At 65.8% G+C, this 56562-nt stretch carries 52 protein-coding genes, 1 tRNA gene and 1 pseudogene (2 of these 54 only partly in view); 29 read left to right on the forward strand and 25 right to left on the reverse strand.

Annotation, left to right across the window (positions count from 1 at the left end; genetic code table 11):
• From LK540_RS11435 to LK540_RS11445, 3 genes are all read right to left on the reverse strand, one after another.
• Positions 1–772: the 5' portion of a fumarylacetoacetate hydrolase family protein gene (locus LK540_RS11435; RefSeq protein WP_229437411.1), read on the reverse strand. It extends 77 nt beyond the left edge of the window; only the first 772 of its 849 coding nucleotides appear in the window; it begins with the start codon at positions 770–772; its stop codon lies beyond the left edge, outside the window.
• 66 nt (positions 773–838) lie between these two features.
• Positions 839–1204, reverse strand: coding sequence for a cytochrome c family protein (locus tag LK540_RS11440; RefSeq protein ID WP_229437412.1), 366 nt, complete (start codon positions 1202–1204; stop codon positions 839–841).
• Positions 1201–1782 carry a cytochrome c gene (locus tag LK540_RS11445; RefSeq protein ID WP_229437413.1) on the reverse strand — a complete coding sequence of 194 codons (582 nt, stop codon included), beginning with the start codon at positions 1780–1782 and terminating at the stop codon, positions 1201–1203. The genes LK540_RS11440 and LK540_RS11445 overlap by 4 nt, the downstream gene beginning before the upstream one ends.
• A 97-nt stretch (positions 1783–1879) precedes the next feature.
• Here LK540_RS11445 and LK540_RS11450 point away from each other — a divergent pair, with 97 nt between their 5' ends.
• Genes LK540_RS11450 through LK540_RS11465 form a run of 4 tightly spaced genes read left to right on the forward strand, consistent with a single transcriptional unit; the run spans position 1880 to position 6124 of the window.
• Complete coding sequence (locus LK540_RS11450; RefSeq protein ID WP_229437414.1) at positions 1880–2281, forward strand: cytochrome c family protein; 402 nt, start codon at positions 1880–1882, stop codon at positions 2279–2281.
• Between the two features lie 8 nt (positions 2282–2289).
• Positions 2290–3270 (forward strand): cytochrome c oxidase subunit II, encoded by a 981-nt coding sequence (coxB, locus tag LK540_RS11455; protein ID WP_229437415.1) that lies wholly within the window; start codon positions 2290–2292, stop codon positions 3268–3270.
• The gene (ctaD, locus tag LK540_RS11460; RefSeq protein ID WP_229437416.1) at positions 3267–5789 is read left to right on the forward strand and encodes a cytochrome c oxidase subunit I; all 2523 of its coding nucleotides are present in this window, start codon (positions 3267–3269) and stop codon (positions 5787–5789) included. The genes coxB and ctaD overlap by 4 nt, the downstream gene beginning before the upstream one ends.
• Before the next feature lie 2 nt (positions 5790–5791).
• Entirely contained in the window at positions 5792–6124 is a 333-nt protein-coding gene (locus LK540_RS11465; RefSeq protein WP_229437417.1) for a hypothetical protein, read from the forward strand.
• A 222-nt stretch (positions 6125–6346) separates the two neighbouring features.
• On the opposite strand, the gene LK540_RS11470 is transcribed toward LK540_RS11465, so the two are convergent.
• The 3 genes from LK540_RS11470 to LK540_RS11480 form a co-directional block, all read right to left on the reverse strand.
• Positions 6347–7666, reverse strand: a complete 1320-nt coding sequence (locus LK540_RS11470) for a sorbosone dehydrogenase family protein (protein ID WP_229437418.1) — start codon at positions 7664–7666, stop codon at positions 6347–6349.
• A 96-nt stretch (positions 7667–7762) separates the two neighbouring features.
• Positions 7763–9046 carry an MFS transporter gene (locus LK540_RS11475; protein WP_229437419.1) on the reverse strand — a complete coding sequence of 428 codons (1284 nt, stop codon included), beginning with the start codon at positions 9044–9046 and terminating at the stop codon, positions 7763–7765.
• 11 nt (positions 9047–9057) lie between these two features.
• Positions 9058–10464, reverse strand: coding sequence for a lysine 2,3-aminomutase (locus LK540_RS11480; RefSeq protein WP_229437420.1), 1407 nt, complete (start codon positions 10462–10464; stop codon positions 9058–9060).
• 301 nt (positions 10465–10765) lie between these two features.
• Between LK540_RS11480 and LK540_RS11485 the strand changes: the two genes are divergently transcribed.
• Both LK540_RS11485 and LK540_RS11490 read left to right on the forward strand, forming a co-directional pair.
• The gene (locus LK540_RS11485; RefSeq protein ID WP_229437421.1) at positions 10766–11221 is read left to right on the forward strand and encodes a cache domain-containing protein; all 456 of its coding nucleotides are present in this window, start codon (positions 10766–10768) and stop codon (positions 11219–11221) included.
• Positions 11222–11279: 58 nt separating this feature from the next.
• Positions 11280–13022: a methyl-accepting chemotaxis protein gene (locus tag LK540_RS11490; RefSeq protein ID WP_229437422.1), complete on the forward strand. Its 1743-nt coding sequence runs from the start codon at positions 11280–11282 to the stop codon at positions 13020–13022.
• Here LK540_RS11490 and LK540_RS11495 read toward each other — a convergent pair.
• Positions 13003–13608 (reverse strand): DNA-3-methyladenine glycosylase, encoded by a 606-nt coding sequence (locus tag LK540_RS11495; protein WP_229437423.1) that lies wholly within the window; start codon positions 13606–13608, stop codon positions 13003–13005. The genes LK540_RS11490 and LK540_RS11495 overlap by 20 nt on opposite strands.
• Positions 13609–13769: 161 nt before the next feature.
• Between LK540_RS11495 and LK540_RS11500 the strand changes: the two genes are divergently transcribed.
• Positions 13770–14648, forward strand: a complete 879-nt coding sequence (locus LK540_RS11500; protein ID WP_229437424.1) for an HDOD domain-containing protein — start codon at positions 13770–13772, stop codon at positions 14646–14648.
• 66 nt (positions 14649–14714) lie between these two features.
• Positions 14715–15911, forward strand: coding sequence for a tetratricopeptide repeat protein (locus tag LK540_RS11505; RefSeq protein WP_229437425.1), 1197 nt, complete (start codon positions 14715–14717; stop codon positions 15909–15911).
• Between the two features lie 4 nt (positions 15912–15915).
• On the opposite strand, the gene infA is transcribed toward LK540_RS11505, so the two are convergent.
• Positions 15916–16185, reverse strand: a complete 270-nt coding sequence (gene infA / locus LK540_RS11510; RefSeq protein WP_229437426.1) for a translation initiation factor IF-1 — start codon at positions 16183–16185, stop codon at positions 15916–15918.
• A gap of 374 nt (positions 16186–16559) precedes the next feature.
• Here infA and LK540_RS11515 point away from each other — a divergent pair, with 374 nt between their 5' ends.
• On the forward strand, positions 16560–16886 hold the full coding sequence (locus LK540_RS11515; RefSeq protein ID WP_229437427.1) for a helix-turn-helix transcriptional regulator: 327 nt from the start codon (positions 16560–16562) through the stop codon (positions 16884–16886).
• 17 nt (positions 16887–16903) lie between these two features.
• Positions 16904–18127, forward strand: a complete 1224-nt coding sequence (locus LK540_RS11520) for an acyl-CoA desaturase (protein ID WP_229437428.1) — start codon at positions 16904–16906, stop codon at positions 18125–18127.
• 382 nt (positions 18128–18509) lie between these two features.
• Here LK540_RS11520 and LK540_RS11525 read toward each other — a convergent pair.
• A pseudogene (locus LK540_RS11525) lies at positions 18510–19121 on the reverse strand (NUDIX domain-containing protein); the annotation flags it as partial.
• Positions 19122–19165: 44 nt separating this feature from the next.
• Between LK540_RS11525 and LK540_RS11530 the strand changes: the two are divergent.
• Positions 19166–19921: a DeoR/GlpR family DNA-binding transcription regulator gene (locus LK540_RS11530; protein ID WP_229437429.1), complete on the forward strand. Its 756-nt coding sequence runs from the start codon at positions 19166–19168 to the stop codon at positions 19919–19921.
• 114 nt (positions 19922–20035) lie between these two features.
• Positions 20036–20986 carry a DNA-binding transcriptional regulator gene (locus LK540_RS11535; protein ID WP_229437430.1) on the forward strand — a complete coding sequence of 317 codons (951 nt, stop codon included), beginning with the start codon at positions 20036–20038 and terminating at the stop codon, positions 20984–20986.
• A 75-nt stretch (positions 20987–21061) separates the two neighbouring features.
• Here the strand turns inward: LK540_RS11535 and LK540_RS11540 are convergent, their stop codons facing one another.
• The 6 genes from LK540_RS11540 to LK540_RS11565 form a co-directional block, all read right to left on the reverse strand.
• Positions 21062–21592: a DNA-deoxyinosine glycosylase gene (locus LK540_RS11540; RefSeq protein ID WP_374041352.1), complete on the reverse strand. Its 531-nt coding sequence runs from the start codon at positions 21590–21592 to the stop codon at positions 21062–21064.
• Positions 21593–21728: 136 nt separating this feature from the next.
• Positions 21729–23207, reverse strand: a complete 1479-nt coding sequence (locus LK540_RS11545; RefSeq protein ID WP_229437432.1) for an efflux transporter outer membrane subunit — start codon at positions 23205–23207, stop codon at positions 21729–21731.
• Positions 23204–26389 (reverse strand): efflux RND transporter permease subunit, encoded by a 3186-nt coding sequence (locus LK540_RS11550; RefSeq protein ID WP_229437433.1) that lies wholly within the window; start codon positions 26387–26389, stop codon positions 23204–23206. Before LK540_RS11550 ends, LK540_RS11545 begins: the two co-directional genes overlap by 4 nt.
• 4 nt (positions 26390–26393) lie before the next feature.
• Complete coding sequence (locus LK540_RS11555) at positions 26394–27581, reverse strand: efflux RND transporter periplasmic adaptor subunit (RefSeq protein ID WP_229437434.1); 1188 nt, start codon at positions 27579–27581, stop codon at positions 26394–26396.
• 186 nt (positions 27582–27767) lie between these two features.
• On the reverse strand, positions 27768–28628 hold the full coding sequence (locus LK540_RS11560) for an alpha/beta hydrolase (protein WP_229437435.1): 861 nt from the start codon (positions 28626–28628) through the stop codon (positions 27768–27770).
• A complete protein-coding gene (locus LK540_RS11565) occupies positions 28625–28849 on the reverse strand; it encodes a hypothetical protein (RefSeq protein ID WP_229437436.1) in 225 nt (74 codons plus the stop codon). Before LK540_RS11565 ends, LK540_RS11560 begins: the two co-directional genes overlap by 4 nt.
• 151 nt (positions 28850–29000) lie before the next feature.
• Here LK540_RS11565 and LK540_RS11570 point away from each other — a divergent pair, with 151 nt between their 5' ends.
• The 6 genes from LK540_RS11570 (at position 29001) to LK540_RS11595 (ending at position 33075) form a co-directional block, all read left to right on the forward strand.
• Entirely contained in the window at positions 29001–29948 is a 948-nt protein-coding gene (locus tag LK540_RS11570) for a LysR family transcriptional regulator (RefSeq protein ID WP_229437437.1), read from the forward strand.
• 61 nt (positions 29949–30009) lie between these two features.
• Positions 30010–30453: a DUF962 domain-containing protein gene (locus LK540_RS11575; RefSeq protein ID WP_229437438.1), complete on the forward strand. Its 444-nt coding sequence runs from the start codon at positions 30010–30012 to the stop codon at positions 30451–30453.
• A 105-nt stretch (positions 30454–30558) separates the two neighbouring features.
• Positions 30559–31014, forward strand: a complete 456-nt coding sequence (locus tag LK540_RS11580; protein ID WP_229437439.1) for a glycine zipper 2TM domain-containing protein — start codon at positions 30559–30561, stop codon at positions 31012–31014.
• 109 nt (positions 31015–31123) lie between these two features.
• Positions 31124–32062: a DMT family transporter gene (locus tag LK540_RS11585; RefSeq protein WP_229437440.1), complete on the forward strand. Its 939-nt coding sequence runs from the start codon at positions 31124–31126 to the stop codon at positions 32060–32062.
• The gene (locus tag LK540_RS11590; RefSeq protein ID WP_229437441.1) at positions 32059–32556 is read left to right on the forward strand and encodes a GNAT family N-acetyltransferase; all 498 of its coding nucleotides are present in this window, start codon (positions 32059–32061) and stop codon (positions 32554–32556) included. Before LK540_RS11585 ends, LK540_RS11590 begins: the two co-directional genes overlap by 4 nt.
• Positions 32557–32895: 339 nt before the next feature.
• The gene (locus LK540_RS11595) at positions 32896–33075 is read left to right on the forward strand and encodes a hypothetical protein (protein ID WP_229437442.1); all 180 of its coding nucleotides are present in this window, start codon (positions 32896–32898) and stop codon (positions 33073–33075) included.
• A 194-nt stretch (positions 33076–33269) separates the two neighbouring features.
• Here the strand turns inward: LK540_RS11595 and hutI are convergent, their stop codons facing one another.
• From hutI to LK540_RS11630, 7 genes are all read right to left on the reverse strand, one after another.
• Positions 33270–34514: an imidazolonepropionase gene (gene hutI / locus LK540_RS11600; protein ID WP_229437443.1), complete on the reverse strand. Its 1245-nt coding sequence runs from the start codon at positions 34512–34514 to the stop codon at positions 33270–33272.
• The gene (locus LK540_RS11605; RefSeq protein ID WP_229437444.1) at positions 34507–35103 is read right to left on the reverse strand and encodes a HutD family protein; all 597 of its coding nucleotides are present in this window, start codon (positions 35101–35103) and stop codon (positions 34507–34509) included. Before LK540_RS11605 ends, hutI begins: the two co-directional genes overlap by 8 nt.
• Positions 35100–36467 (reverse strand): formimidoylglutamate deiminase, encoded by a 1368-nt coding sequence (locus LK540_RS11610; RefSeq protein ID WP_229437445.1) that lies wholly within the window; start codon positions 36465–36467, stop codon positions 35100–35102. The genes LK540_RS11605 and LK540_RS11610 overlap by 4 nt, the downstream gene beginning before the upstream one ends.
• Complete coding sequence (gene hutG / locus LK540_RS11615) at positions 36464–37252, reverse strand: N-formylglutamate deformylase (protein ID WP_229437446.1); 789 nt, start codon at positions 37250–37252, stop codon at positions 36464–36466. The genes LK540_RS11610 and hutG overlap by 4 nt, the downstream gene beginning before the upstream one ends.
• A gap of 22 nt (positions 37253–37274) precedes the next feature.
• Positions 37275–38822, reverse strand: coding sequence for a histidine ammonia-lyase (hutH, locus tag LK540_RS11620; RefSeq protein WP_229437447.1), 1548 nt, complete (start codon positions 38820–38822; stop codon positions 37275–37277).
• A 12-nt stretch (positions 38823–38834) separates the two neighbouring features.
• The gene (gene hutU, locus LK540_RS11625; protein WP_229437448.1) at positions 38835–40547 is read right to left on the reverse strand and encodes a urocanate hydratase; all 1713 of its coding nucleotides are present in this window, start codon (positions 40545–40547) and stop codon (positions 38835–38837) included.
• 303 nt (positions 40548–40850) lie between these two features.
• A complete protein-coding gene (locus tag LK540_RS11630; protein WP_229437449.1) occupies positions 40851–42515 on the reverse strand; it encodes an amidohydrolase in 1665 nt (554 codons plus the stop codon).
• Positions 42516–42648: 133 nt separating this feature from the next.
• On the opposite strand from LK540_RS11630, the gene bla reads away from it, so the two are divergent.
• Complete coding sequence (bla, locus tag LK540_RS11635; RefSeq protein ID WP_229437450.1) at positions 42649–43515, forward strand: subclass B3 metallo-beta-lactamase; 867 nt, start codon at positions 42649–42651, stop codon at positions 43513–43515.
• A gap of 10 nt (positions 43516–43525) precedes the next feature.
• Here bla and ada read toward each other — a convergent pair whose 3' ends face one another.
• Positions 43526–44599: a bifunctional DNA-binding transcriptional regulator/O6-methylguanine-DNA methyltransferase Ada gene (gene ada / locus LK540_RS11640; protein ID WP_229437451.1), complete on the reverse strand. Its 1074-nt coding sequence runs from the start codon at positions 44597–44599 to the stop codon at positions 43526–43528.
• Between the two features lie 135 nt (positions 44600–44734).
• Between ada and hutC the strand changes: the two genes are divergently transcribed.
• From hutC to LK540_RS11670, 6 genes are all read left to right on the forward strand, one after another.
• Positions 44735–45454, forward strand: a complete 720-nt coding sequence (gene hutC, locus LK540_RS11645; protein WP_229437452.1) for a histidine utilization repressor — start codon at positions 44735–44737, stop codon at positions 45452–45454.
• Positions 45455–45553: 99 nt separating this feature from the next.
• On the forward strand, positions 45554–45952 hold the full coding sequence (locus tag LK540_RS11650) for a response regulator (RefSeq protein ID WP_229437453.1): 399 nt from the start codon (positions 45554–45556) through the stop codon (positions 45950–45952).
• A gap of 204 nt (positions 45953–46156) precedes the next feature.
• On the forward strand, positions 46157–46483 hold the full coding sequence (trxA, locus tag LK540_RS11655) for a thioredoxin TrxA (RefSeq protein WP_229437454.1): 327 nt from the start codon (positions 46157–46159) through the stop codon (positions 46481–46483).
• Positions 46484–46654: 171 nt separating this feature from the next.
• The gene (rho, locus tag LK540_RS11660; RefSeq protein WP_229437455.1) at positions 46655–47917 is read left to right on the forward strand and encodes a transcription termination factor Rho; all 1263 of its coding nucleotides are present in this window, start codon (positions 46655–46657) and stop codon (positions 47915–47917) included.
• A gap of 406 nt (positions 47918–48323) precedes the next feature.
• Entirely contained in the window at positions 48324–48593 is a 270-nt protein-coding gene (locus LK540_RS11665; RefSeq protein ID WP_229437456.1) for a type B 50S ribosomal protein L31, read from the forward strand.
• 143 nt (positions 48594–48736) lie between these two features.
• Positions 48737–50503, forward strand: coding sequence for a glycosyltransferase family 39 protein (locus tag LK540_RS11670; RefSeq protein WP_229437457.1), 1767 nt, complete (start codon positions 48737–48739; stop codon positions 50501–50503).
• 97 nt (positions 50504–50600) lie between these two features.
• Here LK540_RS11670 and LK540_RS11675 read toward each other — a convergent pair whose 3' ends face one another.
• On the reverse strand, positions 50601–51206 hold the full coding sequence (locus tag LK540_RS11675) for an FxDxF family PEP-CTERM protein (RefSeq protein ID WP_229437458.1): 606 nt from the start codon (positions 51204–51206) through the stop codon (positions 50601–50603).
• A gap of 202 nt (positions 51207–51408) precedes the next feature.
• Between LK540_RS11675 and LK540_RS11680 the strand changes: the two genes are divergently transcribed.
• Both LK540_RS11680 and LK540_RS11685 read left to right on the forward strand, forming a co-directional pair.
• The gene (locus LK540_RS11680) at positions 51409–51870 is read left to right on the forward strand and encodes a hypothetical protein (RefSeq protein WP_229437459.1); all 462 of its coding nucleotides are present in this window, start codon (positions 51409–51411) and stop codon (positions 51868–51870) included.
• Between the two features lie 78 nt (positions 51871–51948).
• Positions 51949–52033 (forward strand) — tRNA-Leu (locus tag LK540_RS11685).
• 64 nt (positions 52034–52097) lie between these two features.
• Here LK540_RS11685 and LK540_RS11690 read toward each other — a convergent pair.
• A complete protein-coding gene (locus LK540_RS11690; RefSeq protein ID WP_229437460.1) occupies positions 52098–52868 on the reverse strand; it encodes an ABC transporter substrate-binding protein in 771 nt (256 codons plus the stop codon).
• Between the two features lie 251 nt (positions 52869–53119).
• On the opposite strand from LK540_RS11690, the gene LK540_RS11695 reads away from it, so the two are divergent.
• Both LK540_RS11695 and LK540_RS11700 read left to right on the forward strand, forming a co-directional pair.
• The gene (locus LK540_RS11695; protein WP_229437461.1) at positions 53120–56485 is read left to right on the forward strand and encodes an MHYT domain-containing protein; all 3366 of its coding nucleotides are present in this window, start codon (positions 53120–53122) and stop codon (positions 56483–56485) included.
• On the forward strand, positions 56482–56562 hold the start of the coding sequence (locus LK540_RS11700) for a two-component system response regulator (RefSeq protein ID WP_229437462.1). Its footprint extends 942 nt past the window's final position; only the first 81 of its 1023 coding nucleotides appear in the window; it begins with the start codon at positions 56482–56484; its stop codon lies beyond the right edge, outside the window. Before LK540_RS11695 ends, LK540_RS11700 begins: the two co-directional genes overlap by 4 nt.

Below are 56562 nucleotides of genomic sequence, written 5' to 3' on the forward strand. Positions count from 1 at the left end.
TGAGGAAGCGCTGCGGCTTACGCCCCATCCCCACGCCCGGCGGCGTGCCGGTGGTGATGATGTCGCCCGGCTCCAGCGTCATGAAGCGCGAGATGTAGCTCACCAGCTGCGCCACCGTGAACACCATGGTCGAGGTATTCCCGGTCTGCATGCGCTTGCCGTTCACTTCCAGGTAGAGGTCCAGGTCCTGCACGTCAAAAATTTCATCGCGCGTGACCAGGAACGGCCCCACCGGCCCGAAGGTGTCGCAGCCTTTACCTTTATCCCACTGCGAACCCATCTCGAACTGGTAGGCGCGCTCGGTGACGTCGTTCACCACGCAATAACCGGCCACGAACTTCAGCGCCTCTTCCTCGCTCACGTACTGCGCACGCGTGCCGATGATGACACCCAACTCGACTTCCCAGTCGGTCTTCTTCGAGCCCTTCGGCAGCTGGATCGGATCGTCCGGCCCGTTCAGGCAGCTGGTGGCCTTGGTGAAGAACACCGGTTCGGCCGGCACCGCGGCGCCGGTTTCGGCCGCGTGGTCGGCGTAGTTCATGCCCACGCCGATGAACTTGCCGACGCGCGCCACCGGCACGCCCAGGCGCGGGTTGCCGCGCACCAGCGGCAGGGTCTTCCAGTCGACCTTGGCCAGCTTGCGCAGTGCCTTGTCGTTCAATACGGCGGCGTCGATGTCCTCGATCACGCCGGACAGGTCGCGCAGGCGCCCTTCTTCGTCGAACAAACCCGGTTTTTCCTTGCCAGGGCGGCCATAGCGCACCAATCTCATCGTCTTATCCTGTGTCGTGCGTCCGGTGCCACCGTGGCGCCGGACAAAGAACGCATGATACCAAGCTTACTTCTTGAGAGTCAGCAGGTAGGCGCTCATGTCGAGGGCCTCGCGCTCGCTCACGCCCATGGCCGGCATCGCGGTGCCGGGGTCGATGGTCTGCGGTTCTCGGATCCAGCGCACCAGGTTGGCCTGGGTGTTCGGCAGATTGCCGCCGATGTACTGGCGGTCGCCCAGGTCGTCGAGCGTGCGGCCGACGTAGACCTCGGAGCCGGTCACGCCGGGGATCATGTGGCAGGCGCGGCAGGCATGCTGGGCCAGCGCGACGCGGCCGCGCTCGGGGTCGCCCTGCAGGCCGGCCGGCGCTTCGTTCGGTTTGCCGCAGCCGGCCAGCAGCGCCAGCAGCAGGGTCGGGAGAAGGAGGCGGCTCATGGCGCATCCTCCGCCATCGGCGCGGTGACCGGCGTGGCCGTGTTCACCTGGGTGTTCGTGACGGCGCCATACTCGCGCGCCGACAGTGTCGGCAGCACGCCCATGAAGGCGACCACCGCCCAGGTATCGGCTTCGCTCATGTGGTATTCCCAGGCGGGCATGCCGCTCATCTTGATGCCCTTGCGCGTGATCCAGTACAGCTCGCGCTGGCCCCAGCGCTTGCCGGCGTCGATCAGCGGGCCGGGCACCGGCTGCATGCTTTGCCCGATCGGCGACTGGGCAAAGCCGGGGCCGCCGTGGCACTGGGCGCAATTGGCGGCATACAGGGCCGCGCCGCGCTTGATCTGCTGCGGGTCGCCGAGCTTCGGCACCTCGACGTCGCGCGCGTAATGGCGCACCGAGTAATGCATGCCGGTTTCCAGCACCGTGTACACCGGCTGCCAGTGCGAACTGATGGCGGTGATGTCGTACCAGCCGGCGCGCAGCACGATCCCGCCGATGGCAGCGGCGGCAAGCCCGGTAACGGCAAGCGTGGCCGCGATGGTTTTCAGGATCAGGCGTTGGCGGTTCGACGACATCGGTTCCGTTTCAAGGGGCGCACACAGTTGAAAATAAGATATTGCTATTCTTGTATTATAAAGAGACCCCGGTTTTTCGTTATTTCGAATTGTGCGCATGCTCCTTCTCTCTCATTCCCCGACCTCCCGATGTTGGCCCAGGCTGCTCGGTGCGCTGCTGTGTGCAGGCGCGCTGGCCGGCTGCGGCAAGGAGGAGGCGGTTGCGCCGTCCGTTGCCGGCGGCGACCCGAAACAGGGCCAGCACCTGATCGCGCAATACCAGTGCGCGGCCTGCCACCGGATACCCGAAGTGCCCGGCGCGCACGGCAACGCCGGCCCACCACTGGACGCCTTCGGACGCAAGAGCTACATCGCCGGCGGCATCCCGAACGTTCCCGACAACCTGATCCGCTGGCTCGATAATCCGCAAGCCATGAAACCCGGCACCCTGATGCCGGACGTGGGCGTCTCCCCCGAGGAAGCGCGCCACATGGCGGCCTACCTGTACACGCTGGAATGAGCGCCGCGATGCCTGTTGAACCGAGCGCGACCGCGCAATCGGTCCTGCACCCGGCAGGGCCCGATGCCTCCATCATCGCCGACTTCGCCTGGGTACTGTTCGGCGGCGGCGCCCTCATCTTCATCGGCGTGATGGCCCTGCTTGTGCTGGCCGTGCGCCGCCGTCCCGAGCCGGTGAATGCGCGGCGCTGGATCGTCGGCGCCGGCTTCGCCTTCCCGGTGGTGGTGCTGAGCATCCTGCTGGTGTGGAGCACCTGGCGCAGCGCCGAGCTCACGCCGCAGACCTCGAAAGGCGCCTTCACGGTCGGCGTCACCGCCAAGATGTGGTGGTGGGAAGTGCGCTACCACGACCCGGCCAGCGGACGCCAGATCGCCAGCGCCAACGAGATCCGCATCCCGGTCGGGCGCCCGGTTTACATCGGCCTGACGTCGAGCGACGTGATCCACAGCCTGTGGATTCCGGCCCTGAACGGCAAGATGGATACCGTCCCGGGCCGCGTCACCGGCCTGACACTGCGCGCCGACAAGCCCGGCGTCTACCGCGGCCAGTGCGCCGAATACTGCGGCGAGCAGCATGCGCGCATGGCCCTGCACGTGGTGGCGATGCCGCAGGACGAGTTCGACCGCTGGCTGGCAAAGGAAGCACAGCCGGCCGCGTCGACCGCCGGCGCCCCGAACGAGCAGCTGCTCGAACGCGGCCGCGCCGCCTTCCTGCAGCAGCGCTGCCAGGCCTGCCACACGGTGCGCGGCATCGGCGACACCGGCGGCGTGGAGGCCCTCGCCGAGAATGCGCTCCTCGGCCCCGACCTGACCCACATCGGCAGCCGCCTGCACATCGCCGCCGGCACCCTGCGCAACCACCGCGGCACCCTGGCCGGCTGGGTGGCCGACCCGCAGGCGATCAAGCCCGGCGCGCGCATGCCGGCCGCCGCCGACCTCGATGGCGAAACCCTGCACGCCCTCGCGGCCTACCTGGAACACCTGAAATGACCGATACCGCAGCACGCTCACCCGCATCGCTACCCAGCTCCTTGCCGCGGCCGGCGCAGGAATTCCCGCGCCTGGAAAAGACCTGGGTCACGCCGAGCGGCCTGCGCTTCCTCACCAGCGTCAACAACACGAACATCGGCCTGCTCTACATCGGCACCGCCCTGCTGTTCTTCCTGCTGGCGGGCGTGCTGGGCCTGCTGATGCGCGCCCAGCTGGCCGTGCCCGACAACGACCTGCTCTCGCCCTCGACCTACAACCAGGTCTTCACCATGCACGGCAGCGTGATGATGTTCCTGTTCGCGATTCCGATCGTGGAAGCGCTGGCCGTCTACCTGCTGCCGAACATGCTGGGCGCACGCGACCTGCCCTTCCCGCGCCTGTCGGCCTATGCCTACTGGGCCTACGCCATCGGCGGCCTGGCCTTCTTCTGCACCCTGTTCGTCGGCCTGGCGCCGGACGGCGGCTGGTTCATGTACCCGCCGCTCACGGGCAAGCAGTATTCGCCAGGGCTGAACGCCGACTTCTGGCTGCTCGGGATCGGCTTCATCGAGATTTCCGCGATTGCCGGCGCCATCGAACTGATCGTCGGCATCCTGTTTACGCGCGCGCCGGGCATGACGCTTTCGCGCATGCCGGTGTATGCCTGGGCCATGCTGGTGGTCGGCATCATGATCGTATTCGCCTTCCCGGCGGTGATCGCCGGCACCGCCCTGCTGGAGATGGAACGCGCCTTCGAATGGCCCTTCTTCGACGCCACGCGCGGCGGCGACCCCGTGCTGTGGCAGCATTTGTTCTGGTTCTTCGGCCACCCCGAGGTCTACATCATCTTCCTGCCGGCGGCCGGCATGGTCTCGACCATGATCCCGACGATTGCCGGCACCGCCCTGGTCGGCCGCCGCGCCATCATCGTGGCCCTGGTGGTGGTCTGCTTCTTCAGCTTCGCACTCTGGGCCCACCACATGTTCACGGCGGGTCTCGGCATCATGACGATGAGCTTCGTCTCGGCCGCCAGCATGGCCGTGGCCGTGCCTACCGCGATCCAGGTATTCGCCTGGATCGCCACGCTGTGGAAGGGCAAGGTGACGATGAACGCGCCGGCCCTGTTCCTGGGCGGCTTCATGTTCATTTTCGTGCTCGGCGGCCTGACCGGTGTGATGGTGGCCCTGCTGCCCTTCGACTGGCAGGTGCACGACACCTACTTCATCGTCGCCCACTTCCATTACGTGCTGATCGGCGGGATGGTGTTCCCGGTGTTCGCCGGCCTGTACTACTGGATCCCGCTGATCAAGGGCCAGTGCCTGTCCGAGCGCGTGGCGCGCTGGGCCTTCTGGCTGATGTTCGGCGGCTTCAATCTCGCCTTCTTCCCGATGCACATCACGGGTTTGCTGGGCATGCCGCGCCGGGTGTACACCTATCCGGCCGAGATGGAGTGGCAGGTGCTGAACATGGTGTCCACGGTCGGCGCCTTCGTGTTCGCGCTGGGCGTGGTCGTGTTCACGGTGGACCTGGTCCGCACCCAGCGCCGCCCGTCGAAAGCGCCGGGCAATCCGTGGAATGCCTCGACGCTGGAATGGCTGCCGTCGGAAGACTACGCCACGCGCAGCATCCCGCTCATCACCTCGGTCGATCCCCTCTGGGAACAGCCGGGTTTGTCGGAACAGGTGGAAGCGGGCCAGCACTACCTGCCCGGCACCGTAACCGGCAAGCGCGAGACCATCGCCACCAGCCCGATCGGCGCGCGGCCCACCTACCTGATGATCCTGCCCGGCGACAGCTGGCTGCCGCTGATCGCCGCCGCCGGCACCGCCGGCTTCTTCCTGCTGCTGACGGTGAAGGCGACCTGGCTGGCCTGGACCTGCGGCCTGGTGGCCATCGGCTGCACCATGGCCTGGCTGTGGGAATCCGACGCCAAGCCGCCGGTGAAGGAAGCGCACGTGTCGGACGACCTGGTGCTGCCAGTCGGGGCGCGCGGCAAGAACTCGCATTCGTGGTGGGCGACCATCATCATGCTGATCGTCGACGCCATCATCTTCGCTTCGCTGGTGTTCGCCTACATCCACATCTCGATGCGGCTGATCGTCTGCCCGCCGCCGACGGCCGGCTTGCCGGAGCCGATGTGGCAGCTGCTCTCGAGCGGCCTGCTGCTGGGTGCGGCGGGCCTGATGTATGCAGCCACGCGCGCCGTCGGCAAGCGGCGCCTGCCCTGGCTGGCGCTGGCCGCGGTGGCCTGCGTGATTGCCGCCTTCGGCGCCGACTTCTACGGTTACCAGCTGGCCGGCCTGGCGCCGCGCCGCCTGGCCTGGAGCGCGACCATTGCGGCGATGCTGACCTACCAGGGCCTGCACGTGGTGCTGACGGTGCTGGTCGGCCTCTACCTGGCGGTGCGCGGCTGGTGCGGACGCATCGGCGAACACCACCGCGCCACGCTCGATAACACGGCGCTGATCGTGTACTACACCGTGCTGCAGGGGATCGTGGCGGCGGTGGTGGTGCATGGCGTGCCCATGCTGATGGATTGACGATGCGCGAACGATTTTTCAGGAAGCTGATGCGCGGGACCCTGCCGCTGCTGGTGTGGGCGGCGCACTTCGCCGCCTGCTATGTGTTCGTGGCGGCGCAGTGCAGTCCGCTGGGGTATGAGCCGGGGTATCCGCAGCGCTGGCCGCTGGCGCTGTTCACGGCCGCGGCGCTGGCGGTGTGCGGGTGGCTGGTGTGGAAGTGGCGCGGGACCTTGCAGCGGGCGGACGAACGTACGCCGCTGCTGGACTGGGCGGCGGCGGGGTCGGCGCTGTTGTCGTTCGTGGGGATTATCTGGACGTCGGTGCCGATGTGGCTGGTGGAGGGCTGCAAGTAAGCGGAGCCCATGGCCTCAACCGTACGGTGGGCACGCTGTGCCCACGCGGATATATGAACGGTGTTGGCCGCATCGCGACCGTTCGGATTGATTATTGTTAGCGTCACGAATGATCATTCGGAAACGCTAGCAATGGTACGAAATCATCGACAGGAATAAAGCCAACACCATGCACGCATCCGCGTGGGCACGGGGTGCCCACCGTACGGTTACAGCCGCAGGCTATCGGGCAGCCGGGCGAACTCGCCACACCACATTCCCCACATCGTCCGCCACCAGCAGCGCGCCCCGCTTGTCGACCGCCACACCCACCGGCCGCCCATAAGCCTCGCCCTCCACGTTCACGAACCCGCTCAAAATCTCGACCGGCATCCCGTTCGGCTTGCCGTCTGCGAACGGCACGTACACCACGTTGTACCCCGACAGCGGCTTGCGGTTCCACGACCCATGCTGCCCGATGAAGGCGCCGCTGGCATACGCCGGCCCGAGTTGCGCCCCTTCCGCAAACGCCAGCCCCAGCGCCGCCACGTGGGCGCCCAGCGCGTAATCGGGCGCGATGGCCCTGGCCACCAGCTCCGGACGCGGCGGCTTCACGCGCGCATCCACGTGCTGGCCGTAATAGCTGTACGGCCAGCCATAGAACCCGCCATCCTTTACCGAGGTCAGGTAGTCCGGCACCAGGTCGCTGCCGATCTCGTCGCGCTCGTTCACCACGGTCCACAGGGTGCCGGTTCGCGGTTCCCAGGCCATGCCGTTCGGGTTGCGCAGGCCCGAGGCGAACAGGCGCGTGCCGCCGCTCTTCACGTCCACTTCCAGGATGGCGGCGCGGTTGATCTCGTTCTCCAGGCCGTTCTCGCCGACGTTGCTGTTCGAGCCCACCGTGGCGTACAGCTTGCTGCCGTCGCGGCTGGCGAGGATGTTCTTGGTCCAGTGGTGGTTCAATCCGGCCGGCAGCGGCGCCAGGCGTTGTCCGGCTTCGGTAATGGCGGTGGCGCCCTCCTTGTACGGGAAGCGCACGATGGCGTCGGCATTCGCCACGTACAGACTGTCGCCCACCAGCGCCATGCCGAAGGGCGAATGCAGGCCCTTCAGGAACACGCTGCGGGTCTCGGCCACGCCGTCGCCGTCGACATCGCGCAGCAGCGTGATGCGGTCGGCGCTCGGCACGCCCGCCCCTGCTTTCGCCATGACCTTGCCCATCACCCAGGCGCGCACGCCCGACTGCTTGGTCTCGGGCGTTTGCGGCTTGTTCGATTCCGCCACCAGCACGTCGCCGTTCGGCAGCACGTACAGCCAGCGCGGATGGTCCAGGCCACGGGCCAGGGCCTGCACTTCCAGCCCCTGCGCCGCCCGCGGCTTGGCGCCTTCCGGCCAGCCCTTCGCGGGCGCGATGTCGACGGTGGGGATCAGGCTCTGCTTCGGCGCCGGTAGCTGCGGCGCGGGACCGACGCCGGCGCCGGCCGGCAAGGTGGACTTGTCGCCGCAGCCGGCGAGCACGGACAGCGCGGCGGCGGCGAAGATGGCGGGCAAAGGACGGCGCATGGGAGTCTCCGGTATCGGGCGAAGTGGCAGTGACCGATTGTAACCAGATCGGCACGACTACTCTGCCCGATACCGCAGCCCCCATCCGGCGGCTCGCTAGGCCGGACGATGCGCCTCCTCGACCGCTGGCGCGGCGACTGGCATCGATGCCGACCGCCCACGCCGCAGCCAGCCCACCAGCCCCGGCAATTGCAGCAGCACCAGCACGCCGAACGCCACCCGGTAGGCCAGCGCCGGATAATGCCCGCCCGCGTCCGGCGTCCACAAGCCCACCACCAGCCCGAAGCCCGCCTGCACCAGAAACGCCCCGACGAAGATCAGGAGGTTCAGGCAGGTGGCGGCGCGCCCGGTGAGTTCGCGCGGCATGCTCTGGGCGACGATCGCGTACTCGATGCCGGTGATCGTGCCCACCAGCGTGAACAGCACCGACAGCAACTGGAAGCTCGGCGCATAGCCGACCACGAAGGCGGCCTGCACCAGCACGAACAGGGCGATGCCGATACCCGCCACCTGTATCGGCGTCACGCCGCGCTTGCCCGCCCACTCGGTGATCATGCCCACCGCGATCGCCCCGAAGATCACGGCGGCCATGCTCATGTAGAGCAGGTAGGCCACGGCATCGTCCGGGAAGTGCGCCACGTCGTTCAGCCAGCGCCCGATCCACAGGCCCTGGATGCCGAAGAACACCGCATGCGGGATCAGCACCAGCGAGATCGTGCTGCGAAAGCTGGGCGTGCGGTAGACCTGGCGCAGCGATTGCAGCACCGGCACTTTCGCCCCCGCCGGTTTGCTGCTTGCCGGGGCCAGCAGCCAGATCGCGGCGCCGCTGATGGCAACCAGCGCCGCCAGCGCGACGAACAGCCCGCGCCAGTCGGTGTATTCCAGCGCCAGGCGCACCGGCATGGTGGAGGACGCCGCACCGAGCCCGCCGACCGCGATCAGGTAGCCGTGCACCGAGGGCAGCTTGCCTGGCGCGATCCAGGTCGACAAGGCCTTCACCGCCGACATGAAGCAGCCGCCCAGGCCGCAGCCGAGGATGGCGCGCGCCAGCATCAGTTGCCCGAAGCTCTGGCCATACGCGAACAGCAGCGCGCCCAGGGCCGCGAACAGCATCAGCGCCAACTGCACCTTGCGCGGGCCGTAGCGGTCGAGCGCGATCCCGACCGGCAGCTGCACCAGCGCGAACGCGAAGAAGAACGCGCTGGTGAGCAGGCCGAGCTGGCCGGGCGTGAGCGCCATCGCCTTGAGCAAGTCCGGCGCCAGTACCGCGTTCACGTTGCGCAGCATCGAGGACAGGTAGTGCCCGAGTGCGAACGGCAGGAACACGGTGAAAAAAACCGCCACGCCGGACAGGCGTGGCGGGTTTTGGGTGCCTTCCATGGCGGCGGTGCTTATGCCGCGCTGGGCTGGCTGTCGCTGGCGCGGCCGTCGTGGCTGCGCACCTGCACGATCGGGATCACGCGCCCTGCCGGCGGATGCGCCACATCGCCGGCTTCCTCTTCAAAGAAGAATTTCTTGCGGCCGAACGCCGGCTTCAGGTGATCGAGCCAGGTGGCGTCCGGGTCGTACTTGGCAAAGAAGGGCTTGCGCACCCACTCGGGGTTACGCGCCTGCAGGAACTGCAGGGCAAACAGCTTTTCGCCGTTGATGGTCACCACGCCGTCGATCACGACCTTGCCCGGGAAGGCGCTCATCGACGGCCCGCGCACGGTGCGCGACAGGCCCGAGACCATCGAATACGCGGCCTGGAAGATCTCGTGGGCACGGGCCAGGGGCAGCGCGAAGTAGTCGCTCGGGCCGGTGTCGCGCTCGACGAACATGTAGTACGGGATGGCCCCCAGGCGCACGCCGGTGGTCCAGAGCTCGGCCCAGCTCTTCGGGTCTTCATTGATGTGGCGGATCAGCGGCCCCTGCATGCGCAGCGTGGCGCCGGTGCCGACGATGCGTTTCACGGCCTGCTGGGCAATCGGGTGGCGCAGCTCCACGGCGTGGTTGTAGTGGCCCATGATGGCCAGGTTCTTGCCGGCCTTGACCACGCGCTCGAACAGGCGCATCAAATCGTCGGAGTCCTTGTCCGACACGTAGCGCTGCGGCCAGTAGGCCACCGACTTGGTGCCGATGCGGATGTTCTGGATGTGGGCCAGCTCCGGCGCCAGCAGCGGCTCCAGGAATTCGGCCAGCGAACGCGTATTCATGATCATCGGGTCGCCGCCGGTGATCAGGACGTCGGTCACGTCGGGGTGGGTCGCCAGGTAGGACACCAGTTCCGTGCATTCGCGGGCGTCGAACTTCATCTCGTCCATGCCGACGAACTGCGGCCAGCGGAAGCAGAAGGTGCAATAGGCGTGGCAGGTCTGGCCCGAGCTCGGGAAGAACAGGACCGTTTCCTTGTACTTGTGCTGCAGCCCCTTCAGCGGCGCATCGTTCACGCGCGGCACGTTGTGCGTCATCTGGCCGGCCGGGTGCGGGTTCATGCGCATGCGGATCTGGTGCACCAGCTTCGCAATGGCCTCGTTGTCCTTTTTATGGAGCACCAGGTCGCGCAGCTGTTCGTACTCCTTCGCCGGCAGCATGTCGCGGTGCGGGAAGGTCAGGCGGAAGATGGGGTCGTCGGGAATCTTGTCCCAGTCGATGAGCTGGTCGAGCACGTATTCGTTCACGCGAAACGGCAGCACGTGCGAGACCACCTGGACCGCTTCCTGCAGGTCGGGGCTCATCCATTGCCACTGGCGCGCAAGGGCGATGGTCTGGCGCGTGTAGGGTTTGAACTTGGCGGGCGTTGAATCGAGGGTGCTCACGGCATGCTCCTGGAAAGGAAAGATGGAGGGAGGGAAGAACGACCACCAATTCTTGGAAAAGAAGTTGGCGGCGGAACGTCATCTTAGGAATCCCTCATGCAACTTGAATTGCCTGCAATCAACTCAGCCGATCAAACATTTCTCCAAAGAACAATTCTATGCGGCAAGACAAATGCCGGCGACGCCACACCGGCCTTCACCCTTTGCGCATTCGCAAATTGCCTATAGGAAGTGCCGCGTACATTCCTTAATGCACTTAAGAAAGTTTTACCTATCGCACTACTCTGAAAGGACATGCACCATGAAGCTGCTCGCCACTGCTACCGCCCTGTGCCTCGGTCTTGCCTGCTCCGGCGCGCTGGCCAACGAACCGACCGAAAAAGACGCCATTGCCATGGCCGAACGCGGCGCGGCCCTGATGAAATCCAAGGGCAAGGCCGAGATGATGAAGAAGATCAACGCCAAGGACCCGGATTTCGTCCAGGGCGAACTGTATGTCGACATGCGCGACATCAAGACCGGCATCGTGCTGGCCCACCCGTACAACCCCTCGATCGTCGGCAAGGACCTGACCGACGTGCCCGATGCCAACGGCAAGAAATACCGCCGCGAGATCATCGAACTGGCCGCCGCCAAGGGCAAGGGCTGGGTCGACTACCAGTACAAGAACCCGACTTCCGGCAAGATCGAGCCGAAGACCACCTACATCCTGCGCGTCGACGACGTCGTGCTGGAAGCGGGCATCTACAAGAAATAAGCACACGTGCTGACGGGGCGGCCATGGCCGCCCTTTTCTTTTGCCTTGGAGGTGGAGCATGCTGAAAAAATTGCGGATCGGGCCGAAGCTCTTGCTGGCGCCGGGACTGGTGCTGGTGCTGCTGACGCTGCTCTCCGGCGCCGCCTATTACGGCATGGTGCGCCAGCACGCTTCGCTGGAAAACATGGTGCAGGTACGCGCGGCGCGCCTGCAGGACGCGGCCGACGTCGCCGGCGATGCGAAGTACGCGCACGCCAACATCTACCAGTTGCTGGCCTGGGTCAGCGGCAGCTTCGCCAAGAACCGGCTCGATGCCCTGATCGCCGACATCCACAAGAAGCACGCGGGCATCGGCGCCCAGCTGGGGGCCCTGGCAAAGGTTGCCAACCCCGAGGAACGCAAGCTGATCGACGCCTCCGGCGCGGCGCTGGCCGCCTACCGCAAGGCGGTGCTGGAGACCATCGAGATGGCCCAGGTCGACCAGTCGATCGCCACCAACTCGATGCAGAAGGCGGAAAAGGAATTCGGCGTGCTGAACACGCAGCTCGCGCAACTGGCCGCGCTGGAAACCACGCTGAGCGAACGCGCCTACGCCGCCGCCGGCGCCGAGTTCAAGACCCTGGGTGTGACGATGGCGGTACTGGTGGTGCTGTCGATCGCCCTGTCGCTGGTGGTGACCATGCTGGTGCGGCGCGCGATGCTGGCCGACATCCGCAAGATCTCCGACGTGGTGGCCGAACTGGCCGAAGGCCGGCTCTCTGCAGGCGTAGGCAGCGACGGGCGCGACGAGATCGCGGATACGTCGCGCGCACTCGACCACACCATCGCCAACCTGAACACGACCCTGCACTCGGTGCTGACCTCGGTGCGCTCGATCGACACCGCATCGAAGGAAATCGCCACCGGCAACCTGGACCTGTCGACCCGCACCGAGCTGCAGGCCGGCTCGCTCGAGCAGACCGCCAGCGCCATGGAAACCCTGACCGTGGCCGTGAAGGACAACGCGAACAACGCACGCCTGGCCACCGACCTGGCGGCCGAAGCGGCAAGGCTGGCGGCGAATGGTGGCCAGGCCGTCGACCGCGCCGTGAGCACCATGGAGTCCATCAAAGCCAGCTCGCGCAAGATCGTCGAGATCATCGGCGTCATCGACGGCATCTCCTTCCAGACGAATATCCTGGCCCTGAACGCGGCGGTGGAAGCGGCGCGCGCCGGCGAGCAGGGACGCGGCTTTGCGGTGGTGGCGTCCGAGGTGCGCACCCTGGCCCAGCGTTCGGCGGCGGCGGCGAAGGAGATCAAGGCGCTGATCGCGGACTCGGTGGCGATCATCGACGGCGGCAGCGCCTCGGTGGAAGAAGCCGGCAGCAGCATGGGCCACATCGTGGCCTCGGTGCAGCAGGTGAACGACATCATCGGCCGCATCAGCATCGCCAGTACCGAGCAGGCCGACGGCATTGCGGAAGTCAACCGCGCGGTCGGGCAGATGGACGACATGACCCAGCAGAACGCGGCCCTGGTCGAGGAAGCGGCGGCGGCGGCGGAAAGCCTGCACGAACAGACAGTGAACCTGGCGCGCGCGGTGTCAATCTTCAAGATCGAGGGCATCGCGCCGCTGGCCGAAGCCGACGAGGATGCACTGGATACCGAGCCGGCCGGTTTCCACGAGCCGCTCGAGCCGCTCGAGCGGCGCGCGCCGGGCAGCCCGATGCGCACCGGTGCGCCGCGCCCCCTGCTCGAGGCGCGTCAGCCGGCGCGCGAGCGCAGTGGTTCTGGCTCCAGGCTCAGCGGAACGGACGGCTGACGAAGCGCGACCCGGCCAGCCCGAAGCGCCAGGGCACGTCCATCGCCTTCGAGATGCCGATGCGCGGCCCGGCAACCACCTCCAGCCCCGGCGGCGCGGCCTGCAGTTCGAAGGGCGGCGCCCCCAGCGACATGCCATTGAAGTCGCGCGTCACGTTCAGGGCCTGGCACAGCTTGCCGGGCCCGGAGCACAACAGGCGCACATCCTCGGCGTCGCGCCGCGCGCGCATCACGTCGAGTCTCGCCAGGGGTTCGATCGCACGGATCAGCACCCCGGCGCCGTGTCCCTCCTCCATGCAGACGAAATTCAGGCACCAGTGGATGCCGTAGGAACGGTAGACATAGGCATGCGCCGGTGGGCCGAACATGGCGAAGTTGCGCGGCGTGGGGCCGGAGTAGGCATGCGAGGCCGGGTCCTCGCGGTCGTAGGCTTCGGTCTCGACGATACGGCCGCCGACACCGTCGACCAGCACGGTCACGCCGATCAGCTGGCGCGCCACCAGCTCGGCCGGCGCCATGAAATCGATCCCGGCCAGATAAGAACTAGGCTGCGCGCCGGCAGGCAAAGCGGTTTTCAGGGAATCCATGCGCCGATTCTAGGCATGCTTGCAACACCGCTCTGTTTGTTTTGCCACATAAGGCCGCCTGTTGCTGCAATGGAACCTAACCTCGGTTATAGTGGCAGCCTTGCGGTATTTCCAGAAAGCATCATCTCCTCATGAGCACAGTTGCAGCTAAAGCAATGCCCATGCGCGCTGCGGCCGCTGCGGCGCCCGCCTCGCCGGCACCTTCCGCAGCGGCGGACCAGGTCGATGCGCTGATCAAGTCGATCCGCATCCCACCCCGCCCCAGCCTGCTGGCCGACCTGCAAGCCGAACTGGCATCCAGCGATCCGTCGCCGGAAGCCATCGGCCGCATCGTCGCGCGCGACGTCGGCATGGCTGGCGCTTTGCTGAAACTGGCCAATTCCTCGCTGTTCGGCGGCCGCCGCGCCAAGTCGATCGAGCAGGCCATCCTTTTCCTCGGCATCAACCAGGTGGCCGCGCTGATGACCGGGCTGCTGGCGCGCCAGGCGATCCCGACCAACAACCCAGCCCTGGCCAGCTTCTGGGACGTGTCGACCAAGCGCTCGTACGCGATGATGTTCCTGTCGCGCCGCCTGCGCATCGGCGCGCCCGACATCGCCCACACCTTCGGCCTGTTCTGCGACACCGGCGTGCCACTCCTGATCGAACGCTTCCCCGACTACGAGGCCACGCTGCAGGACGCCGGCCTCGAACCGGTGCGCGCCTTTACCGAGGTCGAGCAGGAACGCCACAGCACCAGCCACGCGCAGGTCGGCTCGCTCCTGGCGCGCAACTGGGGCCTGTCGTCGGAAGTGGCCTGGGCCATCCTGCACCACCACGACTACCCGGTGCTGGAAGACGAGAACACCGACGACACGGTCCGCTCGCTGGTGGCCCTCTCGCTGCTGGCCGACCGCGCCATCCGGCGCTACCAGGGCCATGCCGGCTCGGTCGAATGGGACAAGGGCGGCGAACGCGCCTGCACCTACCTCTCGCTGGACGAAGACGAAACCGCCGAACTGCTCGACGAACTCGAAGAAGCGCTGCACGACGATCAGTAAGCGTTTTTGACAGCGTCCCGGTTCAGGCGGATACTCGATTCGTCCTGTTGGCACCGGAGGCGCGCGATGAAACGCCCGTTTTTGCTGCGGTATCTGCTGCTGTATGCCCTGCTGAATGCGCTGCTGAGCGGCTGCGCCGCCACGTCAACCCGGCCCACGCCGGAACTGGCGGCGCTGTTCGACGACGCCGCCTTCCCCGCCCCTGCCGCCCCGGCCGACGCCGCCAACCTGTTCACGCTGAGCGCGCCGATGCGCGTCCACCTCGACAGCCCCGCCTTCAAGGCCAGCCTGCGCGAAAAAGGCGCCGCGCGCGGTCTGGTATCCGCCCTGTACAGCAAGAGCGACCTGCAGCTCGACTACGACGCCAGCGTCACGCGCACCGCGGCCCAGACCTATGCCGCGCGCTCGGGCAACTGCCTGTCGCTGGTGATCATGACGGCGGCCTTTGCGCGCGCACTCGGCATGGAGGTGCGCTTCGCCAGCGTGCAGGCCGAGGAAACCTGGCACCGCAACGGCTCGCTCTACCTGATCAGTTCCCACGTCAACATCGCCCTGGCGCCGCGCACGGCCGGAGTCCATACCGTCAGCACGAATGCCGAGCCGCTGGTGATCGACTTCCTGGCCCCGAAAGACGCGGCGCGCCTGCCCAGCACCGAGCTGGGCGAAGATGACATCGTTGCCCTCTACATGAACAACCGCGCGGTGGAAGAGCTGGTGGCGGGCCGGATCGCGGACGCCTACTGGTGGGCGCGCGCGGCGATCCTGAAGCGGCCTTCCTCGCTGGCGGCCTACAACACGCTGGCCGTCGTGTATGCGCGCAACGGCAGGCCGCCGATGGCCGAGCGGGTCTACCGCGCGGCACTGGCGCGCGAGCCGGACAGCCTGGTGGTGATGCAGAACCTGGCGCAGGCGCTCAACAGCAACGGCAAGCACGAGGAAGCGCAGGCACTGCTGCGCCGCATCGAGCGCCTGCATCCGGCGCCGCCCTACCACTGGTTCAACCAGGGAATGACGGCCTACAGGGCGGGCAGGATGCGGGACGCGAAAACGCTGTTCGCGCGCGAAGTGGCGCGTGCGCCCTACAACGACGAGTTCCATTTCTGGCTCGGCGTGGCGTATCTGGGATTGGGGGAGGAAGAGGCTGCGGTGAAGGAATTGGCGCTGGCGCGCGATACCAGTACGCGAATCGACGCGCGCGAGCGCTATGCGGCCAAGCTGGGCCGCCTGCGCGCGAGCCTGCCCGGCTCGCCGCAGGTGCGCTGAAGGATCAGCGGCGGCGCTGGAAGCCGCCCGGGCGCGGTGCAGGCGTGCCGCGCTGCTCGATGTGACGGAACACGATGCGCGCCTTGTTCAGGTCGTACGGCGACATCTCCAGCGTCACCTTGTCGCCCGCCAGGATGCGGATGTGGTTTTTCTTCATCCGGCCCGAGGTGTAGGCGATCAGCTGGTGACCGTTCTCGAGATCGACGCGGAAGCGCATTTCGGGCAGCACGTCGGTCACGAGGCCTTGCATTTCGATGAGTTCTTCTTTTGCCATGATGGTTTTCCTTGATAGAGCTGCGAGCCGGCATACCACGCCGCCATGAACGATGCTGCGATCGACAGTGCCCGCAGGGACTGGACCGGAACTGAAGTGAATAAACCGCCGTCGCGGCGGGTCAGGACGCTGCGCCGCCGGATCGCCGGTTGCGCTGGAAGGAAAAAAAGCCCGCTTGCTGCGGGCTTCGTTCTATGGTTCGCCGGAATCCGAAACCCGTGAACCTGTCGAGGCGGCCGAGAGTTCACATGAACTTCATCGACTGCATGCAGTGTAGCACGGATAGCGAATCGCTGCTTGCCGCCCCCTCGTTTCCGCTTGACGCCGCAGGCGTGCACAGGCACATTACGATTAACAAGTTAGTTAATTAAATAATGAACTCAAACCTGGACAAGACTTTCGAAGCCCTGGCGTCCCTGCCGCGCCGCAAGATCATGGCCCTGCTCTCGCATGTCGAGCTGACCACCTCGGAGCTGGCGGAGAAACTGGCGATCAGCGCCCCCGCCACCTCGCGCCATTTGTCGGTGCTGGAAAACGCCGGCCTGGTGTCGGGCGAGCGGCGCGGGCAATTCGTCTATTACACGCTCAACGGCGACAGCCTGGTGACGCGCCTGTCCGGTTTCATGTTCGAACTCTGCCCCACGGCTGCGCCGCTCAAGCGCGAATCGAAGGCCCTGGCAAAGAAGCGCAAACCCGTGTGATCGACAAGGAGATTCGCATGCAGCATTCGCATAACGGCAACGTGGTCAATGGCAGCATGGTCTGGTCTCCCGTGAAATCCCTCTGGTGGAGCGCCATGGTCGGCGTCGCGCTGGTAGGCGGCTGGTTCACCTTCAGCTGGGCCGCGCTCGTGCTGTTCCTGGCGACGACAGGCACTGTGCTGCTGTTCGGGCACTCGCTCGGCAGCCACCGCAAACTCATCCACGACAGCTTCGCCTGCCCCAAGTGGCTGGAATACCTGCTCGTCTACACCGGCGTGCAGGTCGGGTTGTCCGGGCCACTCGGCCTGCTGGCCCAGCACGACCTGCGCGACCACGCCCAGCGCCAGCCCGATTGCCACGACTACCTGCGCCATGGCCGTTCGTTCTGGAAGGATGGCTGGTGGCAGCTGCACTGCGAACTGCGGCTCGACCATCCGCCGCGGCTGGCCGTGCCGGCGCACATCGCGCAGGACCGCTTCTACCGCTTCCTGGAACGCACCTGGATGCTGCAACAGCTGCCGCCGGCCCTGCTGTTGTACGCGCTCGGCGGCTGGCCCTTCGTGATCTGGGGCGTCTGCGCGCGCATCGGAGCCGGCGTAACCGGACACTGGCTGATCGGGTACTTCGCGCACAACCACGGCGCCATGGCGCATACCGTCGAGGGTGCAGCCGTGCAGGGGCATAACGTGGCGCTGGCCTCGCTGCTGACGATGGGCGAGTCCTGGCACAACAACCACCATGCCTATCCCGGCTCGGCCAGGCTGGGGCTATACCCCGGCGAATGGGACCCGGGCTGGTGGGTGCTGGTGCTGCTGCAACGCGCCGGGCTGGCATGGAACTTCCGGCTGCCGGCGGACTGCCCGCCGCGTGCCGAGCTGCGTGTGCATGCGGCGCTGCCTATCGCCCTGCCGCAGGCGCACAAATCGTGGCGCGCCACGGTCGGCGCCATTGCCACTGCCAGCCGCCAGCTGCTCGCGCGGCGCGGCCAGCTGGTGCTGGAAGGGCCGTTCGTCCTGCTGTCCGAACAGGCCGCCCACTGCCTGGCCGGCGCCGGGGTTCAAGCGCAGCGCACGCCCTTGCGCTCCCGGCTGTCGTTCGACCACGGCGGGCAGACGGTGCGTGGCCTGCCTGCCCTCCTGATCGCAGTCGGCACGCGCAACGCGTTCACGGCCGCCGCCGCGCTGGTGCTGCTGCCGTTGGCCACCCTGTGCGAACTGGCGCGCAGCCAGGTCGACGCCTGACGTCCTGGGCTCAGGGCACCGCTGCGGGAATCTCGTCCAGGCTGCGGTAGACGAGCAATCCGCGCGCCTCGGCTGCGGTGACCATCCGGTCCGCTCCGCTGGAGGCGCCGCCGATGCGCAGCACCGCGTCGCAGTGCGCCAGCAGGCGCTCGCAGTGGGGGTGGAAGATGGCGTCGTAGATGTTGTCGCCCGGCGTTTGCGAGCTGGCGGCGTGTACGACCGGCAGCGCCAGCCACTCGCCCAGCACCGGAACGTGGCCGCGTTCGTACAGCGGCAGCGCGCAGGCTTCCATCGCCGCGACATTGGCGGCGATGCGGCCCGGATCGTCATCGGTTCCCGAGCGGTAGGGGCCGGCAACCAGGATCATCATGCTGCGCGGCTTCAGCACGTGCAGGTGCAGGTACTGCAGCAGCATGATGGTCTTGCCGTCCATGATCTCGCCGCGCTCGACCATCGCCAGCGCTTCGTCGGCATCGAGTTCCAGCACCTCGATGTCTTCTCCTTCGGCCTCGACACCACCGCCCTCGCCCACCTGCGATGCGGCGTCGTACTCGCCAATAAAGAAGTGCAGCCGCTCGGTGACCGAGCCGGGGCTCATGAAGACGTCGAACACCTGCTCCAGGTGGGCGACGCGGCGCCCGGTTTCCTCTTCCAGTTCTGCACGGATGCGCTGCTCGGGACTGGCCTGGTCGAGCAGGCCGGCAGCCGCCTCGATCAGGAAGCCGTCGTGGCCGTTGACGTAGGCGGGAAAGCGGAACTGGCGCGTCAGCAGCACGGTGCGGCGCGCGCGGTTGTACAGCAGGGCGACGGCGCCGTTGCCGCGGTCATAGGTTTCGCGGGTCAGCGTCTGCCAGCTGCCGTCGCGCCGGCGGTAGTCGAAGGTGGTTTTCTTCAGCACGTGCCAGTCGTTGGCCAACAATTGCTCGTTGCGGATGCGAACATGATCTTGCACGGTATCTGGCACGACGGTCTCCTTTTGTTTGCGCTTTTTCATACTAACGTGCAAAATCGTGCAATATTAAGATAAATCGTGCAACCATGCTGACCTCACAACGTAAGCTGCTGCTACTCGACCTACTCAGGCAGGAGGGCAAGATCGTCGCCAAGACCGTCGCCGCCCAGCTCGACATCTCCGAAGACACCATCCGGCGCGACCTGCGCGAACTGGCGGCTGAAGGCCTGCTGCAGCGCGTGCACGGCGGCGCCCTGCCCGCTTCGCCGGCGATGGGCGACTTCGCTGCGCGCCAGCAGATCGCGGTCGACGACAAGAGCGCCATCGGCCGCGCCGCCGCGCTGATGATCCAGCCAGGACAAGTCGTCTTCCTCGATGGCGGCACTACTTCGGCGCAGCTGGTGCGGCACCTGCCGCCCGATTTGAAGGCAACCGTGGTCACACATAGCCCCTCGGTGGCCGTCGCCCTGGTTTCGCATCCGTCGATCGAGGTCATCATGCTGGGCGGACGGCTGTTCAAGCATTCGGTGGTGGGCGTGGGAGCGGCGACGGTGGAAGCGATCCGGCAGGTGCGGGCGGACATCTACTTCATGGGCGTGTGCAGCGTGCATCCAGACGCCGGGCTGACGACCGGGGACTTCGAGGAGGCGGGCGTCAAGCGGGCGCTGAGCGCGGCGGCGGCGGAAACGATCGTGCTGGCCTCGCCAGAGAAGCTGGCGACGGCTTCGCCTTACCAGGTGATTGAGCTGGATGCGTTGTCGGGGTTGGTGACGATAGCCAGCGTGCCCGATGCGGTGCTGGCGCCCTACCGGGCGCGCGGGATTTCCGTTCACCTAGCATAGCAATATTGACATATATGAAACATCAGATCTCGCTGAGCAAAGCAACTAGCTTGACAATATTATTTACTAACCATAGCATAAAATTTACTAAACTCTCATGACACAGGGATGGTTATGGATAGTGAAGCTTTCGTTCAATTAGCTCTGCAGTCTCTGCATTGCAGCCAAAGAGAGCTAGCGTCTCGAATTGGCGTTTCGCCAACCCAGATAAGTAAGTGGAAGAAGGGCGAACATATGTCAGCAGATATGGAAGAAAAATTTCGCACTCTTATCCAAATCGGTGATAAAGAACCGAGATTCGTTCTCTTATCTGGCTCTCTGACAAACGCTACCAAATGGGAAAAGCTAATTCAGTATCTCGCCAGAATTGCACAGGAAAACGCAGAAACGGGTTACAACACAACTCCATTGTACGACGAGGACGGACAACTGTGTGCGGATACCTTCCGTGTTCTTATGGAGATGGGCATCACACCTCCGAATCAGTTTCCTACTGATTTAGATTTTGATTATGAGGGTGATGAAGGAGAAAAAATTGAGCAAATACTCGAAGAAAATTTCTATGCAAAAATCATTTACGCGATTTTCTGTTCACTGAACGATGTTTATGGCTTTTACGCGGCTTATATTTCTGAATTAATCTGGGATGACGAACTAGAGCTCCTTGGCACTAAAGCGGACAACATCGAACCCTGTCTCCTAGAGCTTGCTGCTAGTAAAATTAAGGGCGAGCATGAATTAACGCAAACTTTTCGGCAGTTTAGGCGTTCAGTGCAAAGCGATTACGAAGAGTGGCTAACGCTTGTAAAAGATCGGGCCTTCCGCAATCGGGTTCCATTACGGGCAGAGTTACTGAATTTAGTAAGAGGAGCAAATGGAGAAATAGGCGAGGAAGCTGAAGCTGAAAGTCTTGGATTTAACTCTTCCCGTATCCATCCAGACATTTATATGAACGAACTTCTGGTTGGAATGAGGGTTATCCACCAGGTACTTCCAGCAATCTTAAAAAAACTTGGGCTCGAAGATGAGTTTAAGTTAGACGAATCGGAGTTGCGCCTTAATTAACTCTACATGAGTATTCCGGGATTTTAAAAAACCATTCCTCTAACTCTGCCAAGCTCTGGATCAAATCGATAGATTTCACATGCATTGCAGATGCTGCCTAGCTACGTTTATCAGCTTCATCCAAACAGCCAGCTTCTGCTCGAACGTCATCGCCATATGCGCCGGCGAACTCGATGGCAGCACCACGGTGCGGTAGCCGGCCTGCTCGAACTGCGGCGCGAACTTGCCCGACGCCTGGCCATTGAAGCCGACCGTTTCCAGTTGCGGACACAGCTTGTGCAGCCGTTCGAAGTCGTTCGCGGCCGGCTTGCGGATCGCGGAATCGAGACTGCCTTCGCGCTCGCAGGCGGCCAGCACGTCCCACAGACCGAAGCGGTGCGCCAGCAGGCGTGGCAGGCGTTCGTTATAAGGTAGGCCGTACAAGTCTTCGCCGACCAGCGCGCCGACGAGTTTCCAGAACTGATTGCGTGGATGGGCGTAATACTGCTGGGCCGCGAGCGAGGCGGCGCCGGGGAAGCTGCCCAGTATCAGGATGCGGGTATCGGGCGCGATGACGGGCGCGAGGCCCATCAATAATGGACTATTTTGGGAAACGGTATTCGGCATGGAAGGATTGTAGCGCCCTGCCCGCGCCGCCGCGTGCACACGAAAAAAAGCGGCAGACCGCAACCGCGGGCCGCCGCAAGGGGCAAATTAATATCGATCAGTTACCTGCTCAGTTGCGTTCTCAGTTGCGTGCCACTCAGTTGCGTGCGAATGTATTGGCAGCCGCCGGCGCATCCCAGCTACCGCCCAGCGCCCGGATCAGCGCCACCGTGGTCAGCGCCCGGTCGCCGCGCAGCTGCACCGCCGTGCGCTCCACCGCTGCCAGATTGCGCTGGGCGTCCAGCAAGTCGAGGTAGCTGGAGCGACCGGCGTCGTACAGCTTGCGCGCCAGTTCGGCCGAGCGGCGCGCCGACACCAGCGCCTCTTCCACCTGCACGCCCTGCGCATCGAGCACGCGCAGGCCGGCCAGGTTGTCCTCGACTTCGGCAAAGGCCACCAGCACGCGTTCGCGGTAGGCGCCGACGGCTTCTTCCAGCGCCGCTTCGCTGCGCGTGACGTTCGCCTTATTGCGTCCGCCGTCGATGAGCGGCAGCGACAGCATCGCGCCCAGCACCCAGGAACGGCTGCTCCACTTGAACACCTCCGCCACGGTGCCGCCGACACCGCCGCCGGCCGCATCGATGTTCAAGGCCGGGAACATGGCGGCGCGCGCCACGCCGATGCGCGCATTCGCCGCTTCCATGCCGCGCTGGGCTGCCGCGATGTCGGGGCGGCGTTCCAGCAGCGTCGATGGTAGCCCCGCAGGAATCACCGGCATCTGCGCGCTGGCAGGCAGCGGCGCCGCACCGGCCGTGAAGTCGGCGGCCGGACGGCCCAGCAGCACGGCCAGCGCGTGTTCGGTCGTCGCACGCTGGCGTTGCAGGCCCACCGCTTCCAGGCGCGTGGTCGCCAGTTCGGTCTTCGCGCGGGTCAGGTCGAATTCGCCGATATCGCCCAGGTCGAAGCGGCGCTGGTTGACGCCCACGCTTTCCTCGCGCAGGCGCACGGTTTGCGCCAGCGTGTCCAGTTCGGCGTCCAGCGCACGCAGGCGGAACCAGCCCTGCGCGACGTCGGCTTGCAGCGATAGCAGCACCGAACGGTAGCTGGCTTCCACCGCACCGGCATCCTGGCGCGCCGCCTCGACATTCGACGACACGCGGCCGAACAGATCGACCTCGTAGCTGGCCGACAGGCTGGCGTTGTAGGTCGTGCGCGGCGCCACCGCACTGCCCTGCGGCAGATTCGCTTCCAGCGCGGATGGCCGGCCACGCTGGGCGCCGAAGCCGACGCCGACCTGCGGGATGCGGTCCGCTTCGGCGATGCCGGCAATCGCGCGCGCCTGCTTCACACGCGCAGCCGCCACGGCCAGGCTGGCGTTGTTGCGCGCCGCTTCATCCATCAGCGCGGTGAGCGCGGGGTCCTGGAAGGCCAGCCACCATTCGCCGCGCGCCTGCTGTTCTGCCGGGCGCGCCACCTGCCAGCGGCTGCCGTCGGCGGCGATTTGTACTGCCGGCGGAGCCTCCTTGAACGCCACCGGGACAGCGACTTCAGGCTGACGGAAGCTTGGGGCCGCGCAGGCGCTCAGCAACAGGGCCACCATCAGCGGTGCAATACCGTGTGCAATCATCGCCTTCATTGTGCAACTCCTTCTTCAACATGCGCGACTGGCGCACGCACCACCGCAGGCTTTTCGAAACGCTTGGCCAGCGTGCGCAGCAAAACATAGAACACCGGCGTCAGGAACAGGCCGAAGAAGGTCACGCCCAGCATGCCGGCGAACACCGCCACGCCCATCGCATGGCGCATCTCGGCGCCGGCGCCGCTCGAGAACACCAGGGGCACCACGCCCATGATGAAGGCGATCGACGTCATCAAAATCGGACGCAGGCGCAGGCGGCAAGCCTCCAGCGCGGCATCGACGATGCTGCGGCCGTGGTGTTCCAGCTCGCGGGCAAACTCCACGATCAGGATCGCGTTCTTCGAGGCCAGCCCCACCAGCACGAACAGCGCGATCTGGGTGAAGATGTTGTTGTCGCCGCCGGTCAGCTTCACGCCCACCAGGGCGCACAGGATCGACATCGGCACGATCAGGATCACCGCCAGCGGCAGGGTCCAGCTTTCGTACTGGGCGGCCAGCACCAGGAACACCAGCAGCACGCACAGCGGGAAGACGTAGATCATGGTGTTCCCCGACAGGATGTCCTGGTAGGTCAGGTCGGTCCATTCATAGGCGATCCCTTTCGGCAGCGTCTCTTTTGCGATCTGCTCGAAGATGGCTTGCGCCTGGCCCGAGGACACGCCCGGGGCCGGGCCGCCGTTCATGTCGGCCGAGACGTAGGCGTTGTAGCGCTGCACGCGGTCCGGGCCGTAGCTGTCCTTTACCTGCATCAGCGAGGACAGCGGAATCATCTCGCCGCTGTTGCTGCGCACCTTGAGCTGGGCGATCTGCTCGGGCTGCGAACGGAACTGGGCGTCGGCCTGCACGCGCACCTGGTAGGTGCGGCCGAACTGGTTGAAGTCGTTCACGTACAGCGAACCGAGGTTCACCTGCAAGGTCTGGTAGATGGTCTGCAGCGGCACGCCGAGCTGCTTGGCTTTTACGCGATCGACGTCCGCGAACAGCTGCGGCACGTTGATCTGGTAGCTCGAGAACACGCCCTGCAGGCGCGGGTCGGCCCAGGCCTTGGCCTGCATCGCCTGCGTTGCCTTGTACAGCGCGTCGTAGCCGAGGTTGCCGCGGTCTTCCAGCATCATCTTGAAGCCGCCAGTGGTGCCCAGACCGTTCACCGGAGGCGGTGGCAGCACCATGACAAAGGCGTCTTCCACCGCGCCCATGCGCTTGTTGATCTCGGCGGCGATGCCTTCGGCCGACTGCGCCTTGCCCTTGCGCTCATTGAAAGGCTTCAGGCTGAAGAAGGCGATGCCCGAGTTCGGCGCATTGGTAAAACCGTTGATCGACAGGCCAGGGAAGGCGATCGACGATTCCACGCCCGGGATCTCGGCCGCAATCGACGACATCTTGCGGATCACGGCGTCGGTGCGGTCGAGCGAGGCGGCGTCCGGCAGCTGGGCGAAGCCGATCAGATAGGCCTTGTCCTGCTGCGGCACGAAGCCCGGCGGCACCACCTTGAACATGAACACGGCAGCAATGCCGAGCACCGCATACACGCCGAGCGACAGGGTCTTGCGGCGCAGGACGCCCTTCACGCCGCCTTCGTAACTGTGCGAAGCGCGGCCGAAGAAGCGGTTGAAGGCGGCGAAGAAGCGGCCGAAGACGGCGTCCATCATGCGCGTCAGGCGGTCCTTCGGCGCGTCGTGGGCTTTCAGCAGTGCGGCGGACAGCGCCGGCGCCAGCGTCAGCGAGGCAAAGGCCGAGATCACCGTGGAAATCGCAATCGTCAGCGCGAACTGGCGGTAGAACTGGCCGGTGAGGCCGGCAACGAAGGCGATCGGCACGAACACGGCGCACAGCACCAGGGCAATCGCGATGATCGGGCCGCTCACTTCGCGCATTGCCTGGATCGTCGCATCGTGCGGTGACAGGCCATTCGTGATGTTGCGCTCGACGTTTTCCACCACCACGATGGCGTCGTCGACCACGATGCCGATGGCCAGCACCAGCCCGAACAGGGACAGCGTGTTGATCGAGAAGCCGAACATCAGCATCACGGCAAAGGTGCCCACCACCGACACCGGTACGGCCAGCAGCGGAATGATGGATGCGCGCCAGCTTTGCAGGAACACGATCACCACCAGGGCGACCAGCACCACCGCTTCGAGCAGGGTGTGGATCACGGAGTCGATCGACTCGCGTACGAATTGGGTCGGGTCGTACACAATGCTGTATTCGACGCCTTCCGGAAAATCTTGCGACAGCTCGGCCATGGCCGCGCGCACGTCGGTCGACAACTGCAGCGCGTTGGCGTTCGGCGCCTCGAAGATCGGGATAGCGACCGCCGATTTATTGTCGAGCAGCGCGCGCAGCGCATACGAGTTCGAGCCCATCTCCAGGCGCGCCACGTCCTTCAGCAGCGTGGTAGCGCCGTCGGCGTTCGTCTTCACGACGATGTTGCCAAATTCCTCGACGCTGGCCAGGCGGCCCTGCGTGTTCACGGTCAGCTGGAAGTCGGCATCCTTGCTCGGCCCCTGGCCGATGACGCCGGCCGCGACCTGCACGTTCTGCTCGCGGATCGCATCGACCACGTCGCCGGCCACCAAGCCGCGCGCCGCCACCTTTTGCGGATCGAGCCAGACGCGCATCGCGTAGTCGCCCGAACCGAAGAGCTGCACTTCGCCCATGCCGTGGATGCGCGCCAGGCGATCCTTGACGTTCAGGGTCGCGTAGTTGCGCAGATACAGGTCGTCGTAGCGGCCGTCCGGGGATTTGAGGTGCACCACCATGGTCAGGTTGGGCGAGCTTTTCACGGTGGTGACGCCGATCTGGCGCACCTCCTCGGGCAGGCGCGGCAGCGCGCGCTGGACACGGTTCTGCACCTGGGTCTCGGCCTGTTCCACATTGGTGCCGATGGCGAAGGTAATCGTCAGCATCAGCGCGCCGTCCGAGGTGTTTTGCGAGGACATGTAGAGCATGTTCTCGACGCCGTTGATCTGCTCTTCCAGCGGTGCGGCCACGGTTTCGGCGATGACCTTCGGGTTCGCGCCCGGGTACTGGGCGCGCACCACCACCGAGGGCGGCACCACGTCCGGGTACTCGGACACCGGCAGCTGCAGGATCGAGATCAGGCCGCCGACGAAGACCAGCACCGACAGCACGATGGCGAAGATCGGCTTGTCGACAAAAAAGCGGGAGATATTCATGGTCTTATTCCTTCACGGCCGCATTCGATGCCAGCGCCACCGGCGCCGCGTCCATCGCCACCAGCTGCGCCGCGATCGGCGCACCGGGGCGCACGCGCTGCAGGCCGTTCACGACGATCTTCTCGCCGCTTTTCAACCCAGTGCGCACCACGCGCAGGCCATCCACGGTGGGGCCGAGCGTGACCGGGCGGTATTCGGCCTTGTTGTCGGCGCCGACCACGAACACGTACTTGCGGCTCTGGTCCGTGGCCACGGCGCGGTCGCTGATCAGGACAGCGGTGCGGCTGTCGGCGGCGCCCAGCTGGATGCGCGCGAACAGGCCGGGCGCCAGCTTGCGCTCGGCGTTATCAAACGTGGCGCGCATGCGCACGCTGCCGGTGCGGGCATCCAATTGGTTGTCGACGAATTCGAGCTTGCCCTCGTGCGGGAAGCCGTCTTCGTTGGCCAGGCCCACGCGTACGCCGACCGGCGTGCCACCCTGGGCCTTGGCGCCGACGCGCAGATAGGTTTCCTCGTCGCCGTCGAAGCTGGCGTAGATGCGGTCCAGCGACACCACCGAGGTCAGTACCGCCGAGGCGTCGACCAGGTTGCCGAGGGTGATTTCGGCTTTCGACACGCGGCCGTCGATCGGCGAGACGACCTTGGTGTAGGCCAGGTTCAGGCGTGCCGCGTCAAGCTGGGCTTGCGCCGCGTTGGCGTTGGCTTCGAGTTCCTTCTGGCCGGCGGCGGCTTCGTCGTATTCGCGGCGGGCGATGGCCTTGTCAGCCAGCAGGCTTTCGGCGCGCGCCAGTTCGCGCTTGGCCAGATCGAGCTTGGCGCGGCTTGATGCGGCAGCCGCTTCGGCGCGCGCGGCTTCGGCCTGGTAGGGGCGCGGGTCGACCACGAACAGCACGTCGCCCTTCTTCACTTCGCTGCCCGGCTTGAAGTTGACGGCAGTGATGAAGCCACTGACGCGCGAGCGGATCTCGACGCGTTCGATGGCTTCCAGGCGGCCCGAGAATTCCTGGGTTTCGGCGACCGGACGCTCCAGCACCAACGCGGCCGAGACCGGCGGTGCGGCGGGCGCCTGGGCTTCGGCAACCTTGCCAGTGGCATCGCCGCAGCCGGAAAGCGTGGCCGCAATCAGGCCGGCGGCGGCCAGCGCCATCGACATCGGCCGCAGGAGTGCGGACCATTCATGTGTGCGTTTCATGTTTACCCCTTGTTATTGTTGAGTATTAGTAATGAGTCAAATGCTTGGGCAACACCCGCCCTGCCCGGCGCCGTTCTGGATAGGAGCGCAGGAAAAATGGGCAAAGCGGGTCCCGCCACGCTCGGATGAGCGCGGTAGTCCGGTTCAGTAGTGGTTTAGGAGATCAGATAGATCAGGTGGCGGAAGTCATCCCGTGGCTGCCTCCCCGTCCAGGCCGGCGATGAAGGCGGCGATTTCGGTCAGGGCGCTGGCCTTGCAGGCGCAGTCGTTGCGCCCGCCCGGTTCGGTCAGCGGCGCCGGCAGCAGGCGGCGCACGGAGGCCGGCACGCCGAAGCTGTTCAGCTTGGCGCCGTAGGCTTCGGCTTCGTCGCGCAAGGGATCATCCTCGGCGGACAGGATCAGGGCCGGCGGCAGATTCTTCAGCCGGCTCGATTGCAGCGGCGACGCGTACGGGTGGGTACGGTCGGCGGCATGCGGCAGGTAGCCGCGGTAGGCGGCGGCGCAATCGTCGGCCAGCGCTTCCATGTCGGGGCAGTTCGGCATTTCGCGCATCGAGCAGGTCGACAGACCCGGGTCGAGCATCGGCATCAGGAGGATCTGGCCGGCCAGCTTCGGGGCGCCGCGGTCGCGCGACATCAGGGCGCAGACGGCAGCCAGGTTGGCGCCGGCCTCGATGCCGGCCACCAGCATGCGCTTGCCGTTCCAGCCGAGCTTGGTCTTGTTCTTTTTCGCCCACAGCAGCACGGCGTGAGCATCCTCGACGGCCGCCGGGAAGGGACGCACGGTGGCCAGGGTGTAGCTGGACGCCAGCACCACTTGCGCGTGGCCGCCGTCGGCCAGGTGGCGCAGGAAGGCGTCGGATTCGTCCAGCTTGTCTTCGACGAAGCCGCCGCCGTGGAAGAACACGATCAGGGTGTCGCGCTTAGCCGCCGGGCCGGCGCTGTACAGACGCGCCTTCAGCGGGCCCTGTTCGCCGGCGACCGCGAGTTCCTTGACGCGCACGTCGTCGGCCTTGCCTGCCAGGCCGGTCTCGAAGGGTGCGTTCATGGCGCCACCTGCGTGGCAGCGGCCAACAATTGTGCATCCGCAGCACGGGCAGCATGCGCTTCGGGGCAGACGGTTTCGATCACGGCATTCGACAAGGCCTGGACGCCGCGCGCCTCGACGCCGGCAGCCTGGGCATACGCGCCGCTGCCGACCATGCCCGCCATCGCCAGCGTACTCAGCGCCAGTGCGATTGTTGCGACGATGCCATCCTTGTGTGTCATGACCTGCTCCGATGTAAAAATATGACTGTCAGTACGCACACTATAGACATCATCTACAATCTGATAAAGATGCCAATTTCGAATTGATTGTTCGGAATGCGCGAACAATAAGCGAAAAACCTGAACGATTCCTGATCGAGAGAGAAGCAAAGTGAACAAGCTGCAAGCCATGGAAGTGTTCGTGCAGGTGGTCGACACCGGCAGTTTCACGCGCGCTGCCGAGATGCTAAACATGCCCAAGGCCAGCGTCTCGACCCTGGTACAGGCGCTGGAAACGGCGCTCGCGGCCAAGCTGCTGCACCGCACCACGCGGCTCGTCACCGTCACCTCGGACGGGGCCGCCTATTACGAACGCTGCATCCGCATCCTGTCGGACGTGCGCGACGCCGAAGAGTCGCTGTCGCGCACGCGCCTCAATCCCAGCGGGCGCCTGCGGGTCGATTCGCCGACCGGCTTGTCGAGCGAAATCCTGATCCCGGCCCTGCCCGGCTTTTTCGAGCGCTATCCGGACATCACGCTGGAACTGGGCAGCACCGACCGCACGGTCGACCTGATCGAGGAAGGCGTCGATTGCGCGGTGCGTGGCGGTCCGCTGCTCGACCCCGGCCTGATCGCGCGCCGGGTCGGCGTGATCACCTTCGTTACCGCCGCCGCGCCGGCCTACCTGGCGCGCCACGGCACGCCCACGCATCCGAACGATTTGCTGAAGCACCGCTGCGTGAATTACTTTTCGGCCAGGAACGGCAAGGTTTCCGACTGGGATTTCAACCGCGACGGCGAGCGCATCGAGATCCCCCTGCCTGGCTCGATTGCCCTGAACGATTCGAATGCTTACGTCACCGCCGGGCTGGCGGGACTGGGCATCATCCAGATGACCGATTACCTGTTGCTGCGCCACGTGCAGGAAGGCCGCATGGTGCAATTGCTCCCGGAATGGAGCAGCGACCCGCTGCCGGTGCACGTGGTGTATCCGCAAAACCGCCATTTGTCGGCCAAGGTGCGCGTGTTCGTCGAATGGGTGTCGGAGCTGTTTGCGAACCATCCGCAGATGCGCCTGGGTGCGCGTCCGGGTTTCGCGGAACAGGCCCAGGCGGCGTGATTTTTTCGGCTGGGACGGGTGTAGAATTTCTACACAAAAATCAATTCAGGAGACCCTCGCCATGCGCGCCCCCCCGTCCCGCGACATCCACACCCTGCTCGACATCTACAGCGAAAGCCACCGCAACCCGACCAATGAACTGATCCATTTCGTATGCGTGCCGGTGATCGTGTTCTCGCTGCTCGGCATCCTGTGGGCGATTCATCCGCTGGTGGCGCTGGCCGCGGCGGCGGGGGCGATGTGGTACTACTTCCAGCTCTCGAAACCCTTTGCCCTGGGCATGCTGGCGATGGCGGGAATCATGCTGGCCCTGCTGGCGGCGATGCCGGCGTACGCCGTGCTGCCGTTGTCGATTGCCATCTTCGTGGTGGCCTGGATCGGCCAGTTCGTCGGGCACAAGATAGAGGGCAAGAAGCCATCGTTCTTCGACGACCTGCGTTTCCTGCTGATCGGGCCTTTGTTCGTGCTGGGTTTCCTGTACCGCAGGCTGAATCTGGCTTATTGATACCGGCTAATTAAGGCCGGCATATTGAGCTCTGGCGCCAACGCGCGCCACGCGGCGCCGACGAGGAGTAGGATTTCTGGACAGAGAAACAAGCCGGAGATCATCATGAAAAAGTCACTGCCCCTCGTTGCCATCCTCGCCGCCGGCCTGCTTGCCGGCTGCGCCACCCCGCCCCAGTCGGGGAGCGTCTACCGCTCCTACCAGGCCCAGTCCGAGCAGGTCGTGCGCATGGGCGTGGTCGAATCGGTACGCAACGTCACCATCGTCAACCCGGAATCGGGCGTCGGCACCATGGGCGGCGCGGCCCTGGGTGGCCTGGCCGGCTCGCAGATCGGCAGCGGCAACGGTTCGGCCGCGGTCGGCATCGTCGGCGCCATTGCCGGCGGGCTGATCGGGAACCGGGTCGAGGCGAATGCCAACAACCGCCCCGGTTTCGAAATTACCGTCAAGCTCGACAATGGCGAGCTGCGTGCGATTACCCAGTCGGCCGATGAATTGTTCCGTCCGGGCGAGCGCGTGCGTTTGCTGAGCAATGGTTACCAGACGCGCGTGACGCATTGATCCTTCTTTGTGCGCAGGTGTTGTATCGGTTCCGAAAACCTGCGCACGAGCACTTGATATTGCCAATCTATAGACGACAGGCAACAGCGAAAGCACGTATACTTTCGCGATGCCTACTCCTGTTCTGTTCGTCATCGCATCCCTGATCTGGGGTTCGACCTTCTGGGCCATTACCTTGCAGCTGGGTGACGTGCCGCCGGCCGTTTCCGTGGTCTACCGATTCGCCCTGGCTTCGGCCACGCTGTTCTTCATCTGCCTGATCCGCGGCCACAAGCTGCAGCTGCCGTGGCGCACCCAGAAATGGATGATGCTGCAGGGCGCCGCCACCTTTGGCCTGTCCTACATCTGCACTTACCAGGCTGAGGAAGTCGTGGTTTCGGGCCTGGTGGCGGTGCTGTTCGCGCTGATGGTGTTCTGGACGCCGCTCCTGGGCCGCGTCTTCCACGGCACGCCGATCGCGCCGCGCACCTGGGGTGCGGGCGCGGTGGCCACCGCCGGCGTGGCCCTGCTGTTCTGGCACTCGATCGGCCAGGCCTGGCAGGATCTGCAGCTGGGCGGCAGCGGCCACTTCCTGCTGGGCGTGGTGCTGGCCCTGGCGGCGACGATCGCCAGCTCGGCCGGCAGCATCGTGGTGAGCAAAGTGCGCGAGCAATCGACCAACGTGATGCTGACCACGGCCTGGTCCATGCTCTGGGGCACGCTGCTGGTGGTGTTCTACGTGCTGCTCACCGGCCAGCGTTTCGTGGCGCCGCCGAGCCTGTCGTACACGCTGGGCCTGTTCTACCTGGCCCTGTTCGGCTCGGTGATCGCCTTCCTGGCCTACTTCACGCTGATCGCCCGCATCGGGCCGCAAAAGGCGGTGTACATCGGCGTGATCACGCCGGTGCTGTCGGTGCTGCTGTCGATCAAGCTCGAACACTACCGTCCCGGTCCCGTCGAATTCTTTGGCATGATCCTCTGCCTGGCCAGCGTGGCCTGGGCACTGCGTGCACCCGCAGCCAAACCAGTGCAAAATGATCTTTTGAACAACGCAATCGAAACCCCATGACCTCTGCCACACACTTTTCCATCCGCCCCGCCGAGCCGGCCGACGTTACCGACATCCATTCGATGATCGTCGAGCTGGCCGTGTTCGAGAAACTCGAGCACATGGTGGTTGCCACCGAGGAGCTGCTGCACGAAGGCCTGTTCGGCAACAAGCCGGCCTGTGAAGCCATCGTCGGCGAGGAAAACGGCGAAGTCGTGGCCTTTGCCCTGTTCTTCCATAACTTCTCGACCTTCCTCACCAAGAAGGGCCTGTACCTGGAAGATCTGTATGTGCGTCAATCGCATCGCGGCAAGGGCTACGGCACCCAGTTGCTGGCGCGCCTGGCCCAGCTGGCCGTGGAACGCAACTGCGGCCGCTTCGAGTGGTCGGTGCTGGACTGGAACGAACCGGCCATCGGCTTCTACCAGACCATGGGCGCCGAGATCTTGCCGGAGTGGCGCATCTGCCGCGTAACGGGCGAAGCGCTGGATCACCTGGCGCGGCGCGGGCTCTGATTCGCCGACCGGCACACTGGCAGCGAAAAGCCGCATCTCACACTGGCAAGAAAAAGCCCACGGGACCTTGTAGCGCCGTGGGCGAACCCATTTTTTAGGATGGGGAGGGGAGAGTCGGAATCAACGGTTTCAATATATCCGCCTGAGACCGCCGACAATGCTTGCTCTTACAATTGCTTACCTCTCTTACGGATGCTCTTGATCCTAATAATTACCGAGCTGGGAATGGGCGATTTGAGAAGCCTCAAGCATTGTGAGGGGCTGTGGCACGATTGAGTTATCACAAACGCAATAGATAGGCGGCGCGGACAATGTGCTCTCCAAGAAGGGAGAGACACCATGAAACTCAGCTTCAAACCGATCAGGTCGCGACTGTACAAGGCGTGGCTGCGTTCACGTCTCGATCATTATTCGCGCAATTTGCACGCCATCGAGGTGCAGCGGGCCAATGATTTTCATGCGGAGCGGATGTTGCACCGGGCGGTGTCGGCGACGAAGGCGAAGTTGCAGTCGTTGTGAGGTGTTTCGAATGATCGAATGTGGTACCGCGTGGACAGGAGTCCACCCTACAAAACCGGTTTTCGTAGGGTGGGCCGGGCCGCGCAAGGCTCTTGAGTTTTGTAGGGTAGGTTCTTGAGCCCACCGGTGCGGAGTGTCCCGTTACGGAACGCAAAAGCGGCCACCAGGCACAAGAGCCGCCCTGCTCTATCCCATCAAAACCCCGCCGGCAGCCCCGCATCCCGCTCGCGCATCACGCCGCCATTCACCACGGCCTGGCAAGGATTGAACCCGATCGAATACGCCAGCTCCGACGGCCGCGCGATATCCCACAGCGCAAAGTCGGCCCGCTTGCCGACTTCCAGCGTCCCGATGCGGTCGTGCATGCCCAACGCGCGCGCCGCGTGCACGGTCGCGCCCTGCAAGGCTTCACGCGGCGTCAGGCGCCACATGGTGCAGGCCATGTTCATCGCCAGCAGAAGCGAACTCATCGGTGAGGTGCCCGGATTGCAGTCGGTCGCCACCGCCAGCGGCACGCCGGCCGCGCGCAGTTCGGCGATGGGCGGCATGCGCGTCTCGCGCAGGAAGTACCAGGCGCCCGGCAGCAGCACCGCCACCGTGCCGGCCGCGGCCATGGCGGCAATCCCGGCCGGGGTCAAGTGCTCCAGGTGATCCGCGGACAGCCCGCGGTAGCGCGCCACCAGTTCCGCGCCGCGCTGCTCGGACAGTTGTTCCGCATGCAGCTTGACCGGTAGATTCAGGCGTTTGGCGGCATTGAACACGCGCTCGGTCTGGTCGTAGGTAAAGCCGATGTGTTCGCAGAAGGCGTCGACCGCGTCGACCAGCCCTTCCTTGGCCAGCAGCGGCAGCATGCGTTCGGTGACTTCGGCGATGTAGTCGTCGGCGCGGTCGGCGAACTCGGGCGGCAGCGCGTGCGCGCCCAAAAACGTGGTCCGCACGCACACCGGCAAAATTTCGCCCAGGCGCCGCGCGGCGCGCAGCAAATTCGCTTCGCCCGTCATGTTCAGGCCGTAGCCGGACTTGATCTCGAGCGTGGTCACGCCCTCGGCCAGCAGCTGCGAGACACGCGGCGCGCTGACGCGGATCAGGTCCTCGACGCTGGCGGCGCGGGTGGCGCGCACGGTGGACATGATGCCGCCGCCATTCCTGGCGATGTCTTCGTAGCTGGCGCCCTCCAGGCGCGCTTCCCATTCGTCGGCGCGGTTGCCGGCATGGACGATGTGGGTGTGGCAGTCGATCAGGCCAGGCGTGAGCCAGGCGCCGTCGCAGTCGTGGATGACGGCCGCGCGCGGGGCGTCGCGGCGTGCGCCGACCCAGGCGATGCGCCCGTGGTGCACGGCGATCGCGCCATCCATGATCTCGCCATAGCCACCGACCATGGTGGCCAAATTCACGTTCGCAAATACCGCATCGACCCGCGGATTGCTGCGTTCACTCATCTTCGTCCTCGTTGTAATAGAAAATGTCGACGATGAAGATCGTCGCCTGCGTGGTTTCGAGCGACCACACGGTACCGGGGTCGAACATCACCGCGTCATAGCGTACCAGCCCGATGCGTTCGGCGTCGCTGGCGATCTCCAGGCTCTCGCCCTCGGCCAGGAACAGCACCGTCAAGTCGGCGCGCGCCACGAACGTCGATTTACCGGACAGGCGGCGCCGGCCGAACTGGTGGTAGCAGCAATCGCTGCGCGTCATCACATTGAAGTCGGTGGTCGGCCCGCGATTCAGTTTGGCGACGACCTGCGATTCGCCGTCGAATGCCAGCACCGGGCCGGATTCGCACAGGATCACGCGCTCGGAACCGTCGATGTCGAGCGTCATGCCGTGGCCGTCGACCAGCGCCAGCGTGCGGTCGACGCCGGGGAAGCTGGAGAACGGGCCGTCCTCGGCGATGGTCGCCAGGCTCACGCGCCACTCGAAGTTCTCGAGATTGGCCTCGGGCGGGCCGACCGCGATGGTGGTCGTGCTGCCGCCGCCGTTTTTCCAGGGCACCGCCGACAGGCCGGCAAAGGGAATCAGGATGTTCATGCTCTTACCTCGCGCAACTGGTTGATCGCCTGCCGGTAGCGGCGCGCGATGGTGTCCTGGGCCATGTGGCGCCCGCCCTGCACCACCCAGCGCCCGCCGGACAGCACGTCGCGCACCAGGTTGTCGTTGCCGCAAAAGACCAGGCGGCCCATCACGTCGGCCTCGAGCGCGCCTTCCAGGTTCGGATGCGCGCTGTCGAGCACCAGCAGGTCGGCGCGCCGGCCCGCTTCCAAGGCGCCCACGGCACGCCCGGCCGCCTGTGCGCCACCGGCCAGCGCATCCTGCCACAAGTTGAGCGCAACGTCGCGCCGCGTTGAACTCGCGACAACGTTGCGGCGCAGATGAGCCAGGCGCTGGCCATACTCGAGCCAGCGCAATTCCTCGACCGGGCTCTGCGACACATGGCTGTCGCTGCCGATGCCCCAGCGTCCGCCCAGCGCCAGGTAATCCCCGAGCGGGAACAGGCCGTCGCCCAGGTTGGCCTCGGTGGTCGGGCAGATGCCCGCCACCGCGCCGCTGCCCGCCAGCGCCCTCACCTCTTCCTCGTTCAGGTGGGTGGCATGCACCAGGCACCACCGTTCGTCGATGCCGATGTTCTCCAGCAGGTACTCGACCGGCCGCCAGCCACTGAACGCCAGGCTCTGCTCGACTTCGCCCTGCTGCTCGGCGATGTGGATGTGCAGTGGGCGCTCCTTCGGCAGCGCCGCTGCCAGTTCGCGGATCTGCTCGATGCCGGCCGCGCGCAGCGAATGCGGCGCGGCGCCGACTTCCAGCTGGCCCGAGCGCAACGGAGACAGCGCCTCGACGATGCGCAGCACGGTGTCGACGTCGGTGCGGAAGCGCCTTTGCTCCGGCTTCAGGGGCTGCTCGCCGAAGCCGCTGTGGCTGTACAGCACCGGCAGCAGGGTCAGGCCGATGCCGGACTGCTGGCCGGCCGCAGCGATGCGTTCGGCCATCTCGGCCGGCCGCGCATACATGTCCCCGTTTGGATCGCGCTGGATATAGTGGAACTCGCACAGCGAGGTGTAGCCGTGGCGCAGGCATTCCGAGAACAGCTGGGCGGCGATGGCCTCGGCCTGCTCGGGCGTGATGTTGGCGGCGAAGCGGTACATCAATTCGCGCCAGGTCCAGAAGCTGTCCGGGCCATCGCCGGCGTGCTCGGTCAGCCCGCCGAGCGCGCGCTGGAAGGCGTGCGAATGCAAGTTGGCCATGCCCGGGACCACGTAGTCGGCGCGCGGCACGCCGATCGGCGGACGCGCATCGGCCTGCACCCGCGTGAGGGCGCCGCGTGCATCCCACTCGATGAGCACGTCGCCGCGCCAGCCTTCCGGCAGCAGCGCGTGGCGCGCGAACAGGGCGTTCATTTCTGCACCCAGGCCAGCGCGGCTTCCATCATCTCGGCCAGCAAGGGCTGGACCTCGGCCGCGACTTCAGGGCGATACTCGAAAGGCGGCGCCTCGTTCATATACAGGCACTGGCACATCTCGAGCTGGATCGCGTGCACGCCCTCATTCGGCTGGCCATAGAAGCGCGTGATGTGGCCGCCCTTGAAGCGGCCATTCACGGCGATGCTGAAGCGGTCCTGGGCGCGGGCCACGCCGACCACGGCCTGCTCCAGTCCCAGATCGCAGGATTTTCCTTCCGCTGTACCGAAGTTCAGGTCCGGCAGGCGGCCTTCGAAGAAGCGCGGCACGACGGAGGCGATCGAGTGCGCATCCCAGAGTACTACCTTGCCGTGCAGCGCCAGCAGGCGCGCCAGTTCCGCGCGCAACTGGTTATGGTACGGACGCCAGTAGCGGTCGAGGCGGCGCTGGACTTCGGCGGCGTCCGGCACCTTGCCTTCCTGGTACAAGCTTTCGCGGCCGAAGGTGTCGACCGGGCACAGGCCGGTGGTGTCCAGGCCCGGGTACAGATTCGTGTTTTCCGGCGGCCGGTTCAGGTCGATGGCGTAACGCGACCAGCGCGCGGCCAGGGTCGAGATGCCGAGGCGGTCGGCCGCCTCGTAGAGCTCGGCCAGGTGCCAGTCGGTGTCGGCCGTCGCCAGTGCGCAGGGCGCCATCGTGGCGGCGACTTCGTCGGGAATGTCGGTGCCCACGTGGGGCATCGACAGCAGCATCGGCGCAGTACCTGCCTTGAACCGGAAATCCATCACCTCTCCTCTAGCGGTTGAATTAGGGATGCAGAACTGCGAACAGCTCCTTGCATGATGCGGACAGCGCGCCTTCGACCACCATGCGGCGCGCGGCCTCGATGTCGGGTGCGAAGAAGCGGTCGGCATCGTAGGGCGCCACCTGCGCGCGCAACTGGGCATGCACGTGCTCCAGGTGCCTTGATGTCGCCAGCGGGCGGTGGAACTCGATGCCCTGCCCGGCCGCCAGCAGCTCGATACCGACAATCACAGCCGTATTGTGCGCCATCTGGTCCAATCGGCGCGCCGCGAAGGTGGCCATGCTGACATGGTCTTCCTGGTTGGCCGAGGTCGGCAAGCTGTCGACACTGGCAGGATGGGCCAGCGACTTGTTCTCCGACGCCAGGGCGGCGGCCGTCACGTGGGCGATCATGAAGCCCGAGTTCAGGCCCGGCTCGCGCACCAGGAAGGCCGGCAGGCCGGACAAATTCGCATCGATCAGCAGCGCGATGCGGCGCTCGGCCAGGGCGCCGACTTCGGCAATCGCCAGGGCCAGGGTGTCGGCGGCAAAGGCAACCGGCTCGGCATGGAAGTTACCGCCCGAGACGATCGCGCCATCGTCCGGAAACAGCAAGGGATTGTCGGTGACGGCATTCGCCTCGATCAGCAGGGTGCGGCCGGCGTTCGCTACCAGGTCCATCACCGCGCCCATGACTTGCGGCTGGCAGCGCAGGCTGTAGGGGTCTTGCACGCGCTCGTCGCCCACCAGGTGCGAGGCGCGGATGGCGCTGCCGGCCATCAGCTCGCGGTAGATGGCGGCGGCGGCGATCTGGCCGGGCTGGCCGCGCACCGCGTGGATGCGTGCGTCGAACGGCGCATCGCTGCCGCGCGCCGCGTCCACCGACAGCGCGCCGGTGACCATCGCCGCTTCCACCAGGCGCTCGGCCATGAACAGGCCGTGCAGCGCCAGCGCGGTCGATACCTGGGTGCCGTTGATCAGGGCCAGGCCCTCTTTTGCGGCCAGGGCCACCGGTTCGATGCCGGCAGCGCGCAGGGCCTCGGCGGCGTCGACGATCTCGCCCTTCACGCGCACCGGGCCGACGCCGAGGATGGCCAGGGTCATGTGCGCCAGCGGCGCCAGGTCGCCCGAGGCGCCGACCGAACCCTGCGACGGAATCGCCGGCATGATGCCCGCGTTGTAGAGCGCGATCAGGGTGTCGATGATCAGCGGACGCACGCCGGAATAGCCGCGCGCCAGGCTGCCGATCTTGGTCAGCAGGATCAGGCGGACGATGTTGTCCGCAATGAGTGCGCCGGTACCGACCGCGTGCGACAGGATCAGGTTGCGCTGCAGCTGCGCCAGCTGGTCGTTCGGGATATGGGCCTTGGCCAGGATGCCGAAGCCGGTATTGATGCCGTAGGCCGGGTCGCCCTTGGCGACGATGTCGTCAACCAGTGCGGCCGACGCCGCAATCGGTGCGGCGGCGTTGGCCGACAGCGCGATCGTGAAATGATCGGCCCAGACGGCGCGCAAATCGGCCAGCGTGAGGGCGCCGGGTTCCAGGGTCCAACCTTGGTTTTCGTGTTTCATGTTCAGATTACCTTACTTGATCATCGGGAGATTCAGGCCCTGGCGCTTGGCTGTCTCGATGGCGGATTCATAGCCGGCATCGGCGTGGCGCATCACGCCCGAGCCGCTGTCGTTCACCAGCACGCGCGCCAGGCGTTTCGCCGCAGCCTCGGTGCCGTCGGCAACGATCACCACGCCCGAGTGCTGCGAGTAGCCCATGCCCACGCCGCCGCCATGGTGCAGCGAGACCCAGGTGGCGCCGCCGGCCGTGTTCAGCATCGCGTTCAGCAGCGGCCAGTCGGACACGGCGTCGGTCCCGTCGCGCATGCTCTCGGTTTCGCGGTTCGGGCTGGCGACCGAGCCGGTGTCGAGGTGGTCGCGGCCGATGACGATCGGCGCCTTCAGTTCGCCCGTGCGCACCATCTCGTTGAACGCCAGGCCGGCCAGGTGGCGCTCGCCCAGGCCCAGCCAGCAGATGCGCGCCGGCAGACCCTGGAAGGCGATGCGCTCGCGCGCCATGTCGAGCCAGCGGTGTACCTGCGCATGGTGCGGGAACAGCTCCTTGATCTTGGCGTCGGTTTTATAGATGTCTTCCGGGTCGCCGGACAGCGCCACCCAGCGGAAGGGACCGCGCCCTTCGCAGAACTGCGGGCGGATATAGGCCGGTACGAAGCCGGGGAAATCGAAGGCGTTCGTCAAGCCGTCGTCGAATGCCACCTGGCGGATGTTGTTGCCGTAGTCGACCGCGTAGGAACCCAGTTCCTTGAAGTCGAGGATGGCCCGCACGTGCCTGGCACAGGACGCGGCAGCAGCCGCTTTCAGGCGCGCGTGCTGCGATGGATCGCGCTGCGCCGCCTTCCACTCCTCGACCGTCCAGCCGCTCGGCAGGTAGCCGTTGATCAGGTCGTGGGCCGAGGTCTGGTCGGTCACGAGGTCCGGCACCAGACCGCCCTCTTTCGCACGCCGCACCAGTTCCGGCAGCACGTCGGCAGCGTTGCCGAGCAGGCCGATGGAGACGGCTTCGCGCTTGTCGGTATGTTCCTTGATGAGGGCAATGGCCTCGTCGATGTCCTTGGCCTGCTTGTCGAGGTAGCGGGTGCGCAGGCGGAAGTCGATGCTGGTCTGCTGGCATTCGACGGTCAGCGAGACGGCGCCGGCGAAGGTGGCCGCCAGCGGTTGCGCGCCGCCCATGCCGCCCAGGCCGGCGGTGAGGATCCAGCGCCCGCCCCAGTCGCCGTTGAAATGCTGGCGGCCGGCTTCGGCAAAGGTTTCGTAGGTGCCCTGCACGATGCCCTGGGTGCCGATGTAGATCCAGCTGCCGGCCGTCATCTGGCCATACATGAACAGGCCCTTGCGGTCGAGCTCGTTGAAATGCTCCCAGTTGGCCCACTTCGGCACCAGGTTTGAATTGGCCAGCAGCACGCGCGGGGCGTTTTCGTGGGTCTGGAACACACCGACTGGTTTGCCGGACTGGATGAGCAGGGTCTGGTCGTCTTCCAGCTCGCGCAGGGAGGCGAGGATCTGGTCGTAGCACTCCCAGTTGCGCGCGGCGCGGCCGATACCGCCGTAGACCACCAGGCGCTGCGGGTCCTCGGCCACCTCGGCGTCGAGGTTGTTCTGCAGCATGCGGTAAGCGGCTTCGGTGAGCCAGCTCTTGCAGTTCAGCTCGGTGCCATGCGGGGCGCGGATGGTGCGCGTGGGGTCGAAGCGCGGATCGGTATCGGACGGGGGCGAGGCTTGGGTCATGGCAGCTCCTGGGTTGAGGATATGCTCAGAGTCTAGGTTGTCTATACAACAGCGTCAATCCGTTTAATTTATATTTCCTGGAACAGTGACCGTACGGTGGGCACTCCGTGCCCACGCGGTTACGTGCTGATCCGTAGTCCGCTGCTTCAAAAACATCGCTCGATACGTATGCGATAAACGTCACGCCAACAATATGCCGTTTGAAACGCCAACAATGATCATCGTTCCGCGTGGGCACGGAGTGCCCACCGTACGGTCCCGGCCACCGAGTCCCGCCCGGCCGCCGAGTCCCGTCCTGTACCGTTATTTTTGGTACACCTGCTTCCCACCCACCCAGGTCTGCAGCACGCCGGTCTTGTAGATATCGTAGGTCGGCATCTTGAACAAATCCTGGTCCACTACGATGAAGTCGGCCCACTTGCCCGGCTCCAGCGAGCCTAAGCTGTTTTCCGCGTGCCCCGCATAGGCTGCGTCAAGCGTGAAGCAGCGGAAGGCTTCCTTCAGCGACATCGCCTGGTTCGGATACCAACCGGCAATTGGCTGGCCCGACGCATCCTGGCGCGTCACCGCGGCGTGGATGCCGAAGAAGGGATTCGGCGATTCCACCGGGAAGTCCGACCCGCAGGCGATGCGCGAACCCTGGTGCAGGAAGCTGCGCCACGCATACGCACCCTTGATGCGCTCATGTCCGACGCGGGTCTCGGCCATGTTCTTGTCCGAAGTGGCATGGGTCGGCTGCATCGACGGAATGATGCCGAGCGTCTTGAAGCGCACGATGTCGGCTTGCGTCACGACCTGGGCGTGCTCGATGCGGTGGCGCTGGGCCGCGCTCTTGGTCGCCGCCAGTTCCTTCTGGTAGATGTCGAGGATCTGGTGGTTGCCGGCGTCGCCGATGGCGTGCACGTTCACCTGGTAGCCGCGCGCCATCGCCTTTTTCATCATGGCATCCATCTGCGCGGTTTTGTAGAACAGCAGGCCGTGCGAATGCGGCTCATCGCTGTAGGGCTTGATGAGCGCGGCGCCGCGGCTGCCCAGGGCGCCGTCGGAATACAGCTTCACCGCACGCAGCGCGTACATGTCGTTGCCGTAGGTTTTCAGCGGGCCATTCTTGGCCAGTGCGTCGAAGTCGCCTTCGGTGCCGCCGATCATGCCGTAGATGCGCGCGGTCAGTTTTCCTTGGTCGGCATAAGCGCGATACAAACGGTCTTCCGCCACGCCCAGGCCGGCATCGTGGGTGCTGGTCACGCCTACCTTCGCCAGCGCGCCGAGCGCACGATCCAGCACGACGCGGCCTTCGGCCTCGGTCTGCGGCGGCAGCACTTTCACGACCAGTTCCTGTGCCGCGTCGACCAGCACGCCGGTGGCTTTACCGTTCGCATCGCGCACGATCTTGCCGCCGGCCGGGTCCGGGGTCTTATCCGTGATGCCGGCCGCCGCCAGCGCACGGCTGTTGGCCCAGCCGGCGTGGCCGTCGACGCGCTCGAACCAGACCGGGCGGTCGCTCACGACCGTGTCCACATCCGCGGCGGTCGGGAAGCGGCCCAGCTTCCAGTTTTCCTGGTTCCAGCCGCGCCCGCGCAGCCAGCCCTGGCCGGCGTTTGCGCGGCTGTAGTCGCCGATGGCCTTCAGCGCGCCTTCCAGCGAGGTGGTTTGCGAGAGGTCGAGCTGGGTCAGCATCTGGCCCAGGCCGAACACGTGGCCGTGGGCGTCGATCAGGCCCGGCAGCAGGGTCTTGCCGCCCATGTCGACGCGGCGCGCGCCCGGCGCCTTGGCGCTGACGTCGGCGGCGCTGCCGACGGCCAGGATCTTGCCCTGGGCATCGAATGCGAGCGCCGAGAACTGCACCAGTTCACCCTTGCTGTCGAGCGTGTATCCGTTGGCGTTCTCGATCACTGTCTGCGCCTGTACCGACATGGCGGCGACTGCGGCAAACACGAACATGGAACACTGCTTCAGGGTGGGGCGCATGGATTCTCCGTTTTATTTAATAAATGCAAAACATGAGTGTAGCGAAGTCCCTGCCGCTTTGACACTGCCGTCAGCCGCCATCCGCCACTATTTCGTTATCATTCGCTAAACCGACTCGATCCCTCCCGCCGACATGCCTTTCAAACGCCTCGCCCTCAGCCTTTCCCTGATATGTACATGCATCCACGGCGTGCACGCCGCCGACTGGGACGCACCGCAGGACCCCTTCCCGATCTACGGCGGCAGTTACTATGTCGGCCCCCAGGGCGTGGCCTCGGTGCTGATCACCTCGTCCAAGGGGCACATCCTGATCGACGGCGGCACGCCGAAGTCGGCGGCCACCATCATCGAGCACATACGCAGGCTCGGCTTCAAGCCGGAAGAGATCAAGTACATCCTGGTGTCGCACGAGCACTTCGACCATGCCGGCGGCCTGGCCCAGCTGCAGCGCGTGAGCGGCGCCACGGTACTGACCAGCGCCGCCGCCAAGCCCGTGCTGGAAAGCGGCAAGCCGAACCGGGGCGACCCGCAGTTCGGCGCGCTGCCCGACATCGAACCGGTGGAAAACGTGCAGGCGGTGCGCGACGGCGACGTCGTGACCGTCGGGCCGCTGGCGGTGAAAGCCAACTACACCCCGGGCCACACCCAGGGCGGCATCACCTGGACCTGGACGGCGATCGAGCCGGCCGGCGCCATGAACATGGTGTACGCCGACAGCCTGAACGCCTTTGGCCTGAACGGTTTCCGCTACAGCGGCAATCCGCACTATCCGACTGCGAAAGCCGACATCGAGCGCTCGATCGCGCGCGTGGCCGCCCTGCCCTGCGACATCCTGGTGTCGGCCCACCCGGAAGCCAGCGGCCTGTTCGAGCGCCATGCGCGCCAGGCCAACGAAGGCAGCACCGCCTTCATCGACCGCGAGGCCTGCCGCCGCTATGCCGACGCTGGCCGCCAGCGCCTGGAGAAAACGCTGACGCAGGAAGCGGCAGCGCGCAAATAAGCAGCAACAACTAAGCGTCATTCTTTTCCCTGTCGATCAGCGCCCGCTTGCGCGCGATGCCCCAGCGGTAGCCCGACAAGCCGCCATCGTTGCGCACCACCCGGTGGCAGGGAATCGCCACCGCCACCGGATTGGCCGCGCAGGCGCCGGCCACCGCGCGCACCGCATTCGGCGACCCGATACGCTCTGCCAGCTCGGTATAACTCACCGTCACCCCGGCCGGAATCGCGCGCAAGGCCTCCCACACGCGCTGCTGGAAGGCGGTGCCGCGCACATCCAGCGGCAAGTCCAGGCCCAGGCGCGGCGCTTCCACGAAACCCACCACCAGCGCCACCGTGCGCTCGAAACCGGCATCGGCGCCGACCAGCCGCGCCTTCGGAAAGCGGTCCTGCAGGTCGTGCACCAGGGCCTCGGGATCGTCGCCCATCAGGATCGCGCAGATGCCACGGCCGGTGCTGGCGACCAGGATCGCGCCGAGCGAACAGGCGGCCACCGCGAAGCGGATCTCCTCGCCCGCGCCGCCGCTGCGAAAGCGCGCCGGCGCCATGCCCAGCATCGCATCGGCCCCCGCATAAAAGCGCGAGCTCGATTGGAAGCCGGCCGCATACAGGGCATCGGTCACCGGGGCACCCTGCGCCAGCCCTGCGCGCACGCGCGCTGCCCGCACCGCACCGGCATAGGCTTTCGGCGTCACCCCGGCCTGCGCCTTGAACACGCGGTGGAAGTGGAAGCGGCTCATGCCGGCGCTGCCTGCGAGCGCGTCCAGGCTGGGTTCTTCCTCGCTCGCTTCGATCAGGCGGCAGGCGGCGGCCACCAGCTGCGCCTGGCGCTCGGCCAGCGGCGGCAGGTCGGGCCGGCAGCGCAGGCAGGGCCGGAAGCCCGCGCTTTCCGCTTCCGCGCAACTGGCGTGGAAGGCGACGTTCTCGCGCCGCGCCGGCCGTGCGCCGCAGGAAGGCCGGCAATACACGCCGGTGGTGCGCACCGAGTAATAGAAGGCACCGTCGGCGGCGCGCTCGCGGCGCTGCACGGCGTCCCAGCGCGCTGCGTCGCTGGCGTAATCGTAGAGAATGGTATCGGTCTTCATGGCGGCTCCTGGCGGGATTATTCGCCCTATCGTGGCACCTGCTCCACACGCGCGCACTCCAGCTCTTGCTTTCGAATTGCGATGCTAGAATCGCGGCTGTCTGCAGCCATCATTATCGCCCCACCGGAGAGCAGTTTGAACGAACAGAGCGCGCAAGCGAGTACCCCTATCTTCCAGCGTATCAAGGATTACCTTGTCGGCGAGATCGCGTCCGGCCGCTGGAAAGAAGGCGACCTCGTGCCCTCGGAGCAGGCGCTGGTGCGCCAGTTCGGGGTCTCGCGCATGACGGTCAACCGCGCCGTGCGCGAACTCACCGCCGAGCAGGTGCTGACCCGGCGCCAGGGCTCGGGCACCTACGTGGCGCCGCAAAAATACCAGGCCACCCTGGTCGAGATCCGGAATATCGCCGACGAAGTGCGCGCGCGCGGCCACCGCCACCGCAGCAGCCTGCATCTCCTGGCGTCGGCCCCTGCGAGCGAGGCACTGGCGCTGCAATTCGGCCTGGCGCCGGACGCGCCCCTGTACCACTCGCTGATCGTCCACTTCGAGAACGAGGTGCCGATCCAGCTCGAAGACCGCTGGGTGAACCCGGCCTGCGCGCCGGACTACCTGGCCCAGGACTTCAATGCCATCACGCCCAACGAGCACCTGATGGCGGTGGCCCCGCTGCAGGGCGCTACCTGGGCCATCGAATCGCTGGGCGCGCCGCGCGACGTGGCCGAGCTGCTGGCCATCGAGGCGAAAAGCCCGTGCCTGGTGCTCAAGCGCAAGACCACCTCGGGCGGGCGCGTGGCGTCCAGCGTCACGATGTGGCATCCCGGAAATTTGTACCAGTTCACGGGCAGCGTGGGCTGAACGCGACGCCTGGACGGATTTTTTCGGCCGGCATGTTCCATGCATGCCGCTTCTCGACCATAATTCCTTTCCAGTCAAAATTCTTCCGGAACCAGTCGTATGAACGGTCACATCGTAGCCAGCCCAGTCCAGCCGCCGCGCGTGCTGGTGCTCGACGACGACCGTTTCATGCTGGACGTGCTCACCGACATGCTGGAACAGGTGGGCGTGCGCGAAGTGTTTGCCGAGGCCAGTACCCGCCGCGCCCTGTCCACGCTGGAAGAACGCAATCCCGACACCCTGATCTGCGACCTGGCCCTGCCCGACATGGACGGCATCGAGTTCCTGCAGGCCGCCGCCGCGCGCGGTTTCAATGGCCGCGTCATCCTGCTCTCGGGCATGGATGCCGGGGTGCGCGACGCCGCCGGCGAGCTGGCGCGGGTGCTCGGCCTGCGCGTCGCCGGCACCTTCCGCAAGCCTATCGGACTGGAGCAATTGCGCTCGGCCGTGACAAGTTAAGTTTTATACAAACGCCTGAACACTTTTCAGGAAAATGCGGTATTATTCCGCCTAAATCCCCCGCCTGACGTCCTCTTGACGCCCTTCCAATATTGAGTTTGCACACATTGTCTCCACCATTGTGTTGCAACCCAGTTTTTAAAAAATCGGAAGCCGGACGAGCTCTTTCAGTCTCCAGGCGTACATTGATCCTTTGAGGAAAACATGAGCGAAAACATTAAACACATCAGCGATGCTTCTTTCGAAACCGACGTGCTCAAGTCCGAGCGTCCGGTCCTGGTCGATTTCTGGGCCGAGTGGTGCGGTCCGTGCAAGATGATCGCCCCGATCCTCGAAGAAGTCGCGAAAGAATACGGCGACAAGATCACGATCGCGAAGATGGACGTCGACGCCAACCAGGCCGTGCCGGCCCAGTTCGGCATCCGTGGCATCCCGACCCTGATCCTGTTCAAGGACGGCGCCCCGGCCGCACAGAAAGTCGGCGCCATGGCCAAGGGCCAGCTGACGGCTTTCATCGACAGCAACATCTGATCGAGCGCTTACTCAAGGTTTCATCGAGCGTCTTGTTGAGCGGCGGCAGCGCGCCCGCACTGCCGCCATTAATCTGGATGGGTAGCCCGCCGATTCCGGCCGCAACCCCTGACTAACCCACGCAGTCCCCTCCCCTACCTTTACTTTCCCGTCACGGGACACCCACATAACATGCACTTATCTGAACTGAAGGCAATGCACGTCTCCGCCCTTCTGGAGATGGCAATCAGCCTCGACATCGACAACGCAGCGCGCCTGCGCAAACAAGAACTGATGTTCGCCATCCTGAAGAAGCGCGCCAAGCAGGGCGAGCAGATCTTCGGCGACGGCGCACTCGAAGTCCTGCCCGACGGCTTCGGCTTCCTGCGTTCGCCCGATGCGAGCTACATGGCCTCGACCGACGACATCTACATCTCGCCGTCGCAGATCCGCCGCTTCAACCTGCATACGGGTGACTCGATCGAAGGCGAAGTGCGCACCCCGAAAGACGGCGAGCGCTATTTCGCACTGGTAAAGGTGGACAAGGTCAACGGCGAATCGCCGGAAGCCTCGAAGCACCGCATCCTGTTTGAAAACCTGACGCCGCTGCACCCGAACGAGCCGCTGCGCCTCGAGCGCGACATGAACGGCGCAGAGAACATCACCGGCCGCATCGTCGACCTGATCTCGCCGATCGGCAAGGGCCAGCGCGGCCTGCTGGTGGCGTCGCCGAAGTCCGGCAAGTCGGTCATGCTGCAGCACATCGCGCACGCGATCACCGCGAACCACCCGGACGTGACCCTGATCGTCCTGCTGATCGACGAACGTCCTGAGGAAGTGACGGAAATGCAGCGCTCGGTGCGCGGCGAAGTCGTCGCCTCGACTTTCGACGAACCGGCCACCCGCCACGTGCAGGTTGCCGAGATGGTGCTGGAAAAAGCCAAGCGCCTGGTCGAAATGAAGAAGGACGTCGTGATCCTGCTGGACTCGATCACCCGCCTGGCGCGCGCCTACAACACCGTGATCCCGGCATCGGGCAAGGTCCTGACCGGCGGTGTCGACGCGAATGCGCTGCAGCGTCCGAAGCGTTTCTTCGGCGCCGCACGTAACGTCGAGGAAGGCGGCTCGCTGACCATCGTCGCGACCGCCCTGATCGAAACCGGCTCGCGCATGGACGACGTGATCTACGAGGAATTCAAGGGCACCGGCAACATGGAAGTCCACCTCGAGCGCCGCCTGGCCGAGAAGCGTGTGTATCCGGCAATCAACCTGAACAAGTCGGGCACCCGCCGCGAGGAACTGCTGATCAAGCCGGACCAGCTGCAGAAGATCTGGATCCTGCGCAAGCTGCTGTACTCGATGGACGAGATCGAGGCGATGGAGTTCATCCTCGACAAGATGCGTGCGACGAAGACCAATGTGGAATTCTTCGACATGATGCGCCGCGGCGGTTAATTCCAGCCAAAAGCATCACGAAAGGCGGCTTCGGCCGCCTTTTTTATTCATGCGTATCGATAACGTATCCGTTATCGCGAACGCAACCGTACGGTGGGCACCCCGTGCCCACGCGGAAGCACGCACCGTGGCTGCTCATTTCGACGCGCATCATATGATCATCCGCCAACGCTTGCTCAAGCGTCGCGTTAGCTCCACGTTCCGCGTGGGCACGGAGTGCCCACCGTACGGTCACCCGATCGGCCACACATCCGCCGCCATTCCGGGAACGGTTGCCTCAACCGCCGGAGCGTTCTATAATCGTGGGTTCAGTAATTCCACCCCTGGCAAGTGATCGGCAATCGGGTCAAGAAGCAGCGAGACCGACGAAGTGCTGTTTGGCTACCAAACTAACCAAGGCAAAACCATGAAGACCGATATCCATCCAGATTACCGTGAAGTCGTGTTCCACGACGTGTCGTGCGACTTCAAATTCGTGACCCGTTCGACCATCGCTACCCGCGAAACGATCAACCACGAAGGCAAAGACTACCCGCTGATCAAGATCGAGGTGTCCGCTGAATCGCACCCGTTCTACACCGGCAAGCACAAGATCGTCGACACCGCTGGCCGCGTCGAGAAGTTCCGCCAGAAGTTCGGCTCGGTCGGTTCGAAGACTTCGGTCGCGAACGGCTAAGCAGCACAGCAGTCACAATCTGTCAGGCGCTTCCAGCAAGCGCTGCGCAGGACACGAGAAGAAGCCGGTTTCCGGCTTCTTTTTTTTCGCCTTTTCTAATGCCGCTATACTAGCGCGACATTAATTTCGCATCAGACTTATCGATGAAACCAGTCCGTCTCCCCGCCGCCGCCACGCTGGCCCTGCCGCGCTGGGCGCTGTTCGCGCTCGGCATGCTGTATATCCTGCCGGGACTGATCGGCCGCGACCCGTGGAAGGATGACGCCGGCAGCTTCGGCATCATGTGGACGATGGCGCGCGGCGGCCTGCACGACTGGCTGTACCCGAACATCGCCGGCCTGGCCGTCAACGACGAAGGTCCGCTCGCCTTCTGGCTGGGCGCCATCTGCATCAAGCTGTTCGGCTGGCTGCTGGGCGACGTGCTGGCCGCGCGCGTCTCGAACATCGGCATTTTTGTCCTCGGCACCATGTCGCTCTGGTACACGGCCTTCCACCTGGGGCGCCGCCCCGAAGCCCAGCCGCTGCGCCTGGCCTTCGGTGGCCAGCCCGAACCCGACGACTACGGCCGCACCCTGGCCGATACCGCGGTGCTGGTCTATCTCGGCTCGCTCGGCCTGCTGCTGCTCAGCCACGAAACCCTGTCCGTTACCCTGCAGGGCTCGCTGATCGCCTATTTCCTGTACCGCGCCGTGCGCTACGTCGAAGGCGCCAGCGTGCGCAATGCCGTGCTGGTCGGGCTGTCGCTGGGCGCCCTGGTCCTGAGCCGCGGCCCGCTGTCGCCGGTTGCGCTGCTGATCGCGCTGTTCCTCGGCACCCGTTTCTTCCGCCTGCCGCCCGCCACTTCGCTGCGCCACCTGGCGCTGGCGGCGGGCGTGGCCTTCCTGCTGAGCCTGGTGTGGATACTGCCGGCAAGCATCGTCCAGCCTTACAGCCAGTCGCCCATCCCGGAGTGGCTGGCCTGGAACGCGTCCGAGCTGAGCCTGCCGAACTGGGCCTCGATCAGCGCCTTCTTCCGCGTGGGCGTCTGGTTCTTCTGGCCGGCCTGGCCGTTTGCCGGCTGGGCCATCTGGGCCTGGCGCCGCCAGCAGAACATGCTGCACATCGTGCTGCCCCTGACCTTCCTGGGCGCCCTGACCGTGGTGATCCTGTGCGACCCGACGCCGGAAAACGGCGACCTGCTCAAGCTGCTGCCGCTGCTGGCCCTGATGGCCGCCTTCGGCTTGCCGACCATGAAGCGCGGCGCCATCAACGCCATCGACTGGTTCTCGGTGATGGCGCTGACCACCCTCGCCGCCCTGACCTGGCTGTTCTGGATCGCCAAGCTCACCGGCTGGCCGGCCAAGCTGGCGCACAACGCCCTGAAGCTGGTGCCGGGCTTCAAGCCGGAATTCGGCATCGTCTCCTTCCTGGTGGCGGCCAGCGTGACGGTCGGGTGGATCCTGCTGGTGCGCTGGCGCGTGTCGCGCCAGCCGGCCGTGCTGTGGCGCGCCGTGGTGCTGTCGTCGAGCGGCCTGATCCTGCTTTGGGTGCTCCTGATGACCCTGTTCTTGCCGGACCTGAACTACCGCCGCAGCTACGCCGGCGTGGCCCAGGCGATTGCCGCCAAGCTGCCGCCTGGCGCCAACTGCATCGACACGAACGTCGGCTCGGCCCAGCGCGCCTCGTTCGCCTACTTCGGCCGCCTGCCGTTTGCCGGTGTCGAAGGCGGACAATGCGATTACGTGCTGCTGCAGGACAGCATCAGGACGCGCGACACGGCTGACGACGAGGCGAACAGCGAAGCCAACGCGAAGGCCAGGGCCAAGCGCGCCCTGGCGCGCCGCTGGGCCACGAGCGGCGCCACGCTGCTGTGGGAAGGCCGCCGCGCCTCGGACCGCGACGAGCGCTTCCGCCTGTACCGGCGCCGCTGAACGGGTGCGTCGAACCCTCGCGCTGAGACTGCCCCGCCGCCGCTGAGCCGCCGCCGCTGAAGGCAGGCGCTTCGCCTTCCGAAACCGCCCTCCGGGATCACCCGCAGGGCGGTTTTTCCATGGCGCGCCGCTGCCCGCGCCGGCGCGCCAGCGCCCCCGCCGCCAGCCCCGCCAGCAGCAGCGCAAAGGCCGGCACTTCCGGCACCGGCGACACCGCCAGGTCGGCCCCGAAGCTGCCGCCGCCGCTGCCCAGCACCCGCCCGTCGACCCGCACCGCGTAGGCCCCGGTCGGCAAGTCGTAGGCCGCCAGCGACCAGGAATCCGGGGCCTCGTCGCCGAAGCCGGTCCCGTCGATGCCGGCCACGACCGGGCCGATGACCGCCAGGGTGGCCGGATCGTAGCGGTACAGGCTGAGGGCGACGATGTCGAGGTCCTTGCCCAGCGGCGAATTCAGGAACGAGGATGTTACCGAGGCCGCCGCATCGAAAGGCAGGCCGCTGACGCTGAAGGTGAACAGCTCGGTGAAGTCGCGGCCGGATTCGGCGGCCGTGAAACCGTCGCCGAACCAGGCATTGAAGCCGCCTGCACCGTCGCCGATGGCGGCAATGGGCGTGCTGCGCGCAATGGTCTGCGCGGCGGCCTGGGGAGCGGCGCACACGGCGCCTGCCAGCAAGGCGGAGAACACCAGGGAGGTCTTGTTCATATCGTTTCCATTGACAATGGTCATCGACGCGGCGCAAGGGAATGCCCGCGCCGCCACCTCATGCTTTGAGTGGCTGTCCGGGCCGGACGTTTGCTTTTGAACGTCCCCCTCCTTGAGTCAGCTCAATCCGGGACCATATACGGGGCAGACAATGGCAGGCAGTGCCATCGCCATCCGGCGTTCGCACCATGGAGGAAACAACATGAAAAGCGTAATGTTTTCTGAAGTCATGCCAGCGCAGCGGGGCGCCGGCCTCCTGGGCAACCTCTCCCCGCTCACGGCCTACGGCCTGACGCTGGCCATCGGCATGCCGCTGCTAGTCGTCGCCATGCACCTGTTCGACCCCAGCGCACCCCTGGCCTACATCGTGCTGCCGGTACTCGCCGGCCTGGCCCTGCCCCTGTGCGCACATGCCCCGGGGCGCCTGGAAGTCAGCACCCGCTTCGACGCCTGCCATATGGCCAGCACCCTCGACGCCACCCTCGATGCGCTCGGCTACGCGCGCAGCGAAGCCGGCCCCGGCCTGCTGCGTTACGTGAAGACCGCGCAGCCGAGCTGGCGCAACCGGGCGCACAACGTGAATGTCCGGGTGCATGCCCATGCGCTGGAAGTCATCGGTCCGGTGCCGGTGTTGCGCGCGCTGCAGAAGGCGCTGGCCAGCTAGCCTCCCGCTCGCGGCCTCTGCTGTAAACTGGTCAGCACCGGAACTGGTGTGCTAATATGCGGCCTCGTTGTGTGCAAGGCCTCTGTGGCGGAATTGGTAGACGCACTTGACTCAAAATCAAGCGCCGTAAGGCGTGCCGGTTCGATTCCGGCCGGAGGCACCAAAGCTTGCAGCAACATCGAATACCGAAACCCGCGTCTCTCCTGGAGAGCGCGGGTTTTTTGTTGCTATCGCGCCTTCGCCTGCACCGTCCAGTGATCGTAGGCCCGCTCGATCCGTTTCAGCGTGCCATCGCGCCCCAGCGCTGCAAACGCATCGTTCAGCCGCCTGATCACCGCATCCGGCACGCCGGGATGACAAGCCAGGAACACATCCTGGCGGCTGAATGTGAATACCGGCACGATCCTGCCCTTCCACCCGTTCTGTTCCAGCACCATGCTGCCGCGCCGCAGCGAGGCCGCCCACAGGTCGATGCGTCCCAGCAGCAGCTTCTGCGGATTGAGCAGGTCGTGCGGGGCGGTGTCGACGGTGAAGCCGCGGCTACGCAGGTAATCGTCGCGGGCGTCGCCGCGGTAGGTGCCGATGCGGTAAGGCCGGGCATCGTCCAGCGAGGCCAGCGCAATGCGGCGGTCGGCGCGCGCCATCAGTACCCATTGCGCGCTGTCGGTCGGCCCCACCCACTTGAACAGGGCTTCGCGCTCGGGCGTGCGGGTGGTGGAGTAGACGCAGGCGTCGGGCCGCTCGCGCGCGGCGGCATAGGCACGCTTCCAGGGCAGCGTCTCGATGGTGTAGGCCACGCCGGCGCGGGCCATGGCCGCACGCACCTTATCGGTGGCGATCCCGACGACCCGGCCGCTGGCGTCGCGCATGCTCGATGGGGCTGCCTCTTCGGTGGCAATGTAGAGGGCGCCCGCCTGCTGGGATGACGGCGCGGCGCGTGCAGGCAAGAGTGCAGACAGGGCCAGGCAAACTGCGCCCGTGATGTGCTGGATCTGCATGGTCTTGCCCTCCCTGGTGCTTGTTCAATCATGAAAAAACCTGATACCCCAGGCCATTCATGCAATAAGCATACCGCAAGGAACTATGCCAAAGTTAACTCCCGTGCACATGGTCGCAAGCACGCGACAGATGCGATAGCAGCATTATAAGTTTTCCGCATAAAACCAAGACTTTCCATACGGAAAGTGTCATACTTCTGTATTCCCACTGGTTCTGTTTTTACTGATTTCAAGCTTTCCCGAAAGACGCCATGCCGCTTTTCACCCTGCCCGATGACCCTTCGCTGCTCAGCTATGGCATCTACGACACCAAGCTGGTGCTGCTGTCGCTGCTGGTGGCGATCTTTTCGTCGTGGATGGGCCTGCAGATCGCCGGCCAGGCCCGCCTGCGCAGCAGCCAGCGCACGGTCTTCCTGCTGACCGGCAGCCTGGCGCTCGGCGCCGGCGTCTGGTCCATGCACTTCATCGGCATGCTCGCCTTTAACCTGTGCACCCAGGTCGTCTACGACCCGATGACCACCATCCTGTCGAGCCTGCCGAGCATCTTCGCCTCCTACGTCGCCCTGAGCCTGATCGCGCGCGAACGCCTGGGCGTCTGCGGCCTGCTGGTCGGCGGCGTGCTGGTCGGCGCCGGCATCGGCGCCATGCACTACGCCGGCATGGAAGGCATGCAGATGGGCCTCGAGCTGCGCTACGACCCGTATATCTTCCTGCTGTCGATCGTGGTCGCCGTGGTGCTGGCCACACTCGCCCTGTGGGTACGCTTCGGCCTGCGCCGCCTGGCCGGCATCAGCGAATCGGGCCGCTTGTTGCTGGCGGCCACCGTCATGGGCTGCGCCATCTCGGGCATGCACTACACCGGCATGGCCGCCGCCCGCTTCGTCGGCCGCGTCGACCCGAACGCCCCCGCCTCGTCCGACACCACCGCGCTGGCGATCGGCATTTCCCTGATCACCGTGCTGTTCACGGTGCTGGTGCTGGCCGCCAACGGCCTGCTGCGCTACCGCCGCCTGTACGGCGAACTCTCGCGCAGCGAAGCCTGGATGCGCGCCCTGCTCACCACCACCATCGACGGCGTGATCACGATCGACCGCGAAGGCACCATCCTCGAATTCAATGCCTCGGCCGAGAAGATCTTCGGCTGGCGCCGCGACGAGATCGTGGGCGGTAACGCCGGCCTGCTCCTGCCCGAAGGCGACCAGGCCAGCCGTGCCGGTCTGTTCGGCTACCTGGCCAGCAGCGGCACCCAGGCCGCCCCCGACAACGCCGAAGTCGAGGCCCTGCGCCGCGACGGCAGCCTGGTGCCGATCCGCGTCGCCATCGGTCACGCCCGCCTGGAAGACCAGGAACTGTTCGTCTGCTTCGTCACCGACATCACCGAGCGGCGCGAGATGGTCGGGGCGCTGCGCGCCAGCGAGCAGCAGTTCCGCTCCCTGATCGGCACCATTCCCGGCATCTCCTACCGCAGCTGCATCGAAGGCACGCATCCGATGGTATTCATCAGCGACGCCGTCGAGCGCGTGGCCGGTTACCCGGCGCGCGACTTCATGAGCGCATCGCCGGACGTCGCGCCGCGCCGCAGCTTCGGCGCCCTGATCCACGCCGCCGACCGCGTGCGCGTGTCGGAAGCCATCGAGACCGCGCTGCGCGAGGACCGCCCCTGGCTGGTCGAATACCGCCTGCTGCACGCCGACGGCAGCACCCGCTGGCTGTGGGAGAACGGCACCGCCGTGCGCGACGACGCCGGCAAGCTGGCCTGGCTCGACGGCGTGATCCTCGACATCAGCGAGCGCCGCATGATGGAAGAAGCGCTGCGCGACGCCAAGGACAACGCCGAGCAGGCCGCCGCCGCGCGCGCGACCTTCGTGGCCAACATGAGCCACGAGATCCGCACCCCGATGAACGCCATCCTCGGCTTCACCGACGTGCTGCTCGACGGCGAACTGGCTCCGAACCAGCGGCGCCACCTCGACACCGTGCGCAACGCCGGCCGCTCGCTCCTGCGCCTGCTGAACGAGATCCTGGACACCGCCAAGCTGGAAAAAGGCGCGGTCGAACTCGAGATCAACGATTTCAACCTGCTGTCGCTGATCGACGAACTGTCGTCGACGCTGGCGGCTAACGCGCGCGCCAAGGGCCTGCACGTCGACATCCACTACGACCCGGCGCTGCCGACGAATCTGCGCGGCGACGAGCTGCGCATCCGCCAGGTGCTCACCAACCTGCTCGACAACGCGATCAAGTTCACCGCCGCCGGCAGCGTGGTGCTGCGCGCTGAAGCCCAGGGCGACCAGCTGCACTTTTCCGTGAAGGACACCGGCATCGGCATCGCGCCCGAGCGCCTGGACGCGATCTTCGATCCCTTCACCCAAGCCGACGCCTCGATGACGCGCCGCTTCGGCGGCACCGGCCTGGGCACCACGATCAGCAAGCAGCTGGTCGAGCTGATGGGCGGGAAGATCTGGGCCGAGAGCACGGTGGGCGAAGGCACCACCTTCCACGTGCTGCTGCCGCTGATGGTGGCGCGCTTCGCGCCGCAGCAGGCGCGCGTGCGCACCGCCGCCGCCCTGCCGCGCCTGCGCGTGCTGGTGGCCGACGACGTGCCGCAGAACCTGGAACTGCTGCAGCTCCTGATGGCGCGCCGCGGCCACAGCATGACCGGCGCCTCGGATGGCGCCCAGGTGGTCGAGCTGGCCGCGCGCCAGGACTTCGACCTGATCCTGATGGACTTCCAGATGCCGACCATCGATGGCCTGCGCGCCACGCGCCTGATCCGCGAGCAGGCCGAAGCGGCCGGCCGCCCGCGCGTGCCGGTGATCGCCATGACCGCCAGCGTGCTGGCCGAACACCGCCGCGCCAGCGCCGAAGTGGGCATGGACGGCTTCGCCTCCAAGCCGGTCGACTGGTTCACGCTCTCGCATGAAATCGCGCGCGTGCTCGGCATCGGCTCGAACGCGGCCCAGGATGCGCCGGCGGTCGGGCGCCAGGCCTGGAACCGCATGGGCGGCGTGCACCGCTGGGGCGGCAAGGAAGACGCCTACCTGGAAGCGCTGGCCCACTTCCACGCCCAGCACGCGCTGCTGCCGCAGTTCCTGCGCGGCTTTGCCGACGGCGCCGACTACCCGTCGCTGCGCATGCTGGCGCACAAGGTGCGCGGCGTGGCAGCGAACCTCGGCCTGGAACTGCTGAGCGATGCGCTGGCCGAACTGGAAACCCTGGCCGAAGGCGACAAGGGCCAGCAGCTGGCCACCCTGGCCCTGCTGCCGCAGGCGCTGGACGGTGTCGATGCCGCCCATGCGGAAGTATTGGCGCTGATCCGCCACCAGCAGCCTGCCGCCGCACCTGCGGCGAATGCAGCCGGCGACAGCGTCGACCTGGCGCGCGCGCGCCGCGCCGGCGGCCTGCTGCACGATGCGCTCGCCCGCGGCGCCCTCGACGACGCGGCCCTGGCCGGGCTGGCGGCGGCGCTGGCCGGCCACCCGGTGGCCGCGCGCGTGACGCAGGTCCAGGCCGCCCTGGCCGATTTCGACTTCGACCTCGCCCAGCAGCAGCTCGACGCCGTGCTGATCGCGCTCGAAACCCTAGACGATGTAACGCCACAGGAAACGATGCAATGAGCAATAACATCACCCGCCCGCTGATCCTGGCGGTCGACGACGAAGCCAGCAACCTGCAACTGCTGCGGCAGATCCTG

It is taken from the genome of Massilia sp. IC2-278, assembly GCF_020708045.1.
Classification (GTDB): domain Bacteria; phylum Pseudomonadota; class Gammaproteobacteria; order Burkholderiales; family Burkholderiaceae_D; genus Telluria.

Coding starts and splice junctions, on each gene's coding strand:
- LK540_RS11440 (WP_229437412.1), bottom strand. CDS start 1,204: ATGAGCCGCCTCCTTCTCCCGACCCTGCTGCTGGCGCTGCTGGCCGGC.
- LK540_RS11445 (WP_229437413.1), bottom strand. CDS start 1,782: ATGTCGTCGAACCGCCAACGCCTGATCCTGAAAACCATCGCGGCCACG.
- LK540_RS11450 (WP_229437414.1), top strand. CDS start 1,880: ATGCTCCTTCTCTCTCATTCCCCGACCTCCCGATGTTGGCCCAGGCTG.
- coxB (WP_229437415.1), top strand. CDS start 2,290: ATGCCTGTTGAACCGAGCGCGACCGCGCAATCGGTCCTGCACCCGGCA.
- ctaD (WP_229437416.1), top strand. CDS start 3,267: ATGACCGATACCGCAGCACGCTCACCCGCATCGCTACCCAGCTCCTTG.
- LK540_RS11465 (WP_229437417.1), top strand. CDS start 5,792: ATGCGCGAACGATTTTTCAGGAAGCTGATGCGCGGGACCCTGCCGCTG.
- LK540_RS11470 (WP_229437418.1), bottom strand. CDS start 7,666: ATGCGCCGTCCTTTGCCCGCCATCTTCGCCGCCGCCGCGCTGTCCGTG.
- LK540_RS11475 (WP_229437419.1), bottom strand. CDS start 9,046: ATGGAAGGCACCCAAAACCCGCCACGCCTGTCCGGCGTGGCGGTTTTT.
- LK540_RS11485 (WP_229437421.1), top strand. CDS start 10,766: ATGAAGCTGCTCGCCACTGCTACCGCCCTGTGCCTCGGTCTTGCCTGC.
- LK540_RS11490 (WP_229437422.1), top strand. CDS start 11,280: ATGCTGAAAAAATTGCGGATCGGGCCGAAGCTCTTGCTGGCGCCGGGA.
- LK540_RS11495 (WP_229437423.1), bottom strand. CDS start 13,608: ATGGATTCCCTGAAAACCGCTTTGCCTGCCGGCGCGCAGCCTAGTTCT.
- LK540_RS11500 (WP_229437424.1), top strand. CDS start 13,770: ATGCGCGCTGCGGCCGCTGCGGCGCCCGCCTCGCCGGCACCTTCCGCA.
- LK540_RS11505 (WP_229437425.1), top strand. CDS start 14,715: ATGAAACGCCCGTTTTTGCTGCGGTATCTGCTGCTGTATGCCCTGCTG.
- infA (WP_229437426.1), bottom strand. CDS start 16,185: ATGGCAAAAGAAGAACTCATCGAAATGCAAGGCCTCGTGACCGACGTG.
- LK540_RS11515 (WP_229437427.1), top strand. CDS start 16,560: ATGAACTCAAACCTGGACAAGACTTTCGAAGCCCTGGCGTCCCTGCCG.
- LK540_RS11520 (WP_229437428.1), top strand. CDS start 16,904: ATGCAGCATTCGCATAACGGCAACGTGGTCAATGGCAGCATGGTCTGG.
- LK540_RS11530 (WP_229437429.1), top strand. CDS start 19,166: ATGCTGACCTCACAACGTAAGCTGCTGCTACTCGACCTACTCAGGCAG.
- LK540_RS11535 (WP_229437430.1), top strand. CDS start 20,036: ATGGATAGTGAAGCTTTCGTTCAATTAGCTCTGCAGTCTCTGCATTGC.
- LK540_RS11540 (WP_374041352.1), bottom strand. CDS start 21,592: ATGCCGAATACCGTTTCCCAAAATAGTCCATTATTGATGGGCCTCGCG.
- LK540_RS11545 (WP_229437432.1), bottom strand. CDS start 23,207: ATGAAGGCGATGATTGCACACGGTATTGCACCGCTGATGGTGGCCCTG.
- LK540_RS11550 (WP_229437433.1), bottom strand. CDS start 26,389: ATGAATATCTCCCGCTTTTTTGTCGACAAGCCGATCTTCGCCATCGTG.
- LK540_RS11555 (WP_229437434.1), bottom strand. CDS start 27,581: ATGAAACGCACACATGAATGGTCCGCACTCCTGCGGCCGATGTCGATG.
- LK540_RS11560 (WP_229437435.1), bottom strand. CDS start 28,628: ATGAACGCACCCTTCGAGACCGGCCTGGCAGGCAAGGCCGACGACGTG.
- LK540_RS11565 (WP_229437436.1), bottom strand. CDS start 28,849: ATGACACACAAGGATGGCATCGTCGCAACAATCGCACTGGCGCTGAGT.
- LK540_RS11575 (WP_229437438.1), top strand. CDS start 30,010: ATGCGCGCCCCCCCGTCCCGCGACATCCACACCCTGCTCGACATCTAC.
- LK540_RS11580 (WP_229437439.1), top strand. CDS start 30,559: ATGAAAAAGTCACTGCCCCTCGTTGCCATCCTCGCCGCCGGCCTGCTT.
- LK540_RS11585 (WP_229437440.1), top strand. CDS start 31,124: ATGCCTACTCCTGTTCTGTTCGTCATCGCATCCCTGATCTGGGGTTCG.
- LK540_RS11590 (WP_229437441.1), top strand. CDS start 32,059: ATGACCTCTGCCACACACTTTTCCATCCGCCCCGCCGAGCCGGCCGAC.
- LK540_RS11595 (WP_229437442.1), top strand. CDS start 32,896: ATGAAACTCAGCTTCAAACCGATCAGGTCGCGACTGTACAAGGCGTGG.
- hutI (WP_229437443.1), bottom strand. CDS start 34,514: ATGAGTGAACGCAGCAATCCGCGGGTCGATGCGGTATTTGCGAACGTG.
- LK540_RS11605 (WP_229437444.1), bottom strand. CDS start 35,103: ATGAACATCCTGATTCCCTTTGCCGGCCTGTCGGCGGTGCCCTGGAAA.
- LK540_RS11610 (WP_229437445.1), bottom strand. CDS start 36,467: ATGAACGCCCTGTTCGCGCGCCACGCGCTGCTGCCGGAAGGCTGGCGC.
- hutG (WP_229437446.1), bottom strand. CDS start 37,252: ATGGATTTCCGGTTCAAGGCAGGTACTGCGCCGATGCTGCTGTCGATG.
- hutH (WP_229437447.1), bottom strand. CDS start 38,822: ATGAAACACGAAAACCAAGGTTGGACCCTGGAACCCGGCGCCCTCACG.
- hutU (WP_229437448.1), bottom strand. CDS start 40,547: ATGACCCAAGCCTCGCCCCCGTCCGATACCGATCCGCGCTTCGACCCC.
- LK540_RS11630 (WP_229437449.1), bottom strand. CDS start 42,515: ATGCGCCCCACCCTGAAGCAGTGTTCCATGTTCGTGTTTGCCGCAGTC.
- bla (WP_229437450.1), top strand. CDS start 42,649: ATGCCTTTCAAACGCCTCGCCCTCAGCCTTTCCCTGATATGTACATGC.
- ada (WP_229437451.1), bottom strand. CDS start 44,599: ATGAAGACCGATACCATTCTCTACGATTACGCCAGCGACGCAGCGCGC.
- LK540_RS11650 (WP_229437453.1), top strand. CDS start 45,554: ATGAACGGTCACATCGTAGCCAGCCCAGTCCAGCCGCCGCGCGTGCTG.
- trxA (WP_229437454.1), top strand. CDS start 46,157: ATGAGCGAAAACATTAAACACATCAGCGATGCTTCTTTCGAAACCGAC.
- rho (WP_229437455.1), top strand. CDS start 46,655: ATGCACTTATCTGAACTGAAGGCAATGCACGTCTCCGCCCTTCTGGAG.
- LK540_RS11665 (WP_229437456.1), top strand. CDS start 48,324: ATGAAGACCGATATCCATCCAGATTACCGTGAAGTCGTGTTCCACGAC.
- LK540_RS11670 (WP_229437457.1), top strand. CDS start 48,737: ATGAAACCAGTCCGTCTCCCCGCCGCCGCCACGCTGGCCCTGCCGCGC.
- LK540_RS11675 (WP_229437458.1), bottom strand. CDS start 51,206: ATGAACAAGACCTCCCTGGTGTTCTCCGCCTTGCTGGCAGGCGCCGTG.
- LK540_RS11680 (WP_229437459.1), top strand. CDS start 51,409: ATGAAAAGCGTAATGTTTTCTGAAGTCATGCCAGCGCAGCGGGGCGCC.
- LK540_RS11690 (WP_229437460.1), bottom strand. CDS start 52,868: ATGCAGATCCAGCACATCACGGGCGCAGTTTGCCTGGCCCTGTCTGCA.
- LK540_RS11695 (WP_229437461.1), top strand. CDS start 53,120: ATGCCGCTTTTCACCCTGCCCGATGACCCTTCGCTGCTCAGCTATGGC.